This is a genomic window from Calothrix sp. FACHB-168, assembly GCF_963889195.1.
In the GTDB taxonomy this organism is placed as follows: Bacteria; Cyanobacteriota; Cyanobacteriia; order Cyanobacteriales; family Nostocaceae; genus Aulosira; species Aulosira anomala_A.
Genome location: NZ_CAWPNJ010000015.1, coordinates 115,344 through 173,014 on the forward strand (window position 1 = coordinate 115,344; position 57,671 = coordinate 173,014).

56 protein-coding genes and 1 tRNA gene (2 of these 57 cut by a window edge) are annotated in these 57,671 nt (G+C 40.3%); 26 read left to right on the plus strand and 31 right to left on the minus strand.

All coding sequences use genetic code 11. The features are described 5' to 3' along the window. From AACW45_RS08500 to AACW45_RS08540, 9 genes are all read left to right on the plus strand, one after another. On the plus strand, positions 1–852 hold the 3' portion of the coding sequence (locus tag AACW45_RS08500) for a form I ribulose bisphosphate carboxylase large subunit (protein ID WP_096644225.1). The gene continues 579 nt to the left of window position 1, outside the view; 852 of the gene's 1,431 nt are visible here — the last part of the coding sequence; its start codon lies beyond the left edge, outside the window; the stop codon is at positions 850–852. A gap of 97 nt (positions 853–949) precedes the next feature. Then, positions 950–1,348: a RuBisCO chaperone RbcX gene (gene rcbX / locus AACW45_RS08505; protein ID WP_190632589.1), complete on the plus strand. Its 399-nt coding sequence runs from the start codon at positions 950–952 to the stop codon at positions 1,346–1,348. Positions 1,349–1,426: 78 nt separating this feature from the next. Then, positions 1,427–1,756: a ribulose bisphosphate carboxylase small subunit gene (locus AACW45_RS08510; protein ID WP_096644223.1), complete on the plus strand. Its 330-nt coding sequence runs from the start codon at positions 1,427–1,429 to the stop codon at positions 1,754–1,756. Positions 1,757–1,851: 95 nt separating this feature from the next. Beyond that, on the plus strand, positions 1,852–2,658 hold the full coding sequence (locus AACW45_RS08515; protein ID WP_190632590.1) for an aminoglycoside N(3)-acetyltransferase: 807 nt from the start codon (positions 1,852–1,854) through the stop codon (positions 2,656–2,658). 48 nt (positions 2,659–2,706) lie between these two features. Further along, complete coding sequence (locus tag AACW45_RS08520; RefSeq protein WP_190632644.1) at positions 2,707–3,294, plus strand: GDSL-type esterase/lipase family protein; 588 nt, start codon at positions 2,707–2,709, stop codon at positions 3,292–3,294. 47 nt (positions 3,295–3,341) lie between these two features. Beyond that, positions 3,342–4,004, plus strand: a complete 663-nt coding sequence (locus AACW45_RS08525) for a Uma2 family endonuclease (RefSeq protein ID WP_190632591.1) — start codon at positions 3,342–3,344, stop codon at positions 4,002–4,004. A gap of 77 nt (positions 4,005–4,081) precedes the next feature. Next, a complete protein-coding gene (locus AACW45_RS08530) occupies positions 4,082–4,309 on the plus strand; it encodes a type II toxin-antitoxin system Phd/YefM family antitoxin (protein WP_096644220.1) in 228 nt (75 codons plus the stop codon). Beyond that, positions 4,306–4,686, plus strand: a complete 381-nt coding sequence (locus AACW45_RS08535; RefSeq protein WP_190632592.1) for a type II toxin-antitoxin system VapC family toxin — start codon at positions 4,306–4,308, stop codon at positions 4,684–4,686. Before AACW45_RS08530 ends, AACW45_RS08535 begins: the two co-directional genes overlap by 4 nt. Before the next feature lie 89 nt (positions 4,687–4,775). Continuing rightward, positions 4,776–6,047 carry a ribulose bisphosphate carboxylase small subunit gene (locus AACW45_RS08540; protein ID WP_190632593.1) on the plus strand — a complete coding sequence of 424 codons (1,272 nt, stop codon included), beginning with the start codon at positions 4,776–4,778 and terminating at the stop codon, positions 6,045–6,047. Between the two features lie 181 nt (positions 6,048–6,228). On the opposite strand, the gene AACW45_RS08545 is transcribed toward AACW45_RS08540, so the two are convergent. The 5 genes from AACW45_RS08545 to AACW45_RS08565 all read right to left on the minus strand — a co-directional run bounded on the left by AACW45_RS08545 (position 6,229) and on the right by AACW45_RS08565 (position 9,187). After that, positions 6,229–6,618, minus strand: a complete 390-nt coding sequence (locus AACW45_RS08545) for a type II toxin-antitoxin system VapC family toxin (RefSeq protein ID WP_190632594.1) — start codon at positions 6,616–6,618, stop codon at positions 6,229–6,231. Next, complete coding sequence (locus tag AACW45_RS08550) at positions 6,605–6,868, minus strand: AbrB/MazE/SpoVT family DNA-binding domain-containing protein (RefSeq protein WP_190632595.1); 264 nt, start codon at positions 6,866–6,868, stop codon at positions 6,605–6,607. Before AACW45_RS08550 ends, AACW45_RS08545 begins: the two co-directional genes overlap by 14 nt. Before the next feature lie 71 nt (positions 6,869–6,939). Beyond that, positions 6,940–7,851 carry an ROK family protein gene (locus AACW45_RS08555; protein WP_190632596.1) on the minus strand — a complete coding sequence of 304 codons (912 nt, stop codon included), beginning with the start codon at positions 7,849–7,851 and terminating at the stop codon, positions 6,940–6,942. Positions 7,852–8,028: 177 nt separating this feature from the next. Beyond that, positions 8,029–8,232 carry a hypothetical protein gene (locus AACW45_RS08560; protein WP_190538612.1) on the minus strand — a complete coding sequence of 68 codons (204 nt, stop codon included), beginning with the start codon at positions 8,230–8,232 and terminating at the stop codon, positions 8,029–8,031. Positions 8,233–8,290: 58 nt separating this feature from the next. Beyond that, the gene (locus AACW45_RS08565) at positions 8,291–9,187 is read right to left on the minus strand and encodes an ABC transporter permease (protein WP_190538613.1); all 897 of its coding nucleotides are present in this window, start codon (positions 9,185–9,187) and stop codon (positions 8,291–8,293) included. A gap of 332 nt (positions 9,188–9,519) precedes the next feature. On the opposite strand from AACW45_RS08565, the gene AACW45_RS08570 reads away from it, so the two are divergent. Both AACW45_RS08570 and AACW45_RS08575 read left to right on the plus strand, forming a co-directional pair. After that, complete coding sequence (locus AACW45_RS08570; protein ID WP_190538614.1) at positions 9,520–9,840, plus strand: DUF3040 domain-containing protein; 321 nt, start codon at positions 9,520–9,522, stop codon at positions 9,838–9,840. Between the two features lie 14 nt (positions 9,841–9,854). Then, positions 9,855–11,936, plus strand: coding sequence for a dynamin family protein (locus tag AACW45_RS08575; protein WP_190632597.1), 2,082 nt, complete (start codon positions 9,855–9,857; stop codon positions 11,934–11,936). On the opposite strand, the gene AACW45_RS08580 is transcribed toward AACW45_RS08575, so the two are convergent. Beyond that, positions 11,916–12,044 carry a hypothetical protein gene (locus AACW45_RS08580; protein WP_277880345.1) on the minus strand — a complete coding sequence of 43 codons (129 nt, stop codon included), beginning with the start codon at positions 12,042–12,044 and terminating at the stop codon, positions 11,916–11,918. The genes AACW45_RS08575 and AACW45_RS08580 overlap by 21 nt on opposite strands. A 71-nt stretch (positions 12,045–12,115) precedes the next feature. Between AACW45_RS08580 and AACW45_RS08585 the strand changes: the two genes are divergently transcribed. Then, positions 12,116–14,353, plus strand: coding sequence for a dynamin family protein (locus AACW45_RS08585; protein ID WP_190632598.1), 2,238 nt, complete (start codon positions 12,116–12,118; stop codon positions 14,351–14,353). A gap of 196 nt (positions 14,354–14,549) precedes the next feature. On the opposite strand, the gene AACW45_RS08590 is transcribed toward AACW45_RS08585, so the two are convergent. From AACW45_RS08590 to glmM, 6 genes are all read right to left on the minus strand, one after another. Beyond that, a complete protein-coding gene (locus AACW45_RS08590; RefSeq protein ID WP_190538618.1) occupies positions 14,550–15,188 on the minus strand; it encodes a peroxiredoxin in 639 nt (212 codons plus the stop codon). Between the two features lie 153 nt (positions 15,189–15,341). Continuing rightward, positions 15,342–16,559 (minus strand): hormogonium polysaccharide biosynthesis glycosyltransferase HpsP, encoded by a 1,218-nt coding sequence (hpsP, locus tag AACW45_RS08595; RefSeq protein ID WP_190632599.1) that lies wholly within the window; start codon positions 16,557–16,559, stop codon positions 15,342–15,344. Between the two features lie 77 nt (positions 16,560–16,636). Then, positions 16,637–17,815: a hormogonium polysaccharide biosynthesis glycosyltransferase HpsO gene (gene hpsO / locus AACW45_RS08600; protein WP_190632600.1), complete on the minus strand. Its 1,179-nt coding sequence runs from the start codon at positions 17,813–17,815 to the stop codon at positions 16,637–16,639. Between the two features lie 75 nt (positions 17,816–17,890). Beyond that, positions 17,891–18,877, minus strand: coding sequence for a hormogonium polysaccharide biosynthesis glycosyltransferase HpsN (gene hpsN, locus AACW45_RS08605; protein ID WP_190632601.1), 987 nt, complete (start codon positions 18,875–18,877; stop codon positions 17,891–17,893). Positions 18,878–19,345: 468 nt separating this feature from the next. Next, positions 19,346–21,019, minus strand: a complete 1,674-nt coding sequence (gene hpsL / locus AACW45_RS08610) for a hormogonium polysaccharide biosynthesis protein HpsL (protein WP_190632602.1) — start codon at positions 21,017–21,019, stop codon at positions 19,346–19,348. Positions 21,020–21,078: 59 nt separating this feature from the next. Continuing rightward, positions 21,079–22,536: a phosphoglucosamine mutase gene (glmM, locus tag AACW45_RS08615; protein ID WP_190632603.1), complete on the minus strand. Its 1,458-nt coding sequence runs from the start codon at positions 22,534–22,536 to the stop codon at positions 21,079–21,081. Positions 22,537–23,314: 778 nt separating this feature from the next. Between glmM and AACW45_RS08620 the strand changes: the two genes are divergently transcribed. The 4 genes from AACW45_RS08620 to AACW45_RS08635 all read left to right on the plus strand — a co-directional run bounded on the left by AACW45_RS08620 (position 23,315) and on the right by AACW45_RS08635 (position 26,838). Beyond that, positions 23,315–24,028, plus strand: coding sequence for a biliverdin-producing heme oxygenase (locus tag AACW45_RS08620; RefSeq protein ID WP_190632604.1), 714 nt, complete (start codon positions 23,315–23,317; stop codon positions 24,026–24,028). Between the two features lie 314 nt (positions 24,029–24,342). Next, positions 24,343–25,383, plus strand: a complete 1,041-nt coding sequence (gene cobW / locus AACW45_RS08625) for a cobalamin biosynthesis protein CobW (protein WP_190632605.1) — start codon at positions 24,343–24,345, stop codon at positions 25,381–25,383. Positions 25,384–25,495: 112 nt separating this feature from the next. Continuing rightward, on the plus strand, positions 25,496–26,332 hold the full coding sequence (locus AACW45_RS08630; RefSeq protein WP_206758469.1) for a DMT family transporter: 837 nt from the start codon (positions 25,496–25,498) through the stop codon (positions 26,330–26,332). A 41-nt stretch (positions 26,333–26,373) separates the two neighbouring features. Further along, the gene (locus AACW45_RS08635; protein WP_190632607.1) at positions 26,374–26,838 is read left to right on the plus strand and encodes an ABA4-like family protein; all 465 of its coding nucleotides are present in this window, start codon (positions 26,374–26,376) and stop codon (positions 26,836–26,838) included. 553 nt (positions 26,839–27,391) lie between these two features. Here AACW45_RS08635 and AACW45_RS08640 read toward each other — a convergent pair. From AACW45_RS08640 to moaC, 9 genes are all read right to left on the minus strand, one after another. Then, positions 27,392–27,595, minus strand: coding sequence for an acetyltransferase (locus AACW45_RS08640; protein WP_190632608.1), 204 nt, complete (start codon positions 27,593–27,595; stop codon positions 27,392–27,394). 126 nt (positions 27,596–27,721) lie between these two features. Further along, complete coding sequence (locus tag AACW45_RS08645) at positions 27,722–27,943, minus strand: hypothetical protein (RefSeq protein ID WP_190538640.1); 222 nt, start codon at positions 27,941–27,943, stop codon at positions 27,722–27,724. A 61-nt stretch (positions 27,944–28,004) separates the two neighbouring features. After that, complete coding sequence (locus tag AACW45_RS08650) at positions 28,005–28,313, minus strand: DUF3181 family protein (protein WP_096644197.1); 309 nt, start codon at positions 28,311–28,313, stop codon at positions 28,005–28,007. Positions 28,314–28,432: 119 nt separating this feature from the next. Next, positions 28,433–28,690 carry a 2TM domain-containing protein gene (locus tag AACW45_RS08655; RefSeq protein WP_096644196.1) on the minus strand — a complete coding sequence of 86 codons (258 nt, stop codon included), beginning with the start codon at positions 28,688–28,690 and terminating at the stop codon, positions 28,433–28,435. Positions 28,691–28,837: 147 nt separating this feature from the next. Beyond that, positions 28,838–30,550: a sensor histidine kinase gene (locus tag AACW45_RS08660; RefSeq protein ID WP_242045495.1), complete on the minus strand. Its 1,713-nt coding sequence runs from the start codon at positions 30,548–30,550 to the stop codon at positions 28,838–28,840. Beyond that, complete coding sequence (locus AACW45_RS08665) at positions 30,547–31,605, minus strand: ABC transporter substrate-binding protein (protein WP_190632610.1); 1,059 nt, start codon at positions 31,603–31,605, stop codon at positions 30,547–30,549. The genes AACW45_RS08660 and AACW45_RS08665 overlap by 4 nt, the downstream gene beginning before the upstream one ends. 874 nt (positions 31,606–32,479) lie before the next feature. Then, a complete protein-coding gene (locus AACW45_RS08670) occupies positions 32,480–32,881 on the minus strand; it encodes a response regulator (protein WP_190632611.1) in 402 nt (133 codons plus the stop codon). Further along, on the minus strand, positions 32,878–34,077 hold the full coding sequence (locus AACW45_RS08675) for a sigma-54-dependent Fis family transcriptional regulator (protein ID WP_190632612.1): 1,200 nt from the start codon (positions 34,075–34,077) through the stop codon (positions 32,878–32,880). Before AACW45_RS08675 ends, AACW45_RS08670 begins: the two co-directional genes overlap by 4 nt. Before the next feature lie 168 nt (positions 34,078–34,245). Then, positions 34,246–34,761 (minus strand): cyclic pyranopterin monophosphate synthase MoaC, encoded by a 516-nt coding sequence (gene moaC, locus AACW45_RS08680; protein WP_190632613.1) that lies wholly within the window; start codon positions 34,759–34,761, stop codon positions 34,246–34,248. A 38-nt stretch (positions 34,762–34,799) separates the two neighbouring features. Between moaC and AACW45_RS08685 the strand changes: the two genes are divergently transcribed. Continuing rightward, positions 34,800–34,873 (plus strand) — tRNA-Arg (locus AACW45_RS08685). Positions 34,874–35,032: 159 nt separating this feature from the next. On the opposite strand, the gene AACW45_RS08690 is transcribed toward AACW45_RS08685, so the two are convergent. From AACW45_RS08690 to AACW45_RS08700, 3 genes are all read right to left on the minus strand, one after another. Further along, entirely contained in the window at positions 35,033–36,265 is a 1,233-nt protein-coding gene (locus AACW45_RS08690; RefSeq protein ID WP_190632614.1) for an MFS transporter, read from the minus strand. A 360-nt stretch (positions 36,266–36,625) separates the two neighbouring features. Then, a complete protein-coding gene (locus AACW45_RS08695; protein WP_190632615.1) occupies positions 36,626–37,639 on the minus strand; it encodes a glycosyltransferase family 2 protein in 1,014 nt (337 codons plus the stop codon). Positions 37,640–37,641: 2 nt separating this feature from the next. After that, positions 37,642–38,349, minus strand: coding sequence for a C40 family peptidase (locus tag AACW45_RS08700; RefSeq protein ID WP_190632616.1), 708 nt, complete (start codon positions 38,347–38,349; stop codon positions 37,642–37,644). Between the two features lie 22 nt (positions 38,350–38,371). Between AACW45_RS08700 and AACW45_RS08705 the strand changes: the two genes are divergently transcribed. The 3 genes from AACW45_RS08705 (at position 38,372) to AACW45_RS08715 (ending at position 41,211) form a co-directional block, all read left to right on the plus strand. After that, positions 38,372–39,328: a serine hydrolase gene (locus AACW45_RS08705; RefSeq protein WP_190632617.1), complete on the plus strand. Its 957-nt coding sequence runs from the start codon at positions 38,372–38,374 to the stop codon at positions 39,326–39,328. 321 nt (positions 39,329–39,649) lie between these two features. Beyond that, positions 39,650–40,495 carry a hypothetical protein gene (locus AACW45_RS08710; protein ID WP_190632618.1) on the plus strand — a complete coding sequence of 282 codons (846 nt, stop codon included), beginning with the start codon at positions 39,650–39,652 and terminating at the stop codon, positions 40,493–40,495. Positions 40,496–40,869: 374 nt separating this feature from the next. Further along, complete coding sequence (locus AACW45_RS08715; RefSeq protein ID WP_190632619.1) at positions 40,870–41,211, plus strand: hypothetical protein; 342 nt, start codon at positions 40,870–40,872, stop codon at positions 41,209–41,211. A gap of 76 nt (positions 41,212–41,287) precedes the next feature. Here the strand turns inward: AACW45_RS08715 and gcvP are convergent, their stop codons facing one another. From gcvP to gcvT, 3 genes are all read right to left on the minus strand, one after another. Then, complete coding sequence (gcvP, locus tag AACW45_RS08720; RefSeq protein WP_190632620.1) at positions 41,288–44,212, minus strand: aminomethyl-transferring glycine dehydrogenase; 2,925 nt, start codon at positions 44,210–44,212, stop codon at positions 41,288–41,290. A gap of 196 nt (positions 44,213–44,408) precedes the next feature. Further along, positions 44,409–44,792, minus strand: coding sequence for a glycine cleavage system protein GcvH (gcvH, locus tag AACW45_RS08725; RefSeq protein WP_190632621.1), 384 nt, complete (start codon positions 44,790–44,792; stop codon positions 44,409–44,411). A 139-nt stretch (positions 44,793–44,931) separates the two neighbouring features. Continuing rightward, positions 44,932–46,071 carry a glycine cleavage system aminomethyltransferase GcvT gene (gene gcvT / locus AACW45_RS08730; RefSeq protein WP_190632622.1) on the minus strand — a complete coding sequence of 380 codons (1,140 nt, stop codon included), beginning with the start codon at positions 46,069–46,071 and terminating at the stop codon, positions 44,932–44,934. 328 nt (positions 46,072–46,399) lie between these two features. Between gcvT and AACW45_RS08735 the strand changes: the two genes are divergently transcribed. The 5 genes from AACW45_RS08735 (at position 46,400) to AACW45_RS08755 (ending at position 51,035) form a co-directional block, all read left to right on the plus strand. Further along, positions 46,400–46,894: a pentapeptide repeat-containing protein gene (locus AACW45_RS08735; protein ID WP_190632623.1), complete on the plus strand. Its 495-nt coding sequence runs from the start codon at positions 46,400–46,402 to the stop codon at positions 46,892–46,894. 483 nt (positions 46,895–47,377) lie between these two features. Further along, positions 47,378–47,662 carry an HU family DNA-binding protein gene (locus AACW45_RS08740; RefSeq protein WP_019490515.1) on the plus strand — a complete coding sequence of 95 codons (285 nt, stop codon included), beginning with the start codon at positions 47,378–47,380 and terminating at the stop codon, positions 47,660–47,662. A gap of 26 nt (positions 47,663–47,688) precedes the next feature. Further along, complete coding sequence (gene cobD, locus AACW45_RS08745) at positions 47,689–48,768, plus strand: threonine-phosphate decarboxylase CobD (RefSeq protein WP_190632624.1); 1,080 nt, start codon at positions 47,689–47,691, stop codon at positions 48,766–48,768. 201 nt (positions 48,769–48,969) lie between these two features. Then, positions 48,970–50,463: a dihydrolipoyl dehydrogenase family protein gene (locus tag AACW45_RS08750; RefSeq protein WP_190632625.1), complete on the plus strand. Its 1,494-nt coding sequence runs from the start codon at positions 48,970–48,972 to the stop codon at positions 50,461–50,463. 17 nt (positions 50,464–50,480) lie between these two features. After that, the gene (locus AACW45_RS08755) at positions 50,481–51,035 is read left to right on the plus strand and encodes a hypothetical protein (RefSeq protein ID WP_190632626.1); all 555 of its coding nucleotides are present in this window, start codon (positions 50,481–50,483) and stop codon (positions 51,033–51,035) included. Between the two features lie 365 nt (positions 51,036–51,400). Here the strand turns inward: AACW45_RS08755 and AACW45_RS08760 are convergent, their stop codons facing one another. The 4 genes from AACW45_RS08760 to AACW45_RS08775 all read right to left on the minus strand — a co-directional run bounded on the left by AACW45_RS08760 (position 51,401) and on the right by AACW45_RS08775 (position 55,889). Further along, positions 51,401–52,108: a diacylglycerol/polyprenol kinase family protein gene (locus AACW45_RS08760; protein ID WP_190632627.1), complete on the minus strand. Its 708-nt coding sequence runs from the start codon at positions 52,106–52,108 to the stop codon at positions 51,401–51,403. 40 nt (positions 52,109–52,148) lie between these two features. After that, positions 52,149–53,945 carry a DUF3685 domain-containing protein gene (locus tag AACW45_RS08765; RefSeq protein ID WP_190632628.1) on the minus strand — a complete coding sequence of 599 codons (1,797 nt, stop codon included), beginning with the start codon at positions 53,943–53,945 and terminating at the stop codon, positions 52,149–52,151. 480 nt (positions 53,946–54,425) lie between these two features. Further along, complete coding sequence (locus tag AACW45_RS08770; protein ID WP_096647728.1) at positions 54,426–54,872, minus strand: Fur family transcriptional regulator; 447 nt, start codon at positions 54,870–54,872, stop codon at positions 54,426–54,428. Positions 54,873–55,733: 861 nt separating this feature from the next. After that, positions 55,734–55,889 carry a hypothetical protein gene (locus tag AACW45_RS08775; protein WP_190538661.1) on the minus strand — a complete coding sequence of 52 codons (156 nt, stop codon included), beginning with the start codon at positions 55,887–55,889 and terminating at the stop codon, positions 55,734–55,736. A 600-nt stretch (positions 55,890–56,489) separates the two neighbouring features. Between AACW45_RS08775 and AACW45_RS08780 the strand changes: the two genes are divergently transcribed. Further along, positions 56,490–57,671 carry the 5' portion of an RNA-guided endonuclease InsQ/TnpB family protein gene (locus AACW45_RS08780; protein WP_190632629.1) on the plus strand. The gene runs 15 nt beyond the window's last position, so 1,182 of the gene's 1,197 nt are visible here — the first part of the coding sequence; its start codon is at positions 56,490–56,492; the stop codon falls past the right edge of the window.

Genomic DNA, 57,671 nt, shown 5'->3' on the forward strand with positions numbered 1-57,671 from the left:
TTGCGCGGTGGTTTGGACTTCACCAAAGACGACGAAAACATTAACTCTGCTCCATTCCAAAGATGGCGCGATCGCTTCTTGTTCGTGTCTGACGCTATCAGCAAAGCTCAAGCTGAAACCGGTGAAATTAAAGGTCACTACCTCAACGTCACCGCTCCTACTTGCGAAGAAATGCTGAAGCGGGCTGAGTATGCTAAAGAACTCAATCAGCCCATCATCATGCACGACTACCTGACTGCTGGTTTCACCGCTAACACCACTTTGGCGCGTTGGTGTCGTGATAATGGCGTTCTACTGCACATCCACCGCGCGATGCACGCAGTAATTGACCGTCAAAAGAACCACGGTATCCACTTCCGTGTATTGGCTAAAGCCCTACGTTTGTCTGGTGGTGACCACATCCACACCGGTACCGTAGTAGGTAAATTAGAAGGTGAACGTGGTATCACAATGGGCTTCGTTGACCTATTACGTGAAAACTACGTTGAGCAAGACAAGTCTCGCGGTATCTACTTCACCCAAGACTGGGCTTCTTTACCTGGTGTATTGGCAGTTGCTTCTGGTGGTATCCACGTATGGCACATGCCCGCACTAGTAGAAATCTTCGGTGACGACTCTGTACTACAATTTGGTGGTGGTACTCTGGGACACCCCTGGGGCAACGCTCCTGGTGCAACTGCTAACCGCGTTGCTTTAGAAGCTGTTGTTCAAGCACGTAACGAAGGTCGCAACCTGGCTCGTGAAGGTAACGACATCATCCGTGAAGCTGCTAAGTGGTCTCCTGAATTGGCTGCTGCTTGTGAACTGTGGAAGGAAATCAAGTTTGAATTCGAGGCCGTTGATACTGTCTGATCGCTGAGTGAAGCGGTAAAAGGTAAGAAGTAAAAGAAAATAATTCTCTTAACTTTTTACTTTTTACTTTTTACTTAATTTTCGGCTGGGGTCAAGCATGAATCTCAAACAAATTGCGAAAGACACAGCCAAGACTCTCCAAAGCTACCTGACTTATCAGGCACTGCGGACTGTACTGGCACAGTTAAGCGAAACGAATCCTCCCTTGGCTCATTGGTTGCAAAACTTCTCCGCCAATAAAATTCAAGACGGAGAAGCATATATTCAGCAATTGTTCCTTGAAAAGTCAGATTTGGCATTACGCATTATGACTGTCAGAGAACACATTGCCGAAGAAGTTGCCGATTTCTTACCAGAAATGGTTCGTACTGGTATTCAGCAAGCCAATATGGAGCAACGTCGCCAACATTTAGAACGCATCACGCAATTGAATTCATCAGACTCTACCCCGGAAGCCGAACAGCAGACAATATCAGATCAAAACAATGAACAGTGAACAGTAAACAGTTATCAGCAAGAAGATGGTAACTGTTAACTGATAAATGAACACCAATCCAACTCACTATCAAAAGCTATGCAAACCCTACCAAAAGAGCGTCGTTACGAAACCCTTTCTTATCTACCTCCTCTTTCTGACGCTCAAATCGAAAAGCAAGTTCAGTACATTCTGACTCAAGGTTACATTCCAGCAGTCGAATTCAACGAAGATTCTGAACCTACCCAATACTACTGGACACTGTGGAAGCTACCTTTGTTTGGTGCTAAATCCACCCGCGAAGTATTGAGCGAAGTTCAAGCTTGCCGTTCTCAATATTCCAACAATTACATCCGTGTTGTAGGTTTCGACAACATCAAGCAGTGCCAAGTTGTCAGCTTTATCGTTCACAAACCCAGCAGATACTAAAAGCTGATTTAGCTTAAATAATTCATTAATTAAAGAGAGGTAGATAAATTTACCTCTCTTTTCTTGTTTTTTAGATATTGAGAACTCCATACCAGATGAGTGAATCAAAAGTAATTCATAGCACATCATCACCTCGCACTCGTCAGAGTTTAGCCACAGATTTAGTCAATGCCGGCCTTAATTCAGGGATGACGGTGATAGTACATTCATCTCTTAGTTCATTAGGATGGGTTTGCGGTGGTTCAGTTGCAGTAGTTCAAGCACTGATGGATGTGATTACACCAGCCGGAAATTTGGTTATGCCTACCCATTCTGGTGATTTATCTGATCCGGCTATGTGGCAAGAACCAGCAGTTCCGCAACATTGGTGGTCTATCATCCGTGAAACGATGCCAGCTTTTGATACTAAAGTGACTCCAACACGAGAGATGGGTAAAATTGTTGAAACTTTCCGAACTTGGGAAAATGTCATCCGAAGTTCTCATCCCCAGGTTTCTTTTGCTGCTTGGGGTCAAAACGTTGAAAAAATAGTCTCAAATCACTCTCTTGACTACTCATTAGGAGAAAATTCACCATTAGCTCGTCTCTATGACTTGAATGGTTGGGTACTTTTATTGGGTGTTGGATATGAAAATTGCACTAGTTTTCATCTAGCCGAGTACCGGACTAGTCAAGCACAGCAAGTTAAAAAGGGTGCGCCTATTTTGGAAACAGGACAACGTGTTTGGAAATGGTTCACAGACATTGATTTTGATACTAGCTGTTTTGTTGAGATAGGTGAAGCATTGGAAAAAACTGGCCAAGTCCAAACCTCAAAGGTCGGTTCTGCAACAACAAAATTCTTTAGTATGAAAAATGCCGTTGATTTTGCAGTTACTTGGTTGAGGGATAATCCTAGATAGATATCGCAACTGAGTAGAGGTTTTGTGACTGAAAAATCTCCATCCCAAATGAGAATTTGCTTTCTAGGCGAGTCATTCGTGAATGGTACAGGCGATCTAGAATGCCTCGGTTGGACAGGTCGAATATGTGTGAATGCCCAGAAAAAAGGTCATGAAATCACTTACTACAATTTAGGTGTGCGACGAGAAACGAGTACAGAACTGAGAAACCGTTGGCACAGAGAAGCTACCTATCGCCTACCAAAAGAATGTGACGGGAGAGTAGTATTTTCCTTTGGGGTAAATGACACGACTATTGAAAATGGTAAAACCCGTGTTGCTGTTGAAGATTCAATTGATAATATCCGCCATATTTTGAGTCAGGCTCAACAGTTATATCCAGTTTTAATGGTAAGTCCGCCTCCATGCACAGATGAGGCACAAAATCAACGAATTGCTAATTTAGTCCAAGAGTTTGGTTTAGTTTGTCAGGAATTAAATATTCCCTATCTCAACATTTTTCAATATTTACAAAAATCAACAATTTGGAGAGAAGAAGCGAGAAATTATGATGGCGCTCATCCAAGATCCGGTGGTTACGAGGAATTTGCTCAACTTGTAGATCGTTGGGAAGCTTGGAAAAAGTGGTTTATATAAGAATTGCTTATACTAGATGCAGAGAAATTTTTTTGAGGAATTTGTAAATGACAGCTTCAGATATGAAAATACCACCTTTAGAAAGTGGCGATCGCCTAACTCGCCCAGAATTTGAACGTCGTTATCATACGATGTCGAATACTAAAAAAGCAGAATTAATCGAAGGAGTCGTTTACGTGGCCTCACCATTACGTTTTAAAAGTCATAGACAGCCTCATGGTAACTTGATTATCTGGTTAGGTACTTACAAAGTTTCTACCCCAGGTGTGGAGTTAGGCGATAATACAACAGTCCGCTTAGATGCAGATAATGAAGTACAACCAGATGTTGTACTGATACTTAATGAACAACTCGGTGGACAAACCCGAATTAGTGAAGATGACTATATAGAAGGCGCACCTGAATTAATTGCAGAAGTTGCTGCTAGTAGTGCGGCTAATGATTTATATGATAAAAAGCGAGTATATCGTCGCAATGGCGTTAAAGAATATATTGTTTGGCAAGTATTTGAAAATAAATTTGATTGGTTTATTTTAGAAAATGGTGAGTATGTCACATTAACACCTGATGCTGATGGGATTATTAAAAGTCGTGTATTTCCTAGTTTATGGTTGGATGTGACTGCATTATTAACTGGAGAAATGACGCAAGTTTTAGCGATATTACAGCAAGGATTGAATTCGCAAGAGCATCAACAATTTTTAAGATAATTACTCAAATATTTTGGCTTGAATATTGCAATAGAAATAGAGATTAACCTAAAATTAAATATCTGAAGGTATTATTTATGCAGCAAATTACTCTAGATGAAGCATCACAACACTTATCTGATTTGATTGAAGCAGCCCTGAGCGGTGAAGAAATTATTATTATCAAAGACAATCAACCTGTAGTAAAGTTAACACCTGTATCACCAGTTAAACGCCGTCCTCAGTTTGGTAGTGCTAAGGGATTAATAACTATATCTGATGACTTTGACGAACCATTAGAAGATTTTAAGGAATATATGGAATGAGACAACTACTGGATACTCATACTTTTATTTGGTTTGTTATGGGTAATCCAAGAATTAGCGAGAATTTGCGATCGCAAATTGAAAACAATGATAACCTACTCAGTCTTGTCAGTGTTTGGAAAATGGCAATCAAACACAGTATTGGAAAACTCAATTTCAATATGAGTTTTCCAGAGTTTATTGAACAGCAAATAATTAACAATGGTATTGAAGTAATACCGATTGCTAGAGAAGAGATTATAGTTGTTTCCCAACTTCCTTTACATCACCGCGATCCATTTGACAGGCTGTTAATTGCACAGTCTATAGTAGAAAATATTCCTATACTGAGTGCTGATACAATTTTTGATGCCTATCCAATTCAGCGATTGTGGTAGTTAGGATTATCTTTATACCAAAAGATAAATAAAATTTGACACAAAAACACGTAGCATTATTTTAATAACTCCCAGGCAAGAACAATTTTATGGGTTACTACATTGCTCCTCGATTTTTGGATAAAATTGCTGTCCACATTACCAAAAACTTCTTAAATCTTCCTGGTATTAGAGTACCTTTGATTTTAGGGATTCATGGACGTAAAGGTGAAGGTAAAACCTTTCAATGTGAATTAGCTTTTGAAAAAATGGGTGTGGAAGTAACACTCATCTCTGGTGGTGAATTAGAAAGTCCTGATGCGGGAGATCCAGCACGTTTAATTCGCTTACGCTACCGAGAAACGTCGGAATTAAGCAAAGTGCGCGGTAAAATGTGCGTGCTGATGATTAATGATTTAGATGCGGGTGCAGGTAGATTTGATGAAGGTACTCAATATACAGTAAATACTCAGTTGGTGAATGCCACACTGATGAATATTGCGGATAATCCTACCGATGTGCAGTTACCTGGAAGCTACGATTCCACACCTTTGCGTCGCGTACCGATTATTGTCACAGGTAATGATTTTACTACCTTATATGCACCGTTAATTCGCGACGGGCGCATGGAAAAATTTTATTGGGAACCCAGCCGTGACGATAAAGTGGGGATTGTGGGCGGAATTTTTGCCCCAGATGGACTTTCGCAAAAAGAAGTTGAACAGTTAGTTGATACTTTTGTTAATCAATCGATTGATTTCTTTAGTGCATTGCGATCGCGCATTTATGACGAACAAATCCGCGAGTTTATCCATGATATAGGATTTGAGCGCATTTCCTTACGTGTTGTCAATAGCCTAGAAGGGCCGCCAGCATTTAAAAAGCCAGATTTTAGCCTATCCCATTTAATTGAATCTGGTCACTTGATGGTAGCAGAACAAAAGCGGGTAGAAAATTCCCAGTTGGTTGATGAGTACAATCGCCTCAATCGCGGTAGAAGCTATCAAGCTGCGCCACCTCCCAACGTGACGCCAACTAGTCAGCCGTCAAGTGATGGTGGAAAGCAAGTTGCAAAAACCAATGGTGCAAATAAGCAAGCGTCGAGTCCCCATTTAACTTTAGAAACCCAAGAACAGATTCGGCAAATTTTGGCGCAAGGTTACACCATTAATATTGAACATGTTGATGAACGTCGTTTCCGTACAGGTTCTTGGCAAAGTTGTCTGAATACTCACATTGATGCACATTCCGATGCCATCTCCGCTTTAGAATCATGTCTAGAGGAATATAGCGGTGAATATCTGCGTTTGGTAGGAATCGATCCAAAAGCGAAGCGGCGCGTGATAGAGACGATTATTCAGCGTCCGAATGGGAAAAATTAAAGTATAAAGGGCGGGGAAATCTCGCCCTTTGTCGATATTGATAAATTGAGGAAGTGCTTTACTGATGCGATCGCTCTTACTGTATTAGTGTAAAAACATGGGTAGAGCGTTCCCCGAAGGGGTTGCCGCAGGCATCGCCTAACTACATACTTTGAGGTTAGCTGTTTCTGGTGAGTCTTAACTAAGGTAGTTTCACTTCACAGGTAGTTAATCCCTTAGCTTTTTTCACAAATTTATCATCAAAAGTGTAAAATTCTGCATGATTTTGACTTTGGGCTAGATGAAACGCATCCGCAAAATCTAAGCCTGATTCATGCCAATGCAGCGCGTGAAAAACTAGGCTAGCATTACTCAGATGAACATTTGGCAAACCAAAAAGCTTTCTTAAGGCTGTGCATATTTCAACAGGTTTAAACTTATAAGCAAACCTTAGTACCCACTCAGTTTCTAGAACAACTGTATCTGGTATAAAAATATTTTGATTTTGAAAAATTTCTAGACTCTTTCGGTACTGTAATTCGTCATCTTGGGTCAATAGACGTACAATAATATTAGTATCAACTGCCACCATGCCATGATTCCTCTACACCTTGACGGATGGCATCATTCATCTCTTCTAAAGATTTTGGCGAGCCTTCATATTTTAAGCAGGCTGCAACATCATTTAATGTGGTTTCTGTAAAAGGTTTCTTAGGTTTGAGAAGGATACCATCACCCATATTAATTGCTATTAATTCCTGTCCGATTTCCCACCCTGAAGCTTTGAGCAATTCTTCAGGAAGAATTACTTGTCCCTCACTGGATACTTTTGTTATTTCCATATATTTCGTGAATATTTGTTTGTACTGTATTTTTAATTTTAAATTTTTTATTCTTTCAGATTGCAAGATAATTACAGATGCATATTTGAAGATTCGGAAATATGTTCCCATGCTAACTTGGCTGCACCTGCCATACCCGCAGCATTACCCAATTCTGCTTGTATAATTTGTAAGCCAACGCGCGATGTCGGCATCACTCTTTGTTCTATTTCTGCTTTGACGGCTGGTACAAAAAACCGGAAACTCGCACTAACTCCGCCACCAATGACGATCGCTTCTGGCGTTAATACATAAATTAAACTGGTTAAGCCGATACCCAAATCTTTACCATATTCTTGCCAAAAAGTCAAGGCTTCTTGATCGGCGGCGGCGGCTAGAGCGCCTAATTCCCAAGGTTCTTTACCAGTGCGGCGACGGATAGCTGTGATCGAGGTGTATTGTTCTAAAGAGCCGCGATTGCCACTATTACACCTCGGCCCTTCAGGATTGAAGCTAATTAAACCAAGTTCGCCTCCTGCGCCTTGATGTCCAATAAAAAGTTTGCCGTTGAGGAAGATAGCACCGCCTACGCCAGTGCCTAATGTCAGCATAATAAAATTTTGAAAACTGCGGCCAGCACCTAACCAAGCTTCGCCTAAACCGGCGCAGTTAGCATCATTACCAATAATTGTGGGTTTAGCAATTTTCGCTTCTAACCAATCGGCTAAGGGTACATCTCGCCACCCTGCTAAGTTGATGGCGATTTTGGCGATGCGTCCCTGAGCATCAGCCGGGCCGGGAGTACCCACACCAAGAGCCACAGTTTGATTATCTGGATCAACTTGAGCGATCGCATCTACCATTACCGCCAGTACAGCTTCTGGCGTGGATGGTTGGGGAGTTGCTACTGTCAGAGATTGCAAGCAATTGCCATCTCGGTCAAATCGCCCCAGCTTAATCGCTGTTCCCCCCAAATCAATACCAATTACTTGAGAATTCACCACTTTTTTAGGGATTAGGGAAGGGAAGGGAGACAAGGAGGACAAGGGGGACAAGGAGGACAAAGAATTTTAGATTTTAGATTTGCGATTTTGGATTCTAATATAAATCTAAAATCCAAAATCCAAAATCCAAAATTGTTTCAATGCCCAATGCCCAATGCCCCATGCCCAAAAAGCATCTTAGCTTTTTTGGGTATTGTTACTAAAAAATTCTGAATTCTCTTTTTTATTAGCTGCAAATTGCAAATTGCTTACATTCCCTTGGCGTACACCTGATTCAACTTGCCAAGCTGTAACTGGTGTTCCCCGTAAAATACCGGATAAAGCTACAGAAAGCATAAATCCGCCTGTAGCCGCAGCAACTAAAGTCAAATTGTCTTTCACCTGAATCTCCAAATCCAAAATTGGTCTGTGTACTAATTAATGTTCACAACGAGCTAAATTATTTCCGAATACTATTCTGTCGTCGTAAACGCGGATTGACAAATTCATTTAAACCTTCACCAAGTAGTGATAACCCTACTACCATTAATGTCATTGCTAAACCGGGAAACAGTGTAGTCCACCAAATCCCTGTGGATAATCCTTCTAATGCTAGTTTTAAATCTCTTCCCCATTCGGGAACGGTTTCTGGTAATCCTAAACCTAAAAATCCCAAACCGCCTAAAACTAAAATTGCATCGGCGGCGTTGAGGGTGAATAATACAGGTACGCTTTGAATAACGTTGAAAAATAGATAGCGAGATAGCACAGTCCAAGTAGAAGCGCCCATTGCTTGCGCCGCTTCGATAAATACTTCGGTTTTAACGCTGACGGTGTGGTTGCGCACAACTCGGTAATATTGGGGAATGTAGGCAATACTAATAGCGATCGCAGCATTTAATATTCCCCGCCCCACAATAAATGCCAGTGTTACTGATAGTAGTAATCCAGGCAATGTATAAATACTATCCATAATAAACAGCAGGATTTTATCTAATCTGCCGCCGAGATAGCCGCTAACCATGCCTAAAGGCACACCAATTAGCATACTCAAGGCTGTAGCTAAAATTACTACTTGCAAAGCAGCTTGAGCGCCAAAGATGGTTCGAGAAAAAACATCATGTCCTAAAAGACTAGTACCAAACCAATATTTACCGGAAGGTGGATCGTAAACGGGGTTATTTAACAACTCTGTGGGACTTTGTAGCCATCCCCAAGCTTGAAATACGGGTGCAAAGAACGCTAGGAAGATAAAAAATAGAGTAATGGCTAACCCGATCAACATTAACACTTGAGAAAGATTCGGATTTTTGGGAAAGCGTAAAAATGACGGCATTTGCCGTTTTGTCATAGCCATGAGCGATCGCCTACATTGAGCGAGATACGCTGACCATTTTACATATCATTTGTCAATGGTCAGTAGTAGAGACGCGATTAATCGCGTCTCTACAATTGTCAGGTGTTTATCTCATGTCTTCACCTTATCTACTGGGTTGGGGAATAAAGCTAAAAATTCCGAAAAAGCAGGCTCAAGTGGTGAAATTTAATATATCTGAGCAATTGTGTTGTTAAGAATTGTCATGAAAATAGAAATTATACTGAGGTATTTTATTTATTAGTAAAATAAAATACATAAATACGGTTATAAGTACTGAAAATATCTCATTATCGTCAACGAGGTGGAAACCAATGGAAGGCGATCGCAATCATGACTTAGAACAGCGCGAACGCGATCTCAGACAGCGCGAAGTGGAATTAAGACTTCGGGAAATGGAAGCGGATCTCAATCCTTCTAATGCACCTTTTCATAAAACTGTCAAGCATCCGTCAGAAAAGTTCTCTCAACCTTGGATGAAAAAAGCCATTCTTGGTTTACAGCTTTTTGGACTTGGCGTGGCGGTTTTGGTTGCTGCGAGGATCGCTGCTGCTGTCGCGGGAATTGTAATGTTTGGCGCGCTGGTTTGGATGGCTTACAAGCTGTTTCTGGAATCTCCCAAAAATAAACCTTAATTTAGAGAGTCAATATGACTAATCAAGTTGCGGCTGACAGATTTCTCAACGATTTAGAACGTGTGGCGCAAGTCAGAGCAAAAATGGCTGTATGTTTGAGCCAACTTGCTGACACAATTAATCAAGCAGAATTAGCTGGTGAATCTTCTTCTGGTAAACTGAGTTTAGAACGAGATATTGAAGATATTACAGCAGCTAGTAAAAATCTGCAAAAAGGTGTATTTCGCCTATTAGTATTAGGCGATATGAAACGAGGTAAAAGTACGTTTCTTAACGCCTTAATTGGTGAGAATTTATTACCCAGCGATGTGAATCCTTGTACTGCTGTATTAACAGTTTTACGCTACGGGCCGGAGAAAAAAGTCACAATTCACTTTAATGATGGGAAAAGTCCGCAACAGCTAGATTTTCAAAGCTTTAAATATAAATATACTATCGACCCAGCAGAAGCGAAGAAATTAGAACAGGAGAAAAAACAAGCTTTTCCTGATGTTGATTATGCTGTGGTTGAATATCCCTTAGCTCTTTTAGAAAAGGGTATTGAAATTGTTGACAGTCCTGGGTTAAATGATACAGAAGCGCGGAATGAATTATCTTTAGGGTATGTCAATAATTGTCATGCAATTTTGTTTGTCATGAGAGCATCTCAACCTTGTACTTTAGGTGAGCGTCGCTATCTAGAAAATTACATTAAAGGTCGAGGATTGAGTGTTTTCTTTTTAATTAATGCTTGGGATCAGGTAAAAGAATCACTCATAGATCCTGATGATGTGGAAGAATTAAGCGCCGCCGAAGCGAGATTGAGACAAGTATTTCAGGCGAATTTGGCAGAATATTGCTATGTAGATGGACAGAGTATTTACAATGAGCGTGTATTTGAACTTTCTTCAATTCAAGCACTGAGAAAAAGATTAAAAAATCCAGAAGCTGATTTAACTGGAACGGGCTTTCATGAGTTTATGGGAGCCTTGAATACATTTCTTACCAGAGAACGCGCGATCGCAGAATTGCGACAAGTCAGAACCTTAGCGCGACAAGCTTGCAATCACACTCGCGAAGCTATAGATAGACGTTTACCATTGCTGGATAAAGATGTCAATGAATTGAAACAAAAAATTGATTCTGTAGAACCAGAATTTAAAAAGTTGACAAATATCCGCGATCAATTTCAAAAAGAAATTATCAACACCAGAGACACCCAAGCGAGAAAAATTTCTGAATCATTCCGCAGCTATGTTTTAGGCTTAGGTGATACCTTTGAAACAGATTTCTTACGCTATCAACCAGAGTTAAATTTATTCGATTTTCTCAGTAGTGGAAAGCGAGATGCTTTTAATACTGCTTTGCAAAAAGCGTTTGAACAATACATTACCGATAAATTTTCGGCTTGGACTTTAACAGCAGAAAAAGATATCAATGGCGCATTTAGAGAACTTTCTGTCAGTGCTGCACAATATGGCGCATCTTATAGCCAAGTTACAGACCAAATTACCGAAAAATTAACCGGACAACAAGTTAAAGTACATGCATCTGCTACTACTGAAGATGATAACTCTCCCGGATGGGCAAAATGGGCGATGGGGTTGTTATCTTTATCGCGAGGTAATTTAGCTGGTGTAGCGTTAGCTGGCGCAGGATTTGATTGGAAAAATATCTTATTAAATTACTTCACTGTGATTGGTATTGGCGGTATAATTACAGCAGTAACAGGTATTTTTCTGGGGCCGATTGGCTTTGCATTGTTAGGTTTAGGTGTAGGCTTTCTCCAAGCAGATCAAGCACGGAAAGAATTAGTAAAAACCGCAAAGAAAGAGTTAGTTAAACACCTACCCCAAGTAGCTCACGAGCAATCACAAACTGTATATGATGCAGTTAAAGAATGTTTTGATGTTTATGAAAGAGAAGTGAGCAAGCGAATTAACGACGATATCACATCTCGCAAATCGGAATTAGATAATCTCCTCAAGCAAAAAGCCACACAAGAGATTAATCGCGAAGGTGAATTAAAGCGGCTGAAAAATTTGCAGGAACAGGTGATAGAGCAATTGCAAAAAATTGAAGCTGCCTATAGTAACTTAATCGCTTACTATAGTTAAATCCTCATCTTTCTCACAGGTAGGATTTTCTCTATATTCTTCTTGGCGTACTTGGCGTACTTGGCGGTTAGTTAAATAAATAATAGATAAACACAGATGTATATCCATAAAAATCTGTGTTTACCTGTGTATATCAATCCAAAATCATATTTGCATACACAGCATAAAATTAGAAAACTATGCAAAAACAATCTGAAAGTTATCAGGATTTAGTAACTGCGCTGAAATCAACATCGAAATTGCTAAATTTAGAGCGTAACTCACAACTAGCTCAAGATATTAATACTATTTCTCATTATCTGACTAATCCTAACTTTCAGATTGCGGTATTTGGCCCTTTTAATCATGGTAAATCTACCTTATTAAATGCCATTTTAGGAAATCGCACTTTACCAATTGATTTAATTCCCACCACAGGCGCGGCGATTACTGTTAAATATGGTAGCGATTTACGCACGCGAATTATGTTAAGAGATGGTACCGAAATTTATCGTAGCGGTACCGAAATTTTACAGCAGTATGCAATTTTGGATGGTAACAGACAGATGCGCCAAGATGTAGCATCTGTAGAAGTTTTTTGTCCCCATCCGTTTTTAGCTAGGGGTATAGAATTATTAGATTTACCAGGAACAAACGATCGCGAAGCCCAAGATATTTTAGTACGCGATCGCCTGTTATCTACAGATTTGGTAGTACAATTACTTGATGCACGCAAGTTAATGACTTTAGGCGAACGTGAAAACCTGCGCGATTGGCTACTAGATAGGGGTATTAAAACAGTTATTTTCGTTGCTAATTTTATTAACTTGCTAGAACCTGAAGAACAACAGCAAGTACAAAATCGCCTGTTATTTGTTGCGGAAAGTTTTCGCGCTGAATTACCGTCAGGATTTAGTAATTTATATCGTGTAGATGCGTTACCTGCATTAAGAGCAAGATTAAAAGGTGATGCTGCTGGTGCTACGAGTAGTGGGTTAGCCACCTTTGAAGCAGCTTTGCAAAATATAGTCACTATTTTACAACAAAATCGGGGCGATGTGCGATTACCGAGAGTACAGGCGATCGCTTCCCAAATTCAATTAAATTTACAAGCAAAAATTGAACCTCTGCTCAAGGAAGTTAAGTCTTTTGATGAGAAAGAGAATGCAAAAATTGAAGTTAAACAAAAAGCCGCTAATTTAATTCAACAAGGCTTAAATAAAAGTATAACTGAATTACGCAATTGGCTAGAATTACCCAATCTGCTGAAGAAATATCAAACTGATGCTACAGTTGCAATCGCAGAAGATAAATTTAAAACTTGGCAAATAGGGACTTTAAAAAAAGACCTCAGCGAGTTACAATTAAATATCATGAAATGGCTGTATCAAGCTTACGAGTTTTTTAAAGAAGAAAGGCCAGAAGATTTATCTATTCCCTTACCTAGCGAACCACAAATTACATTACCACCAAAGCCAGGGAATAATAATGATTTAGCAGAACCTGCTGGTGCTATTGCAGTTGGTGGTGGTATTGGTTGGTTATTAGGGGGGCCTGTAGGTGCGGCGGTAGTTGGGAGTATTTCTTATTTATTAAACAAAAATATTCAAGAAACTGACGATAAATCAGCGCAGGAATCTTATCATCAACAAGTTGCGAAAATTTGCATAGGCGTGACTGAAGATTATTTTGCTGAATTGAGCAATCAAGGATTAGCGATTTTAGCAGAATTTGAGTATAAAGCTAAAAGGGTAACTCGTTTTTCTGGTAGTCCAGAACCGCTAGAAATTGCTCATAAAAGACAAGATTTACAGCAATTACAAATCAGTTTTAATCAATTAGTACAACAGTTAAGTAAGGCTAAAATACCGACAAATTATCAACCTTATCGAGAAACACCTAAATACATACCATATACCCCACCAGTTGAAAAGGAGCAAACAACTTATTCCCAAAAAGAAAAAGCGAATAATTCTACATCCTCAACATATAGATATTCCTATAAAACTGCTGAGACTAATCAAGTCAATTCAAATCAGCGCGTTAATACATCTCCTCCACCCAAAGCTTCAACCTCACCCAATCCCGCAGAAGTAGACACAAATTTTCGCAATTGGGAAATCGATCAGGAGATAGCTAGAATGAAAGCTGAAATGCGTTCTCCTGGTTATCAAGCTAACAAACAACAGCAGAATACATCCCAAAGTAATAAAGCACCGCAGCAACCGAAAACTCAAGCCGAAAAAGATAAAATTACTCGCGCTTATAGTATTTTAGGTTTACAGCCTGGTGTATCCATTAATGAAGTGAAACAGGCTTATAAAAGCTTAGTGAAAAAATGGCATCCAGATTTATATGTGAATCAGCCACAATTACAAAAACAAGCTCAAGAAAAGATGCGATTAATTAATGAAGCTTATACAATTTTATCGGATTAATATTGAGAAAACTCTCTGAGTTCTACGAAAAAGTCTCTGAATTTCTTCTTACTTGGCGTACTTGGCGGTTTATTCTTTCTTTGACGAATTTATGGTATCAGGACTAACTTTTATCTTTATTCTCACGCAAAGACGCAAAGGCGCAAAGTTTTACCTTCGCGCCTTAAAAACAGATAAGAGGAAATGATTTTCAGACTTACTTGTTAGGCTGGGGTGTCATCCGCAAGTAAGGTTTGATTACCTCGTAACCTTTGGGGAATTTCTCCTTCAACACTTCTGGATCTTTCAAAGAGGGGACAATTACTACATCATCTCCATCTTTCCAGTCAGCTGGTGTAGCTACGCTGTAATTATCTGTTAGTTGCAGAGAATCGATGACTCGCAACAGTTCATCAAAATTGCGTCCTGTGCTGGGGGGATATGTGAAACTCAGACGTAGCTTTTTGTTGGGATCGATGACAAAAACCGATCGCACTGTCACAGATGCATTAGCATTGGGATGAATCATATCGTACAGGTCAGAAACCTTACGATCTGCATCTGCCAAAATTGGGTAGTTGAGAGTTGTGCTTTGGGTTTCTTCAATATCACCCACCCATCCGTTGTGAGATTCTACATCATCAACGCTGAGAGCGATCGCTTTGACATTGCGCTTGTCAAATTCTGGTTTTAGTTTAGCAACCGTCCCTAATTCGGTGGTGCAAACAGGTGTAAAATCGGCAGGGTGAGAAAACAGCACTACCCAGCTGTCACCTGCCCATTCATAAAAATCTATATCGCCATGTGTAGAGGCTTGAGTAAAGTTGGGTACTGTATCACCTAGACGCAGAGTCATGAGAGCTTCCTTGTAATTAGAAGGCATTAAGTATTCTACTACGCAAACGTGACATAAAACCCCGGTTTCCCCATCGGGTTAAGAGACGCGAAAGAAAATGTGATGTTATGTAATTTCCCTTAAAAAAGCTCAATGAAAAGGCAGAAGGTATGCTTATGTAAGGGTTGACTTGAATGATTTATTTCTCCCTTGTCTTCCTAAGATTTCCTGGTATGCGGCGATAGTTTGGCGGGCGATCGCATCCCAACTATAATTTTGTAGTGCATATTGTTGGGCGTTTACTCCCCGACGTTGGCGTTCTTGGGGATTTTCTAAAGCAGTTTGCAATAAATTTACTAGTACTTCTATATCTAGTCCACCTACCCACCCTGACTGACTTTCCTGTATCTGGTGACAAATATGCACTTGGTCGGAAATTACCACAGGGATTCCTGCTACCATCGCCTCAGCCACAGCAATACCAAAATTTTCATAATAGGAAGGTAAGACAAACACATCAGCAGCTTGCAGTAAACTAGCTTTTAGCTCGCCAGTGACAAAGCCTGTAATTGTAGAGTGCGATCGCAGTGGTGAATTGTGAATTTTTGTAATGATACTTTGTTCATAATCGGGATCTTGGGGATTTGTTCCAGCCAAGACAAAATGAAAATTACAACCAATCGCTAATAGTTTTTCTAAGGCGGGAATTAACAAATTTAACCCTTTTTTCGGGTCAATCCGCGACATAAATAATATTACAGGTAAATCACTCGGAATCCCTAATTGATGGCGTACTAAACTCTTTTGTTGTTCGTTGATGCATTTAGGCGGAATCACACCCAAAGGAATTACTAAATCTTGCGTATTTACCCCAAATTTTGCTGATGTTTTAGCTTCGCGATCGCTAGTAAAATGAATTGCAGATGCACCAACCAAATTTTGCTTTTCAATAATAGCTGCATATAACTGTTTTAATAATTTCTTTTTACGTAAATCAGCCGGATCGAGAGTTCCCAAAGGGCGCAAAATATAAGGTAAATTTTGCTGACGACAGATAGCCGCAGCTACACTACTCACAGGCGAAAATAAAGCATGAATATGAGCCAAATCAAACTCACCAGCATGACATTTTAACCAGGCAAGTAAATCTAGAGAAAATTTATAACGACGAAACGGCGCACAACGAAAATAAATTATTTCATACCCATCTTGTTTAACAGGATAATTTAACGGAACATCCAGAGGTTTTTGTCCACTATCACCATTACTATCAGTAGTAATTAACGTAACCTCTACACCTTCCCTTACCAAAGCCGGAGCCAATCCTAACACCATTTGACTAGGCCCCCCATAAACAAGAGAAACAGAAGGAACAACCTGTAATATTTTCATAAATTCATCCATCCCTCCAACAAAACCTCTTCTCTGCGCCCCTTTGCGTAAACCTCCGCGCCCCTTTGCGTTTAAAATTAAAACTTACTATTAACAACTTCTTGATAAAAATCTAACTGCTGTCGCGCCAAAGCCTGATTCGTATATTTATCCATCACCCTTTGATACCCCATATACCCCAACCTCATAGCAAATTCAGAGTTATCAATTAATTGCGTTAAGCAACTCCCTAAAGCCTGAAAATCTCCTTCCGGGAATACCAAACCAGCATCACCAATTACATAGGGAATCTCGCCAGAATTAGAACCAATCACCGGAACTTTGCAAGCCATCGCCTCAATAATTACATGACCGAATTGTTCCTTCCAGCCAATAGCAGTTAAAGTTTTAAATTTATATGTCGTTTCTGATGGCAATACTAAAGTACTCATCAAATTAATATACTCAGGTACTGCATGATGGGGAACACTTTCAATAATAATTACTCGTTCTTGAATTTGATTTTCTGCGGCTATCTTCAGTAATTCTGTCTGTAACTCTCCCCTTCCCAACAACAGTAGCTTCCAAGATTTATCCTTGATACTAATTAATGCTTGTAAAAGAGTTAGTAAACCCTTCTCTGGCACAAATCTACCCACAAAACCGACTACAAAATCACTAGGTAAAATACCTAATTTTGCAGCTAACTCTGGTTTCTGTTGAGGAGTAAATAATTGCTCATCTACACCCAACTGTGGCATAATCTTTATCGGTCTTGTATAGCCTTTTTGCCTGAATATTTCTGCACCATCTTGATTACCACAAATAATCCCATCGCTGTGACTGAGGTTATATTTTTCTAATAAAGCAACTGGTAAATTAAGTTTATAGGGTAAATTCCACCAAGTAAAAAAGATATTTTTGGCATTTAAACCCAAAAGTAAATTTAGTGCGATCGCTTGAGTATAAGCCAGTCCTCTAGAACCTTGTTCTACTTGGATAATATCGGGACGAAATTGTTGTAATAAAGCGATTAAATCTGTGCCAAATGTGAGTAATCCTTGCTGATTTTGGCTAAAATTAGCAATAGGTACAATTTTAAATGCACCTTCATCTCGGTATTCTGTAGCGATAATTTTATTTTGTACACCACCAGGTCGCCATCTTTTAGGAACAACAACCGTAACCTCAATTCCTGGTTCTAGTTGAGATAAAGCGCGTAATTTTTGGCAATTTAAGTCTACAATATAAGTATGGCTAGCAATTAAAATTTTCATAATTAATATAAATATAGGAAAATTTATCAGGCGGGTAATTCCCACCCTAAAAAACAGGGTTTATATATTTAAAAATTAATTAAAACTCTGTTGGTCAAGACGACTATAAATTTGTCCATCATTCCAAATTGATTGAATGATAGTCCATACAGCTTTGAGAAAACCCAAAATATAGAAACAGCCACGAGTCAAGATTTTGATAGGAGAACCGCTTTTATGACAAGGAGGTCGTCCCAGTACGTGACAATCAAATAAACGGGCGTAAAGGCGTAAAGCTTGGCTAACCGTGAGGTTTTTCAGACCGAGTAAAAAATGATTGTGGTAAAAGGTGAGTTGATATTCGAGCGATCGCATACTAATATCATGACAACCCCCAGTCTCTTCACCCAAATGCACTAAATTAGCCTCTGGATCGTACCAAATCTTATATCCTGTCTGTCGCACCCGCAAACAAAAATCCGATTCTTCGCGTACAGCACTCCCGCGAAACCTTTCATCAAATCTCAGCCCATATTTACTAAAAATTTCCCGCCGAAAAGACATATTACAACCCCTAGCTGTTAACACTTGCTGAGGTTTAATAGTGTGGACTAAATCTATGTAATACCAAGCAATTCCCGGTTCCATTGCTTCGGGAGGAAGATATTCAATTTCCAATTCTCCCCCAGAATCGCCTAATTTCATTCTGTCAAATACTCGTCCCGCAACAGCCCCTACTTCTGGTTTTTGCAAATAGTTTTTCACATGGGCTGATAAAAACTCTGGCTTTAATTGAACATCATCATCAATAAATAAAATTATGTCACCCTGTGAGCGACGGATACCATAATTACGCGCCCCTGGTAAACTCGCCCAATCTAAACGTAACCATTTTATTTTACCTGCTGTTGTCATTTCTTCCAGGTAACTTTGAATTTCTGGTTGATGTTTTGGCGTTTGGTCTACTACTATAACTTCAAAATTTGGATAATCTTGTTTGAGGATATCTACTACAGTATCTCTTAATGCTTCTTCCCGATAATAAGTAGGAATAACTACAGAAATTAAAGGTAAATCACTCATAATTCTTTATAGATCAATAGTTAAAGTTAATCCTGTTTCATAAAGTCTGTATTAGGATTTTTTTGGTTTGATATCATGTCCGGGTAATTAGTTATGATTCCCATAGTCACTGCACCCCACACGCCAGTCCGCTCAAGTCGGGAAACCCGCCCACGCGGCTGGCTCCCCTTAATCCCCTCCCCGCTTGCGGGGAGGGGAAACAAAGCATCACTTTGTTGGGGTGGTTCTTGAGATTTAGTAAATAATCAAGCGGACATGATATGAGTTAGCGCACATAACTTGAGATATTTCTTTAATAAAATGTCAATTACGCTAATAAAAACCAGCAATTATTCATTAAAAATTTAGAGAAAATTGGTCTAAATTCAAACTTACTAAATCTTGAATCTAGCCTAATCTACAAATAATTATCTGCCCTCCGAGAGTTTACGGTATTATTATATAGATGAGTTATTTTCAGATGATTGCTTAAGTTAAGGAGCGCTTTCTTTTAGCTGTCGATTGCGCTGATATATTTTCTTTATCTTGTTGCTCTATTAAAGGCAATTTCAACAGAACTCCGGCGAAAAACCAGTAATAAACGGCGACTGGATCAACATCTAGAGGATAATAATAGGTGTTATAGCTAATAAATATGATAAATACCCACAAAGCTGCACCATAACTTCGGAAGTTCCGATTTTTTAGGGAACGATAAGCTTTAAAACTAGCTTTGGTGAGAGTAGTAACCAAAAGTAAGAAGCCAATTAATCCGCAAATTCCCACTTCATAAATTACTTTAGGATAGTAAGTTTCTATAAGTTTTGTTTCCCCCATTGAACGAGCCGAATTAGTGGCTCTTCCTAAGCCATTTCCTAACGGGTTATCGAGATTGTTTACGGTATCGTTAAATTGCTGAATTATAAACTCTTGGGGTGGAGCAGCTTCCCAACGAGTAGTGAAGCTATCCAATCTTTCTTGAACTACTTCTGGGTTATTTACCATTGCAATTCCCAGAATCATCGCCAATCCTAAAATGATGGGAATAAAACGTTTAAAGTTGGCAATTTGCCCTGTTAAAAATAGCAACACTATAAAGCATGTTGGAACTAATGCTAAGGCAATTCTCTGTCCTGAAATTACAGCATTAATAAAGACTGCTGCTAGGGAACCTAAACTGATAAATCGCCAAATTATCGCTGGATCTGTAAAGCCAGTAGCAAAGTTAAAAAAGGTGCTAGAAATTAAAAACCATGCCCATTGCCAAGGCGCTACAAAAGTTCCAGGAAGGCGAATTACTCCTTCTTCGGGACTATATAATAATGAGCCACCAAAATAACATCGCGCTTCTAAAGTAGCTCTAAATAAGGCATCTCCTACGTAACCTCTAGTGCCCTGACATACACCAGTTAGTAATAATAAATATTGAATCAAGCCGAGAGTACAACAAACTAATGTGATGACAACTTGTAGACGAGATAAAAATAAAAAATCTTTTTGATTGCGAATTAAATAATAAGCACAGGTAATCAGGGGAACATAGCCTAAAAAGACTTTGAGTCCTAAAATACCCATGCCTAAAGGTATTTCTTTCGGTGGTTTTTCTAATAGTCCTACAGGGGGCGGATTAAACTGCTGTCCACCATTAATAAATAGCAACGTTAATAAACAAAAGCCTAATAAAATAAACAGGGGAATTTTAATAGTTTTAGGAATAATGAAAGGTAACCCCTGTTTGCGACAAGTTTGCCAAATTCCGATTAAGGCGGGAATATAAAAAGCATCTTTAGCTAATTGCAATATAGGGCTATTACCGATGTAATAAGTAATAGTTCCGCCAAAGGGGACATAAATTATAAAAGCAAATAAAGCTTGGCGGGGATATTTGTAAGCTAAGGAAAAAATAATAATTGCTAAAACGGCGGGAACTGCTGCTTTAATTCCACCTGCAGCAAACAGTATTATCCCCAAGAACAGACCGCCACCGCAGGCGGTTGTTAGTAAACTGATAAATTCTTTTTTTGCTAGGTTAGCTTTGCGCTTTTGGGCTAGCTGTTCTTTGAGGCTTAGGGTAGGTTTGTCAGATTGCGATGCCTGCGGCGGGCTACGCCTACGCTTTTTCGATTTTGAGGATTTTGAAGATTTTTTCTGGGGTTTCGCCATTGATTTCAGTACTGAAGTGCTGAGTCTGAATTACGTATAACTCAGCACTTCAGCACTGTTTATCCTAAGTGTTGCTGGACTTGAGAAACTAGTTCATTTGTCCAGTGGTGAGCCAATTCTGCATTGGCCGCTTCCACCATAACCCTGATAACTGGTTCTGTGCCAGAAACACGCACTAAAATTCTGCCAGCATCACCCATTGCTGTTTCGGCTTGGGCGATCGCTTTTTGTAGAGGTTCGCAATCTTTCCAAGCCATGCGGCGATCGCGATCTAATACACGCACGTTCTTTAATAGTTGTGGGTATGTCTGAAAGCTTTGGTCTACCATGTCATGGAGTTCTACGCCAACTTCTTTAATTAAAGCTGCTATATGCAAAGCTGTTAATAAACCATCTCCGGTCATACCATAATGCAGACACAAAATATGGCCAGATTGTTCGCCGCCTAGCATTCCCCCAGTGCGTAACATTTCGGCTTGCACATATTGATCGCCCACAGCAGTGCGAATTAATTTTCCGCCTAGCTTTTCCCAAGCCCTTTCAAAGCCTAAGTTAGCCATCACGGTAGAAACAATCAAATTATCTGGTAACTGTTGCTGTTGCTTGAGGTGGCGTCCCCAGAGGTAAAGAATGTAATCGCCGTTAACTTGTCTCCCTGTACTATCTACAGCTAACACGCGATCGGCATCACCATCAAAAGCAAAACCAACGTTAGCGTTATGTTCTTGTACCGTAGCTTGCAGCATTTCTAAATGGGTAGAACCGCAATCAACATTAATGCGATCGCCATCTGCTTCATTATGCAAGCAAATAACCTCTGCCCCCAATTCCCGAAAAACTTTTGGGGCTAACCCCACAGCCGCACCCCAGGCTAAATCTAAAACAATCTTCATTCCCTGAAGATTTACTGCACCTTGCAAAGGTTGCTTTAACGCATCACCATAATTTGTCACTAATTCTTGACGCGAATAATGGCGTCCGCAATTATTTACACCAATAACAGCTTTATTACCCCGCAGTCCAGCTTCAATTTCTGCTTGCAATGCTAGTGGTAACTTTCCACCATCTGCACCAAAAATTTTAATACCGTTGTCTTCTGGTGGATTATGGCTAGCAGAAATCATCACCCCGCCGATAGCATCTGTAATGCTTGTCAGATAAGCAACACATGGTGTAGGACATAAACCTAAATACCAAACCTCAATTCCGGCTGCTGTTAACCCAGCACTCAAGGCCATTGCTAGCATATCGCTGGAGTTTCTGGAATCCTGTCCGAGAATGACAGGGCCTAAGCGCTTGGCGTGAGTCTGTAAAACAATCCCCGCCCAATAACCAATTTGCAATGCTAAAGGTGCATTGAGTAAGTCTCCTACTCGCCCGCGAATCCCATCTGTACCGAATAAGGGATTTTTTGGTAGCGATATTAAATTTGGGGCAAAATTACTGGCGATAATATTGTCTGCTATAGCAGAAACTTCATTAAGTCCGCTTTGAGTTCGAGTTATTGATGAAACCATATCTTAAAACACTCCACACAATCACACAGGAGAATAGCACTTTATACTTTGTTCAACAATTCTGACTTATTACCGCTTAATTTGCATAAGTAACTAGATCATAAAAATCACGGGTATCACATTTATCAGTGTTAATGCTTACTTGTGACCCCAATTGCTTGATAGTAATTTTTGAAAAATTCGCCTTTATCCGTTTTAGGATGATGGTAAGTAGTACAGCATCACTGCATATTTACTGATACCCGTTTTGGCGATCGCGATTCTTTGTTTTTTATCCCATTAAAATCAACACGCTTACTTATATATATTTGTGATATTTAGAGCATATCTCTAATATAAGAATACTGTTTACCAGGGAAAATACTTATTAAATTTTCTGGTTATTCGTGAAGATTCCTTAATTTCTTGGAGAAGGGGAAATTGATAAATAATCTCTGCAACCTTTACTGGAATTTTTCCATATTTTCCCTAGTGAATCATGCCTCAAAAAGCCAGTAGCAGACCAATCAACTGTATTCAACATCACATCCGCTAATTTTCAGCAATATCAGCAGTTATGGTGGCAAATCAGAAAATTAGCTCAGAAAAACGGTGAATCATCTTCCTAAACTAGAGATTCTGACAATTTGCTGTGTAACAAACTGCAAATGCTGTCAGCTTAAAGATTTTTAATATAAATTCTCATCAAATCGTTCTAATGTAACGTTTTAATGGCCTAATTTAGCCGTTGATAAATCGAAACTCTGGTAGTAGACCTTTTAAAGTTGAGAAATTTAGCATGAGTAGCAATTTAGCAAGCAAGTTGCGTGTAGGTACTAAAAAAGCCCATACGATGGCAGAAAATGTTGGTTTTGTCAAGTGCTTTTTAAAAGGAGTGGTGGAGAAAAGCTCATACCGCAAGCTAGTTGGTAATTTCTATTTCATCTACTCAGCTATGGAAGAAGAAATGGAAAAGCACCAGAACCATCCGATTGTTAGCAAAATTAATTTTACCGAACTCAACCGGAAGCAAACCTTAGAGGAAGACCTGAGTTACTACTACGGTTTTAACTGGCGGGAACAAGTACAGCTATCTCCAGCCGGGGAAGCTTACGTACAACGCATCAGAGAAATCTCTGCTACAGAACCAGAATTATTAATCGCCCATTCTTACACCCGTTATCTAGGTGATTTATCTGGTGGTCAAATCCTCAAAGGTATTGCCCAAACAGCAATGAACCTGACTGAAGGTGGTACTGCATTTTATGAATTTGCAGATATTACTGACGAGAAGGCATTTAAAGCTAAGTATCGTCAAGCTTTAGATGAATTACCCATCGATGAAGCTACAGCCGATCGCATTGTGGAAGAAGCCAACGCTGCTTTTGGCATGAACATGAAGATGTTCAAAGAATTAGAAGGTAATTTAATCAAAGCTATTGGTATCATGCTGTACAACAGCTTAACCAGAAAGCGCGCCCGTGGCAGCACCGAACTGGCTACTGCTGAGTAATATTTTTTTGTCAAATCAATTTGGATAAATTCTCGGGGCAATTTCCCTGGGGTCACCTGAGTAAATGAGGCGATCGCAAGGAAGTTGCCCCAAATTTTATTTGGGCATTGGGCATTGGGCATTGGCCACAGACGCGATGAATCGCGTCTCTACAATTGTCCTCCTTGTCTCCCCCTGCACCCTGCCCCCTGCCCCTCTGCCTCTTCCCTTGTCCTCTTTCATACATCTGTGTCCTGATTTCCAATCAACGGGGGGATGGGGGAAAATGCACTTAGAGGCCGAGTAAGGCTTTTGGGCAAAATTCGCGTTAAACAATGGCTACAAAAATTCCTGTCACAGTGATCACAGGCTTCTTAGGTAGTGGTAAAACTAGCCTAATTCGCCACCTGCTACAAAACAACCAAGGACGCCGGATTGCGGTTTTAGTTAATGAATTTGGCGAACTGGGTATTGATGGCGAATTGCTGAAATCCTGTCAAATTTGTCCCGAAGATAGTCAGGATGGCGGTAATATCTTTGAGTTAACTAATGGCTGTTTGTGCTGCACCGTACAAGAAGAGTTTTATCCGACGATGCAAGAGTTACTCAAGCGGCGCGATCGCATTGACTCGATTATCATTGAAACTTCTGGGTTAGCTTTACCTAAACCCTTAATTAAGGCTTTCCGTTGGCAAGAAATTCGCACTGGTGCAACAGTAGATGCGGTAATTACTGTTGTTGATTGTGCGGCGGTAGCAGCAGGGACATTTGCTAGCAATCCTGAGGCGGTAGCAGCCCAACGGCAAGCTGATGATAGTCTAGAACATGAAACACCATTGCAAGAACTGTTTGAAGACCAATTAGCTTGTGCAGACTTGGTAGTTTTAAATAAAACTGACTTGGTGGATGCGGAAACTAAAGCTCAAGTTGAGGAGTTAGTTAAACAAGAGTTACCCAGAGTGGTGAAGATTGTCGAGAGCGATCGCGGTCAAATCGATCCATCTATCTTACTCGGTTTGCAAGCGGCTGTGGAAGATAATTTAGATAGTCGTCCTAGTCATCACGATACAGAAGAAGACCACGATCACGATGACGAAATTACCTCAACTCATGTTATTTTAGACCGGGCTTTTGACCCGGAAAAACTGCAACAACAGCTACAACAAATAGTAAATCAACAAGAGATTTATCGGATTAAAGGTTTTGTAGTTGTCCCCAATAAACCTATGCGTTTAGTTATGCAAGGTGTAGGTAATCGCTTTGATAAATTTTACGATCGCCCTTGGCAACCAGAAGAACCTAAGCAAACTCGTTTAGTATTCATCGGTCGCGATTTAAAATCTGCGGAGATAGAATCGCAACTAGTGGCTTTATAGGTTAGTCAGCATTAAGAGGTAATCTACAATAGGGAACAGGTAAAGGAAAACTATTTCCTCTTTTACCCGTTTCCTTTTAATATTTAGTGACTAATTTATCTTGGTCAAATTAATGTCAAATCTGATTTTATCCAGTTATAAAAACCATCTTAGAGGAATGATATATGCATTATTGGCTGTGTCTTTATGGGCAACTTTAGGAGTTAGCTTTAAGTTAACATTTTCTACACTAGATAGTTTTATTGTAGCAGTTTATGTGGGCTTTTTTACTACTCTAATTTTAGGAATAAACTTGTTATTCCAGATAAAAATGCAGGAATGCAGTAAAATATTCAAAAAACAACCTGGATTTTTTATAGTTACGGGAATAATTGGTTTTGGTATTCAACAGATTTTCTATTTGAAAGGATATCAACTTCTGCCCGCTTCTCAAGTTGTAGTAATTTTTTACCTATATCCATTACTGATGTTGTTGTTGTCAGGTTTATGTTTTAAGGAACCAATATCTAAAAAATCAGCTTTAATTAATTGTTTAGAATTTCTCGGATTATACATTTTGATTGCCCAAGGCAAATCACTGAATATAGGCATGAATTTAGGGACAATTTCCAGCTTCTCTGCGGCTTTATCCTGGGCATTATTTTCAGTGTTAATTAAACACAGAAAAATTGATGTCGATATTGGGATGTTTCTATTTAATTTATTTGGATTATTATTTTTAATATGTATGATACCTCGGTTTGGATTCAGCTATGAACTAACAAATACTCAATTTTTAGGAATCCTTTATTTGGCAATTTTCCCGGGTGCGATCGCATTTATACTTTGGAATCGTGCTTTGCGGCTAACCACCACGGGGATTTGCTCAAATATTGCCTTGCTGACTCCCATCTTATCTGTGTTATTGTCTGTGATATTTCTCCACGAATCCATTTTAGGAGTAGGATAATTTGTGGCAGATTTAGTCACCAATAACAAGCAATCAAATCTATGGACATCACGCAATTATTTAACGTTGCCAATCTTTTTGTATTACCCTTTTGGGCTTTGATGATTCTCCTACCTAATTGGAAAGTCACTCGAAAAGTGATGGAATCATATATACCCTTTTTACCTTTAGCTGGAGCCTATGTATATTTATTCGTTACCAGCATTACCCCAGAAAATGCCCAAGCTTTATCTAATCCGCAGTTAGCTGATATTGCCAAATTTTTTGCTGATGAAACAGCCGCCGCTACTGGTTGGATTCATTTTCTAGTGATGGATTTATTTGTTGGGCGTTGGATATATTGGCAAGGACAAACTACAGGTATTTGGACAATTCATTCTCTGATCCTGTGTTTATTTGCCGGGCCTATGGGTGTTTTATCTCACATTTTGACTTCCTGGATCACTAAAGCATTTTCTTCTAATGAAAAGTCAGATGCAATAGTCCAAGATAAAGCTATTTCATAGAGCAATAGTTAAAAATGGGTAATAGTTTATTTCCCGATTTATTACCCATTTTTAGCTAATACCAATTCAAGTTAAAGAGGGAACAAGGAACAGGCAACAGGGAACAGAATGTAATGTATGTGGATTTAAAACCAACACATAACTTGCTACTTATAGAACTAGGAATCTCTTAACTCCCAGAGGGAATAGGGAATAGGAAAACTGTTAAGAGTTCTCTATTCTCTATTTCCTTCTTCGATGAAGCTATATATATAGCAATCCTAAATTATTTATAAACATTCTCTGCTTTCTCTTCCTCTGCGTCGTTGGCGTCTTGGCGGTTTTATAAAAAATCCTGTTTGCAACTCAAATTGGATTGCTATAATTTAGCCTGCGTAGGCAGGCTTTGTTTGTTTAGGGACTTCCAGAAAATAAATTATCCCATTTTCATAGCGGCAGATTCTTTCTCCTCTGCTGCCTCTGCTTCCTCTGCATACACAGCGATGGAATATTTTTTTAGTTGGAAGTCCCTTAGCTCCAGGCTTCTAGCCTGAGAGCGTTAATGTGGTAAAACCTATCTATAATTAGCATCTAGCCAACAACGGGGAAGACTTTCTCCTGAAGGAAAAACTAACTCTTCTTTTTTAAAGATATCTGTTTCTTGTTCTTCTTGACCTTCTTGGTCTTTACCGTGAACGGTATCTTTATTAGGATCGATCAATTCTTCAAAATCGACAATTTTAATTAAATCATTGGTATCTTTGGTTTGTAAAAACATATAATTCACCTCTTTGTAATTTGTAATTTGTAATGCGTAATGCGTAGTTTAGGGTTTTGAGAGAATTGGTCAGAATTTAATGTTTAAATATCGCCAATTCTGCCTGAAAATTGGAAAATAGGGAATTTAAGCCTTACCAGATTGTTCCACTATTTTTCTTAACCGCATATATGCCTCTTCTGGTGTTAAAGGTTCCGATTGTGTTTCGTTAGGAATGTAATATTCCCTGCTATCAGGAAAATAACGCACTACAAAACTAGGAATCAAACCTAAGGCCAAAGCTTTTTTACCTAGATTCTCGGCTGTTTCGGCTAGGCTAGATTCATCGTGAAACTGATATGTATTCATGTCCTCCACCTCTGCTAAGAGGATGCTGCAAAAGTCACTAGGGACACTGAAAGTAGAGATGTTACAACTCGCGTTGGAATTTTTCGAGAATATCGACTAAACTTACCTGACATTGCAGGGGTAGTAAATCGATTAAGGGAATTTCTTTCCTGCCACCACCAATTTTCACAGGAATTGCAGCTAATACGGCGATAACTCTGTCTTCATTCACCGTATTGGAAGTAATTAAGGGATATAGCTGTTCGGCGACAACGGTATGCAATTTGGCATTAGATAAATAAAGATGCCACTTAGCAATGTCTATGTAAACATTTTCCCCTATTTCAGCTGCTAGGGCTTCTAGCATTTCTGTGGTGTTAGTCTTAGCCATAAAAATCACCCCATATCAACGAAAAGCGCTAACTCTCAGGTTCTTTATTATTATCGCTCAATTGGCTGGGCTAACTCTACAGTCACAGGTTACATCGCCCTAGCATTTATGGTCTATATTTAGGTAGATTTGGGTGGGGTATCGGAATAATTGGCGATCGCGCTGATATAAAGAAAATGGACTAACAAAATCACCAACCAACTGACTGATACCCAAGGTAGCCATTCCCAGTTAGCTGCTTTGAGATTGTAGAAAAACCATAGTCCGGAGTTTATCGTCGCCGCGATCGCTACATGAACAGCAAAGTTCATTCTGTCATCTATTTTGCGGTAAGCTGGGTCTTGGCGATCGGGTTTGGTAGGCCAACGAGGAGGCATAAATTTTTGTTACATAATTCAACATACCCTAATTATTCTAAGATTGTTGGGTATGAATTAACTACAACAGTATCAAAGACTATCAAAGCCAGCCAATTCTCATAAATTTTTCATTAGTTAGTCATTTGGGAAATTTACTCCCAGCAGTTAGGGATTTCCCTGATAAATAGGAATTTCGATGACAAACTCAGTACCCTGTTCTGGGAAAGAATTACAGTACAGCTTACCACCGTGATTGCCGACAATTATTTGATAACTAATAGATAAGCCTAAACCAGTACCTTTACCTACGGGTTTGGTAGTAAAAAAGGGGTCAAATAACTTCGCTTTTACGGTTTCATCCATGCCGTAACCGTTATCATGAATATGAATAGAGACGGCTTTGTCTGCTAAAACTTGGGTAACAATAGAAATTTGGGGATTTTTTTTTGCTGCTAATTGATGGCTAGTTGATGCTTCTAACGCATCAATGGCATTTGCCAAAATATTCATGAATACCTGATTTAATTGTCCTGGATAACATTCCACCTTAGGTAACTGGCTGTAGTCTTTAATGACTTCGATACCAGCAAAGCCAGGTTTAGGGTTAAAACGGCTTTGGAGAATGAGTAGGGTACTTTCAATCCCCTCATGTACATCTACTATTTTCAACTTAGCTTCATCCAGACGCGAGAAGTTGCGTAGAGATTGGACAATTCCCCGGATACGTTCTGTACCTGTTTTCATTGAACCTATCAGCTTGGGAAGGTCTTGCTGGATAAATTCTAGGTCGATTTCTGCTACTTTATCGATAGTTTCTGGATTATCTGGATATTTTTGGCAATAAAGCTGGATTAATTGCAACAAATCTTGAGTATAATCCTCAATATGATTGAGATTACCGTGAATAAAGCTGACTGGATTGTTAATTTCGTGGGCTACACCTGCAACTAGCTGTCCTAAACTCGACATTTTTTCCGTTTGAATGATGCGTATTTGCGCTTGCTGCAACTCTTGCATAGCTTTCTCTAAATCTTGCGCTTGCTGTCGTAGTTGTGCTTCTGACTCTAGTAAAGCCGCTTCAACTTGTTTGCGCTGTGCTATTTCCTGTTCCAGTTGCTGATAAGCTTCTACTCTGGTAGCTGCTGCTTGAATTGTCTGCGCCAGGAATTTGATTTCATTATTAGGCAAACCGCTAGGCATGACAAAATAGTCAATGCTGGGACTGTTGGTGACGGCTTTATTCAACCGTTGCAAGGGATGTAAAACTAATCGCTGAATCATCATTGTCATCAACACCAAAATTGCTGACATGCCAACGACTAGGGTAATGGTAGAAGTAGAGAAAGTTTGCCAAGCTTGCTGTTGTAATTCTTTCACATCAAGAATCGCGATCGCTAATCCCCGTCGGTTTTCTTGGGCAAATAATGTGCTGCTAAAGGGCAAAATTTCCACTAATACTGGTCTACCATCTATTTGCGTGCGAAAATTCTTTTCTATACCTGTTTGTGCAGCCTCTTGTAAAATTTGCGCCAATTGTGGATAAATGGCGGCATAGGGGCGATTTTTTGCTTGCGCGCCACTCCGAGCCAGGGTTTGTCCATCGGGACTCACAATGGCGACTTCTAGCACTGAGGCCATTGTGGCGTAATTTTGGACGATGCGTTTAATAATGCTCGTATTTCCCAGTTCGATTAATCCTTCTGTGGAAAATGCCACCCCTTGAGTGATGGTTTGGGCACGTTGTTCTTGCTTATATCTTAGTTGTGACTTAATCAAAAAGTGGTTAAATCCCAATGTAGTTAAGCCAACCGTAATCAGAGAAATACCAAAACCTATCAATAGTTGCTGCGATAAGCGATTTTTATTTGACTGGCTCATGATTTCCATCCCGCCATTGCTTCATTGATAAGTAAGGTATTAATCTCTACATCTTGGCGAATAACTCTTCCGTGACGCGGATCTGCTTGCAGTAGTTGTATAATTTCTTTTTTTGCAGAATTGAGACGACTATCGGCGGCGAACATCCGCCGATTTAAAGTCATATCGCCTTTTTTTAATCCTGCATAATCAGCAGCAAAAGAATCACTACTTTGTCCCAATGTTTGCGCAACAGTGTCAAATACCTTTTTCGGCTGGGTTTCTACAGCCTGCATGACATCAAACCATGCTAAAAGAAATTGCTTGAATTCGGCTTTTTTCGCTTTCACCGTTCTGTCGCTAGACATCAAAATATCAATTACCAGACTGTCTAGTTGCTTAGTAGTATGAATGATATTGCCCTTGATTTTTTTCGCCGTTTCCCCTAGCATTGGTTCCCATAACACCGCCGCATCAATCGCACCTGTTTTAATTTTCTCGGCGGCTACCTCATTGGAATAATCGAGAATTTTCACATCAGCAGGTTTGATTTTATGGGCTTTTAAAGCTTCTAATAAAATCAAATGATTGACAGTACCTAACTTTGCACCTACTTGTTTACCGCGTAAATCTGCTACAGATTTTATTGCTGGTTTGGCAACAATTCCATCTGCACCAGCAGAAATATTCGTTGTCATTAATACTGCTGGTTTATCGTTACCTGGATCGACTTGCATCGCATCCCAAAAAGACACAAACGCCGCATCTAATCCGCCACGAATCACGGCTCGACTAGAATCTTGCTGGTTATCAAATTGTACCAACTCCACTGCTAATCCCCGTTGCTTGAAGATGCCTGCGGGTTGGGCATAGCGGATAATATCAAAGCCTACCCAACTGGTAATTCCGATGCGCAGTGGTTGGAGAGATTGGTTTTGCCCAAAACTACAAGCATTAGCGATGAATGTCAGAGAAAGCGCGATCGCACACAAATAAAAAAATCTCGCCTTGATATTTAATCTCAACCTTCGTCGCCACCAGATTGTCCATTTGTCAATAATTTGTGCAATTTTCATATAATACCCCTATTTTTCTGGGAAAGGTGTACTTACAACCAATGATTCCCAAAAAAATAGTTGGTATCACTCAACAGGTTTGGGTTGAGAATATTTCTTGAAAAAGTAAAAATTCCTAGTAATCGCTGTCTGGCGTCAGGGTTGCAAATCTAGCAATTCTAAATAATTCACCGAATTTTAGATTTTAGATTTTAGATTTTGGATTGAAGATTAAAAATTTAAAATCTAAACTCGTATGTTCCCGTAGCGTTCCCATAGGGTAGTCCCGAATTTATTCGGGTAATAAATCTAAAATCCACGCATCCAAAATTGATTCACAAATACTTATCTCCCTTGTCCTCTTTGTCCTTTCTGTCTTCCTTGTCGCTTTTATTCGCAGGTTAAATAGGATTAATGTATATTCAAAAGGGCACGGCATTACCCATACGTGTAAACTTAAGTTAAAACACTTACCCCACAAGCATTTTACCCCTCCCCTAACCCCTCCCCTTGCCAAGGGGAGGGGAAGTTTTGGCTTTAGACAAAACTGGGGTGGGGTAACGCGGAGCTTGATGGTAGGCGATGGAATTAAAAATTGAGTCTTGACAATGGTTGCGCGTTAATTTGACACCTATGGGCATTACCGTACCTCTACTTTAAGAAGTAAAAAGTAAAAAGATAATCCCCATAAATAAATGCGCGGGGATTTAATAAGGAAGTATTATTTCTCGCGCTATGCGTCTCGAAATAAATGTTTCCATTTCGTTCCATAAATGAATTTATTTGCTCTGTGACCCTTTATGAGTGCCTTTTAACTTTTTACTTTTGCCTTGTTTGGTCAAATTGTGTTGGTAAATTGGGATAATTTTGGGATTGGTTGTGAATATAGGTAATTTTAATTATGAGAAATATTACTAATAGAAAAATTTGCATAGGCAGATTCTATAGTTGTTAATAATTCTGTAAGGTCATAGGGTTTATTAACAAAATAAACAATGCCTAACGATGAAGCTAATTCTTCTATATGTCCATAAGCTGTAGCTAAAACAACTGCTAAATTAATACCTTGGGCTTGCATTTGCTGATAAACTTCGGCTCCGGTTAATTCTGGCATTCGGTTGTCTAAAATTAATAAATCAGGGCGATCGTTAATTATTGTTGCTAAAGCTTCTTTACCGTCTCGTGCTTCTTGGACTTCCCAGCCTTCATCTTCCAGTAAAAAAGCCAGCATCTTTCGACTATCATCGTCATCGTCTGCAATCAGCACTTTACGCTTCGCTGAAATGTTTCTGCTCATAATTTATGATTAGCTAGTGGTAGAGAAAGAGTGTACTTGCCTGATTCTAATTGGTCAAGATTTAATCTGTCATTGGGGATAAAACTGACTTGCACAAATCCAGAATCTAGCATATCCACTGCTACTTTGACTTTACCGCCTTTACCTGCAATCTCAAATATCTGTAAAAAATAGCGAAAAAGCTGGCGCAATAGGCTACGCGAATCAGCTAATACGTGAATTGGTTCTTCTTGCCAATATGTGACAACTTCTAGTTTGCGAATTGAGATTTCAGTTGATAGTAAATCTACCAAATCGCGAATGCTATCTGTGAGACAAACAGGTTGAATTACACCTAGTTCTAATGATGCTAAACTCTGCCAAACTTCCGCCCGACGGCGAAAAAGTTGAATTGAGTTGTCAGCTTGTCGCAGAATTTGCATGGCATAATCTAAGCGATTGTTGGCTACCATCCGCGAGCCAATTTCCATTTTTAAGCGTGCTGCTTGATGCGCTTGAATAATATCTTGACGCAGTTCTTCTATGGGTTGATAATCTTCAGGATTAGCTGTCAAAATCCGGCGCACATCTTGTTCTAATTTAGAAACAACAAATTCAGCTTCAATCCCATGACTAGCGCATTTCAAGATTTCTTTGAGGCGTTGTCCTGCATCAGCACGCCGCAGAGAGATACTAAATACGCCTATAATTTCTTGTTTGTCGTTTTTCAGAGGAATTCCTTGACAGGTAAAGGAATGAAACCCCTCGATAAAATGCTCGGCGGCGATAATTTCTATATAATCTGCTGCTGCTAGGGGTGTACCAATTCCATTGGCTCCCGCCACACTTTCTGAAAGCAGGGAACCGGGGAGAGGGAAAGGTTCCGGCCCATGTACAGTCTGCTCATCGCCTACCACATCTAAGACAACGGCGTTGCGATCGCCTAACATAACTGCATGACGCTCAGATCCGGCAGCTTGGGATAAAATTCTAAAATAGGGACGAGCTGCGTTAATTAAAGCACTATTTTGCCCTACTAACCTTTCTGTATCGATAATTGAAAGTTTTTCCGCTTGTAGGGCGTAGGGGTTAGATCCTTGGAGATGCGATCGCTCCCAGGCATGATAAATTGGCGATCGCAACAGATTTACAGGAATTGCACCAGTCGATTTATATACCCGTCCTGCTTCAAAAGCATTGTGAGTTAGAGCGGACATGGTTTTGCTCTCAATTTACAGTAATCAGTTTATTGTGAGAATTTTCTGCTTGGTGTCAAGGGAACTCTAAAAAATAAATTATCCAACTTGTAGGGGCATGGCATCTACAAACTTTCGGTATTATCGATATTTTATCGGTGCCGTGCCCCTACCCCCGTGGGTATTTTTTTAATTGGAAGTCCCTGCTTGTGGGAAATAATCTCCAGATTTCCCGCCAGTTTTGCTAATTAAGCGAATCGATTCAATTTGCATCGATTTTTCTAAAGCTTTCGCCATATCGTATAAAGTCAAAGCCGCAACGGAAACCGCCGTTAAGGCTTCCATTTCTACCCCGGTTTCGGCTTTGGTTTTGACGGTGGCTTGAATTTGATAGCCGGGAAGCTGTTCATCGGCTATTATCTGCACTTCAACTTTCTGCAAGGGTAGCGGATGACACAGGGGAATTAAATTTGCTGTCTGTTTCGCCGCCATAATTCCGGCGATTCTGGCAGTAGCTAAAACATCGCCTTTGGGCGTATTTCCGGCTTGGATGGCGGCTAAAGTTGTCGCTAACATGCGTACTTGCGCCGCCGCTACAGCTTGGCGAATGGTTGGTGTTTTTTGCGACACATCCACCATTTGCGCTTGTCCTTGGGAATCGAGATGGGAGAGATTGGCAAAATTATCTGAAAAATTGTCTTGCATAATTTTGAGAGAAAGTGCTAATATAAGTTCCTGTGCGAGGGCGTGTAGCTCAGTGGACTAGAGCACGTGGCTACGGACCACGGTGTCGGGGGTTCGAATCCCTCCTCGCCCGTTAAATAAATTAAAGAGGTGCAGTTATTCATTAATAATTGCGCCTCTTTTTATATACAGCATATTTCAGGTAAATGAGGTACGCGCTTCGGGGCATGGCAGTGCCAGTGCCCCTACAATCAACGATTATCTGTACCTCACCAACTGGCAATCTGCTGTATTAGGATTTATTCAGATAATAATGGTCTTTGCCTCTGCCTAAGGCAAAGCTGAGGGAATCGCGCAGATTTTTATTGGATTGGGTGAGGAAAATTAGCAAGGCGAGAAAGCTTAAAGCGGTGCAGTAAGCGAACATTTGCCGATAACCGACTTGTTCGGCTACATAACCCAAAATTGGCGCGGCGATCGCAATTCCTAAATCTAATCCGGCGACACAGATCGCAAAAATCCGTCCCCTTTCTTGGGGTAAGGAACGATCTGTCATTAGCGTCACCACCATCGAAATTATGGTTCCCCCACCAGCGCCTTCGGCTATGGCGGCGAGAATGAAAGTAATCTGACTATTAGCTTGCCATAGTAGCAAGGTGGCTAAAAAGTAACCAATGACGCCAGCTGTAATAAATAAACCACGCCCAAAGCGATCGCTTCCTCGTCCCGAAAAAATTCTCACGCTAAAGCTAGCAAGGGCGGCGATAGTGAAAAATAACCCCGCGTTAAAATTAACGCCTGTTTCTTGAATAAATAAAGCGATAAAGGTATGTACAGTACCCAAGGATAACCCAACTAATAACATTACCAAGGCAGGAATTCTCACCCTGGGACTGATGACAAGTTGCCAAAAATTGGTTTTTTGATTTTCTGTTGATGGGTATTTTATAATTGGCGGATTGATGATAAAGCCAATACCCAATAGCGCAATAAACGCTAATTCAGACGCTAAGAGAAATAACGGCCCATCTCCTGCTGTTGCTTGTAAATAACCGCCCAAAGCGGGGCCAATTGCTAAACCGATGGGAGTCGCCAAAGTCATGTAACTGACAATTTCACCACGTTTGGCGGGTGGTGCTAAATCTGCCACCAAGGCGCTGTAACCTGTAGTAAACGCCGCCACAGCTACGCCATGTACAGCGCGGACTACACCCAAAATGGGAATTGATGGAAAGAATAAATAGCCAAAGGGTGCGATCGCGGCGACAATGACACCAATAATTAAAGGAATTTTTCGACCACCGCCATCGGCTAAGTTTCCTAAAATGGGGCGAAAGAGTAATAAGCCAATGGCAAAACTACCCATAACAAGGCCAATTTGTTGCTTACTTGCACCTACATTCGCAATATATAAAGGCAAAGTAGGCATCAAAGAAGACATACTAGACCAAAATAATAAACCTGCTAAAAACAAAATTAACAGGCTTTGGCGCACATAAATATCAAAATTGTCGAAGGTTTTCAAGGTAGATGCAGTTAAATAGTAAGTGAGATCAATTTAATATAAAGTTGCATATATTTAGATCCCCCTAAATCCCCCTTAAAAAGGGGGACTTTGATTTTAGTTCCCCCGTTTTTAGCTACGGTGTACACATATCTTTGTGCTAAGTGCAAAATGTTGCTTGATCCGCCTAAATCCCACTACCCAAGGGGGAATTTGATTCTTTTCTCCCTTTTTTAAGGGGGGTTAGGGGGGATCAAAACGTTATCGGGCTAGGTTATAAGACTGGTGTCTATAGGGTAGCCTTTTTCAGGGGAGCTAGGTGAAATCTAATTCTATGCAGCCTCATAAAAAATTGGTATGAGTTGTCCTTTTATTTTGACGTTACTTAACGTTTTTTGCTACCACTTCTCGCACTCGATAAATCGGTCTACCTTGAGATTCGTGATAAGTACGCATCAATAATTCAGCTAACAGCCCAAAACAAAATAATTGCACCCCTGTTACTAATAACAGAACTCCTAAAATTAGCAATGGGCGATTACCAATCATTTGTCCCCATGCCAATTTAAGAAAAGTTAAATAAATCCCAATAATTGTTCCCAATACCATCGAAATTAAACCCAAAAGCCCAAAAACATGCATGGGTTTGGTGAGGAACTTTTTCATAAAAGAAATGGTTAACAAATCCATCATCACCCGGAAAGTCCGCGATAAGCCATATTTGCTTTGACCAAATCGCCGGGGATGATGGCGCACAGGGATTTCGGTAATTCTCGCCCCTTCAATGTAAGCTAAAGCGGGTAAAAAGCGATGCAGTTCGCCGTAAAGGTTCATATCAGCTAAAACTTCAGCCCGATAAGCCTTAAGAGAACAGCCATAATCGTGTAATTTCACGCCTGTAATTATCCCAATTAACCAATTGGCAATTTTTGACGGAAGTAAGCGAGATAATGCTGCATCTTGACGTTTGTGTCGCCACCCACTGACCAAATCATAACCTTCTTCTAACTTGGCTAATAATATGGGTATATCTGCCGGATCGTTTTGCAAATCCGCATCTAAGGTGACGATAATTTTACCCAAAGCATAATTAAACCCCGCAGCCATCGCCGCAGTTTGTCCATAATTGCGGCGCAAAATTACTGCTTTTAAATCATTGCGAATTTGAGCTTGTTCCTTGAGCCATTGAGCAGAACCATCGCTAGAACCATCATCAATACAGATGATTTCATAAGTCAACTGATTGGCATTCAAACAAGATGCGATCGCTTCTAATAATAATGGCAAACTTTCCACTTCATCGCGGACAGGCACAACCACGGAAACATCAGGGACAATTCCCAAAATCGCCCCATTTTCCTCACCAGTTCTTGCAGAAACCAACCCACTACTCATATTTATTTGCGCCCCTGTGGTTCATAACTCTTCACAACTCTGCCAGCACCGCGCAGTTGTTGATAATATGACCGACTAACCTCATCTCCTGTTTCCGTTAGTCGATCAATTCCTATGCCATTGCGTCCCTTATCTTTCCCGGAACTATGAATATAGCAACCATCCCCCAAATACAGTCCCACATGGGTTGCTTTTTCGGGAGTACCAAAAAATATTAAATCCCCCGGTTCTAAATCAGCCATTGCAATTGCTTGGGTAAAAGCTTCTTGTTGATAAGCGTCTCGCGGTAACCAAATACCCACAGACACAAAAGCCGCTTGCATTAATCCCGAACAATCGTAATTCGGCCCCACCGTACCGCCCCAAAGGTAATAATTTGATTGTTGCATTGCTTGGTGCGTAAAAGCGATCGCACCCGGTAAGAGTTTTTTAATATCCGCTGCCGATAATCTGGTTGCCCGATAAGCTAAAGTAGCTGTTTGTAATAAACCAACATCACTCAGAGATACCCACCCTGGGTAATCATCTTCACACAAATACACTTCAACAGCTGCATCCTGAAAATTTGCGCTTACCCACAGATGTCGCCCAGCCGCAGCTTGAGTTGCTAGGCGACTACATTCAGGTGAATCATATAAATTAAGGTCAGCCAGACAATTGTACTCAGCCGATGTGAGATTTTGGATTGAAGATTCTAAATTAGATACCATTCTGCAAGGTTATTAGCTAACAATGATTTTTTTCCGTAAAGACGAACAACTCGAAAATCTCGGTTCAAGTATATTAGAAGCGACTTGGGCAGAATTTCCCACATTAGCCCGAAATCAAATTGCTCTGACTTGGATTGTCTACGATCCGCCTGTACTAGTAAATACTGGTGGCGCATTAACACCAGATGCTTTTTGGAACCATACAGTCCGTGGTTTTACTTACCGGGGAGTCGAGCGAATTTACCCAGCAAGTGTGGTGAAATTATTTTATTTAGTAGCCGTTCACGAATGGTTAGAAAAAGGCATGGTACAACCTTCCAAAGAATTGGAAAGAGCCATGCACGATATGATTGTGGATTCGAGTAACGATGCTACTAGCTTAATAGTTGATGTATTAACTGGTACCACATCCGGCCCAGAATTAACGCCTGGCCCCTTTGACACTTGGAAATCCCAGCGCAATTTTATCAACCGCTATTATCAATCTTTAGGCTGGGAAGAAATGCAGACAATTAACGTCTGTCAAAAAACCTGGGGTGATGGCCCTTATGGCAGAGAACGGGCATTTTATGGAGAAATGCTAGAAAATCGCAATATGCTGACCACAAATGCGATCGCACGGTTGTTACATAGTATAGTCGGGGGCGTTGCCGTTTCCAGTGCGCGATCGCAAGCGATGATGGCTTTACTTCAACGCAGTCTCAAAAGCGAAGATTTACCCGCAGATGTAGAAGAAGACCAAATAACAGGCTTTATCGGCGGTGGAATTCCCCAAGACGCGCAAATTTGGTCAAAAGCCGGATGGACAAATCAGGTACGCCATGATGCAGCATACATTGAAATCCGCGATCGCCATCCCTACCTTTTAGTATTGTTCACTGAAGGTAAAGCCAACGCCAAAAACCGAGATATTTTACCTTTTGTCTCCAGACTAATTAGTGAAGCCGTCAGCAGTTTATCAATAGAGAATAGAGGCTAAAGTCAATAGTCAACAGTCAACAGTCAATAGTCAACAGTCAATAGTCAACAGTAAAAATACTGATATTCTCAGTTTTTGCATCATTTGGAATAGAAGTTGATTGACACCGTAGTATAAAAGGGAGAAAAAAGCGATCGCCAACAAATGACCAATGACCATTGACAAATGACCAATGACCATTGACCACCTCAGTAATTCCGTCAAATAAAGGATGTAATAGTTAAACTTTTCGTGTTAAATAGTTACATGTTGTCAAGATTTCTTGAATCAACAGAAACAAACCGACATTTTATGTGTGGCAATATTGTGTAAGGAGTGAGTGTGAATCATATTTTTGTTCGTAAAACAAGCTTTTGGCTATCCAATCTAACTGCGATCGCTATTTTAGGTACTACTGGTTTACCTACTTTAGCCCAAACAGCAGATACTATAGATAATCTAGGTAATCTAGGTAGTCAGCAGTTAAGTGAAGCTTCAAATACTGAGTCAGCCAACCCAGTAATTTCAACAGAAGCGACAAACCAACAACTACCTAATGAACCTACAACTTTCTTAGTTAAAGAAAAGTTACCTAACATTGCAACAATCAAAACTGGTAGCCGGATATTTACTCCCGTTCCCGGTACAGCAGAAACTACCGCAGCTGCATTTGCACCCCAAAACCCAGAATCTACACCTACAGCCTCAACTTCTCAACCAGCGAATACAACAGTAGCGCAAGCAGATATCGACCCCGGTAGACCTACTCGTGGTGGTCGCAGCTATCTTGGTATTGCAGGTAACATCGGCTTGAGTGGTAGTGACTCAGCTTTAGGTGATGGTAACTTCGCCGTCATTAGTAAAGTTGGGCTAACAAACGCTATCTCAATTAGACCAGCTGCCATATTAGGAGATAACACTACAATTCTAGTTCCCCTCACCTATGACTTTACCTTTCAACAGGTAGCCGACCCATTTAGCGAACCTTTACCCATTGCGCCTTACGTAGGAATTGGTGCAGCCATTAAAACCGGCGATAATTCTGAAGCCGCCTTTTTATTATCCGGTGGGATTGATGTACCTTTAACTTCTCAATTTACTGGTACTGTTGGTGTCAACGCTGGCTTTTTTGAAAATACCGACATTGGTTTATTGGTAGGAGTTGGTTATAACTTCAGTGGTTTCTAAAGCCTAGCCTTGTCAATCCCCCTTAACAAGCAGGGCTGTTTTATTTGCTAAAAAGCCTGAAAATGCCAGGTTTTTCAACGAATATTTTGATAAAATCACGCAATGACAAAACCTTTGCGTGATTTTTAATAGTTATGTATAGCTGTTGACAGTTGACTGTTGACGGTTGACAGACTTGAAAGCCTTTTATTGTCAAGGTTTTATTTTAGCTGGATGTCCTAATCTATCTGGCTACAGCTATAGTTTATACCTTGAGGTGCAAGATATAAACTACCCCAAAATTTTGAGGTGATACCATAATTTCCTCTTGCGAAACATCAAAGCTACGTATAATATAAAACAAGAAATAGTAAGTAATACATGAGGATATTACTATGATAAAGAGAATACAGCAAGTAATAGTTATATCTGTGATGGCAGTGATAATAGCAATCGGAGCGAGCAATGCTACAAGTGGTGCATACGGATACGGAACGGGAGCATTCATCGATCCAAACAGCACAGATTATATCGAAACGATAGCAGGCGGTTGGAATTTCGTATCTGTTTCAAATTCTAGTCAAAGAGGAAAGGTAATTATGATGGGAATGGGGGGATGTCCTGATTACCAAATAGATCTAGAAAAACAGCAATATTTAAAAGCTATCGGAGGATGTAAATACATTGTAGAAAACCAAACAGAAGAAGAAGTATCAATTCATACTATGAATCACTAGCGTTTTCTGTATATTAAAAATCACGCAAAGACGTTGCTTCCTTGCGTGATTTTTAATAGTTATGTATTAGCAGTAATTATTGCTGGGAATAAGCCTCCATTGGGAGACAAGAACAGACGAAATTGCGATCGCCAAAAGCTGCATCAATTCTACCAACAGTCGGCCAGAATTTATGTTGACGAGTCCAAGGTGCGGGGTAGGCTGCTTGTTCGCGGGAATAGGGATGATTCCATTCGCCAGTAATTAAGCTTTCGGCTGTGTGGGGCGCATTTTTCAAAACGTTATCTTGCGCATCCACCTTACCTGATTCAATTTCGGCGATTTCTTGGCGAATAGCAATTAAAGCCTCGCAAAAACGATCTAATTCTTCTAGAGATTCGCTTTCTGTGGGTTCTACCATGATTGTACCTGCCACAGGCCAAGAGACGGTCGGCGCGTGAAAGCCGTAATCCATCAGCCGTTTGGCGACATCATCAATTTCGATACCTGCCGATTTTTTCAGCGATCGCAAATCTAAAATACATTCATGGGCAACTAGTCCATTTTTCCCTTGATATAACACGGGATAATACTGTTCAAGTCGCTTGGCGATATAGTTAGCGTTGAGGATTGCGACTTTAGTAGCTTGGGTTAAACCATCTGCACCCATCATCGCAATATACATCCAAGAAATTACCAGGATACTAGCACTACCCCAAGGGGCAGCTGCTACCGCCCCTAATGTACCGCCGGTTTTGATTAATGGGTGTCCTGGGAGAAATTCTACCAGATGGGAAGCCACGCCAATCGGCCCCATACCAGGGCCGCCGCCACCATGGGGGATACAGAAGGTTTTGTGTAGGTTCAGGTGACAAACATCTGCGCCAATATCTCCGGGGCGACAAATTCCCACTTGGGCGTTCATATTCGCCCCATCCATGTAAACTTGTCCGCCATGTTCGTGAATTACAGCACAGATTTCTTGAATTGCTTCTTCAAACACGCCATGAGTTGAGGGATATGTCACCATCAACGCCGCTAATTCATGACTGTGTTTTTCGGCTTTAGCTTTGAGGTCATTAACGTCAATATTACCTTGTGAATCACAGGCGACGGCGACAACCTTCATTCCACACATCACCGCACTCGCTGGGTTGGTTCCATGTGCTGAGGTGGGAATCAAGCAAACGTTACGGTGTGCTTCGCCTCGGCTTTGATGATATTCATGAATCACCAACAACCCGGCGTATTCACCTTGAGAACCGGCGTTTGGTTGTAAAGAAATTCCCGCAAATCCTGTAATTTCCGCTAACCATGATTCTAGTTGCTGAAACAGGATTTGATAACCCAGGGTTTGCGATGGCGGTGCAAAGGGATGAATTTTGCCAAATTCCGCCCAGGTAACGGGTATCATCTCCGCAGTGGCGTTTAGCTTCATCGTGCAAGATCCTAAGGGAATCATCGATGTTGTTAAAGATAAATCCTTAGTTTCTAGCTGATGTAGGTAACGCAGTAACTCGGTTTCCGAGTGATAGCGGTTAAATACGGGATGAGTTAGGTAATTGCTGGTACGGGTAAAAGTTGAGTTTTGTAAAGGCGATGGTCGCTGTGTGGCGATCGCATCTGCAATTTCGGCAAAATCAAAATCTAGGCGATCGCTATTAGCAAAAATCTGCCATAGTTCTATCACATCATCGACTGTGGTTGTCTCATCTAAAGAAATACCCACCGCAGTCTCAGCAAAAATGCGTAAATTAATATTACGTGCTTGGCAATCTGCGAGAATTGTCTCTAAATTGCGTCTTCCCAGTTCCACTCGCAAAGTATCAAAGAACGGTTCCGAACTGATGCTGTAACCCAGACGCTTTAATCCCGCCGCCAAAATTAAAGTTAGCTGATGGATATTCTCTGCAATATTCTTCAATCCATCCGGGCCGTGATAAACAGCGTACATACTCGCCATCACAGCCAATAATACTTGAGCAGTACAAATATTACTTGTAGCTTTTTCCCGGCGAATATGTTGTTCGCGGGTTTGTAAAGCTAAACGTAATGCAGGTTTACCTTGGGCATCTTTGGATACACCAACAATTCGCCCTGGAACTTGCCGCTTATACTCTTCCTTTGTAGCAAAGTATGCTGCATGAGGCCCCCCAAACCCCAAAGGAATACCGAAACGCTGCGTACTGCCAATGGCAATATCAGCCCCAAATTCACCAGGAGGGGTGAGTAAAGTTAAGCTTAGAGGATCTGCTGCTACCGTCACCAATGCACCCTTAGCATGGGCTTTTTCGATAAAAGCGCGGTAGTCGTAAACTGTGCCATCACTCGCAGGGTATTGCAGAACTGCGCCAAATATTGGTTGCTCAAAATCAAAGGTTTGATGATCGCCAATAATAATATTTATCCCCAGAGGTTTAGCCCTGGTTTGCAGTACATCAATGGTTTGGGGATGACAATCACGAGAAACAAAATAGGCGTTGGCTTTATTTTTACAAACGCCGTAACTCAAACTCATAGCTTCGGCGGCGGCGGTTCCTTCATCGAGTAATGAAGCATTAGCAATTTCCAAACCCGTTAAATCTATGATTAGCGTCTGGAAATTTAACAGCGCCTCCAAGCGTCCTTGGGCGATTTCTGGCTGATAAGGAGTGTAAGCTGTATACCAACCAGGGTTTTCTAGGATATTGCGCTGAATCACTGGTGGAGTGATGCAGTCGTAATAACCCATACCAATAAAGGAACGGAAAATTTGATTTTTCTCAGCAATTTTTTTTAATTGACCTAAGGCTACGTACTCAGATTGAGCCTCTGGTAATTTTAATCCTCCCTTGAGGCGAATTCCTTGAGGTACAGTTTGATCGATTAACGCATCCAGGCTGGAAATACCTAATACATCGAGCATATGCTTGATGTCATCAGCGTTCGGCCCGATATGCCTTTGTATAAAATTATCTAACTTTTGCTTCCTTTGGTCTAAGATTTGGCGATCGCTAGACTTGGGAATAGGGGCTTTTACCACAAATTGCTCTCCCGATGGAACTATTTAATATTTTGCAATAAATATGAGGAAATTGGGCATGGGGCATTGGGCATGGGGCATGGGGCATTGAAACAATTTTGGATTTTGGATTTTAGATTTTGGATTCCAATCTAAAATCGCAAATCTAAAATCTAAAATTCCTTGTCTCCCTTCCCTTGTCCCCTGCCCCCTTACCCTATTCCCCTGCCACCAAGGCGTTATACTCTTCTGCACTCAAGGCGTCATTGATTTCATCGGGATCGTTGACGCGAACTTTGAGCAACCAGGCTTCGCCGTAGGGATCTTCACTGAGTGCTTCTGGATCGTTGAGCAATTCTTCGTTACGTTCAATAACCGTACCGGAAACGGGCGCATTCATGCTTTCAACGGCTTTTACCGATTCAATTGTGCCAATGCTATCTCCCTTGGTAACCGCGTCGCCAACTTCAGGTAATTCCAAGAACACAATATCGCCTAATTGATCTACGGCAAATTCGGTAATGCCAATGGTAGCAATTTCCCCTTCTAACCGCACGTATTCATGAGTATCCAGGTATTTTAAATCTTCAGGATAGTCCATAGATTTCCCTCATCACATCAAAAAATTATTGCCTCAAGATAAATCCCAGGCATATCTGGTAATTAACCATACTTTGACTGGCAATTTTTAGATAGTATTGCCAATGTGAAATTTTTGAATTTGGCTTAGGTGCGTTAGCTTAGTTACTCACGCGATTTTTGGAACGGTAAAAAGGTCGTTTAACCACAGATGTGGGGTAAGTTTTACCGCGAATTTCCACTTCTAGTTGCTGACCAACAGAGGCTAGCTTTGAAGGGACATAAGCTAAGGCAACAGGATAACCAAGTGTAGGTGAGATTGTACCACTGGTAACTTCCCCTACTACTGTACCTGAAGATAATACTTGGTAACCATGACGGGCAATATTCCTACCGGACATTTGCAAACCCACCAAGCGACGCTGCAAGCCTGCTGCTTTTTGCTGTTCTAAAATGGCACGACCGATAAAATCACCTTTGGTATCTAAGTGTACCAGCCAAGCTAAACCTGCTTCTAAGGGTGTAGTGTTGTCATCAATATCTTGCCCATAAAGTGCCATTGCAGCTTCTAGTCTCAGGGTATCTCTAGCACCCAACCCGCAGGGAATGACACCAGCATCATAAAGACGTTGCCATAATTCTATACCCACTTCGGGATCGACCATGATCTCAAATCCATCTTCGCCAGTGTAGCCTGTACGGGCGAGGAAGCCTGTTTTGCCTAATATTGGTGCTTGCAGGTGTCCAAAGGCTTTGATGGGGTGTAAATCTGCTTCTACTAGGGGCTGAAGATAATTAATAGCTTTTGGCCCTTGTACAGCTAGTAACACTTTATCTTTTGATAAATCTTGAAATTCTGCTGTTTTCAAGTCCAGGTGTTGCAATAGCCATGCTTTATCTTTATCTGTGGTTGCCGCATTGACAATAATTGCTACTTGTTGCTTACCAGTGCTGTCTTCACCTTGGTAATAAACAATAATGTCGTCAATAATTCCGCCCTGGGGATTTAACAATACTGTGTATTGCGCTTGACCTGGTTTTAGTCGGTTTAAATCTGAGGGAACTAAAGCCTGTAGTTGAGAAATTGGATTGTCACCGACGAGAGTAAATTTACCCATGTGGGAAATATCAAACATGCCGGCAGCATTTCTCACCGCTTCATGTTCGCTGGTAATCCCCGCAAACTGTACCGGCATTTCCCAACCACCAAAGCTGGTGAGGCGGGCTTTGAGTTCCACACCCAGTTGATATAAAGGAGTTCTCGCCAAAGAAGAGGCGATTTCTGATTCTTGATTAGCCACAGATCTTTTTGTGTTTGCGATCGCACTTCAACATCTATCTATCCTAAGAGATGGGCATGGGGCATTGGGCATTGGGCATTGAGCAAAATTACGTCAGTAACAAACTGGAGTTTTTCATACTTCTAGGACTTACGCAGTGTCATATATTTTTCATGCTTTTTGTCAATGGTCAATAGTCCATAGTCCAAAAAGCTGAATTTTGACCATTGACTTTTGACTTTTGACCACCCTTGTGAGGGTTTTTGTGTTCGGTGCGTAAGTCCTAACTTCATTCCAGTAGGCTTTAATAGTTAATGGCAGAATTGTTGAGATTTATTAAGCAAAAGTTATGAAGTATAGGCGAGTACTAGCTAGCTTGGTCTTAGCTATGGTTCTTTTTTTATTTCCTCTATCAGCACAGGCTGCAAGTTCTTCCAGTATTACCCGTTCTGCTGGCGATGAACTTAAAGGTAAGGATTATTCTGGACAAAGCCTGATTGGCTCAGAGTTTACCAATATCAATTTAGAAAACGCCAATTTTACCAATGCTGACCTACGCGGCGGCGTATTTAACGGTACGGTTTTGCAGGGAGTCAACTTTCATGGCGTCGATTTTAGTAATGGTATCGCCTACCTAGCAAAATTCAAAAATGCTGATTTAAGCGATGGAATTTTTGCAGAAGCCATGATGTTACGTTCAACCTTTGACGAAGTTAACATCACAGGCGCAGATTTTACCAATGCAGTCTTAGATGGAGTCCAAGTTAAGAAACTTTGCGCTAAAGCTAGCGGCATTAATTCTAAAACTCGCGTAGATACTCGCGACTCGTTAGGTTGTAGGTAGGGCATGGGGCATTGGGCATTGGACATTGGGCATTGAAACAATTTTGGATTTTGGATTTTGGATTTTAGATTTAAATTAGAATCCAAAATCGCAAATCGTTCGACTGAGCGCTCACGACGAAGTCTAAAATCTAAAATTCCTTGTCCCCCTGCCCCCTGCCCCCCTGCCCCTCGCCCCCTACCCCCGACACAAGGGTTTTCACTAAGTATTTATTCCTACAAAATGGGTGGTTTCGAGGGCAACAATCACCCTAAAAACACAAAAAATCCTGAAATCTATATAAATTAACGGTTTCATATATCCACATCAGGCGACTACACCTTAGAATGATTCATTGAAAAGTCGAGCCGATGGGATTTGCAGCCATTTTGAGTAAAACTGCTCCCAAAGGATGACTTTTGTATTAGTACAGACAGAGATTTGCGTAAGGATGCATCAGGTTGTGTCTATGCGGAATCTCAAATAAACCTCAAGGAGTTTGATATGAATAAAGGTGAATTAGTTGATGCAGTAGCTGAAAAGGCTAGCGTAACCAAGAAGCAAGCAGATGCAGTTCTGACTGCGGCTTTGGAAACCATCATTGAAGCTGTGTCCTCTGGCGATAAGGTAACGCTGGTAGGCTTCGGTTCTTTTGAATCACGGGAACGCAAAGCCCGTGAAGGTCGTAACCCCAAAACCAACGAAAAGATGGAAATTCCTGCTACCAAGGTTCCTGCTTTCTCTGCTGGTAAGTTGTTTAGAGAAAAGGTTGCACCCCCAAAAGCTTAAGTTCTTTTTTTAGGAACTTTGATTTAATGCGGCAACCTGCACACGGGGGCAATTTAGCTTGGGCAGCAGCACTAGCTGGCTGTCCCCCTGCTGCTATTCTGGATTTTTCTGCCAGTATTAGCCCGTTGGGGCCTCCAAATAGCGCGATCGCGGCTATTCAATCCCAAATAGGTAATCTTCGGCACTATCCAGACCCTAGTTACAGTGACCTGAGGCTCGCTCTCAGTCACTTCCATCAACTACCTTTTGAGTGGATTCTGCCGGGTAATGGCTCTGCAGAATTACTTACATTAGTTGGTCGCGAATTAGCACAATTAGCCGCAACTGTTGTCATAACTCCAGCCTTTGGCGACTACTACCGGACTCTGTCGGCATATAACGCTCAAGTACTGGAGTTTCCCGTTAACTGGGAATCGACATCTGATTTGTCAGCTTTTCTTGACAAAGACAGCAAAAATTTTCAGGACATGGGACTACTTTTAAACAATCCCCATAATCCAACGGGAAAGCTGTTTTTCAGGGAAGCGATTCTTCCCTACCTGGATGAATTTGCCTTAGTAGTGGTAGATGAAGCGTTCATGGACTTTTTGTCGCCCGATGAGGAACAAAGTCTCATAGCGCTAGTACAGGAATATGAAAATTTAGTAGTGTTGCGATCGCTTACAAAATTTTACAGTCTGCCCGGTCTCAGACTGGGATATGCGATCGCTCATCCCGACCGCCTATCAAAATGGCAGAATTGGCGCGATCCCTGGCCTGTCAACACCTTGGCAGCAGCAGCCGCCATTGCTGCAATTCAAGATAGGGAATTTCAACAACAGACCTGGTTATGGCTTCCACCTGCAAGAACTCAACTCCTTCAGGGTTTAGCGGCAATTCCAGGATTAAAACCATACAACAGTGCTGCCAACTTTTTACTGATCGAGTCAAATCGGTCAATTACCCAGTTGCAACAGCAATTACTGATGTATCACCAAATTTTAATTCGCGATTGCTTGAGTTTTAAAGAACTAGGCGATCGCTTTTTCCGCACAGCTGTACGTACTCAAACCGATAACCAACGCCTACTCACAGCGTTAAACTCAGTAATAACTGCTGAGTGTTGAGTTTTGTGTCGGTTATCAAAAGTTAATGGCCAGTTACCTCTAACTTTCAACTGGCCACTAACTAAATAATTCGTAATTCATAATACCCTTCGGGAAGCCACCTCCGGTGTCTACGTAATTCGTAATTAATTGAGGGAGAAAAATACCCCATGCCCAATACTTCGACTTCGCTCAGTACAAGTGCCCCATGCCCAATGCCCCATGCCCATTGACTACGATATTGTAATTATTGGCGGCAGTCTGACTGCACGTTATGCGGCGTTAGTTGCTAAACAACTACACGCTAAAGTCGCCTTGGTAGAACCTAAACTCAACTACGGGTTTTTTTATCACCAAGCAATTAGCGAAATTGCCAATCTAACCCAGCATCTGCGTGAATCAGTGGGTTTAAGTATTCCTAACTGTGAGTTAGAAACACAGGAAAAATCGCCTATATCTGTAGTCTTGCCAGAGACAATGTTATATGCCCAAGGTGTTGTTTCCAATATAGAAGCGCAGCATTCTATCGCTAACCTAGCTGCCCTGGGAGTGGATGTAATTGTTGACAAAGGTCAATTTCAATCCTCACCCCATCTTGCATTTGCTATTGGCGATGCTAGCGCTGGTATAGGTCAACGCCTTCTCAGATCCCGTACCTATTTACTAGCAACTGGTTCCCGTCCTGCAATTCCAGAGATTGATGGATTATCTGCTACAGGCTACTTTACCCTCTCGAACATTTGGCAATTCCTGCTGTATCTCCCCAAATCTCCCCCACCCACACCACCAAAAGATTGGGTGATTCTCGGTGGTGTACCCCAAAGTATAGAAATTGCGCAAACCTTAGCCAGATTAGGTTGTAATGTAACTTTTATTGTCAAGCGTTCCCAGATTTTACCGAATATCGATCCAGAAATATCTCAGTTACTTCAGGCACAATTACAAGTTGATGGTGTGCGTATTTTCACGAATACTGAAGTAACCCAGGTAAGGCGAATTGAAGATAAAAAGTGGGTTCAAGCCGGAGATAAAGCTATTGAAACTGATGAAATTTTAGTAGCAACTGGACAGCAACCAAATGTTGAATCTCTCAATTTAGCAGCAGTCAACGTGAAATGGTATCAGCATCGTTTAGCAGTCAATAAAAAACTGCAAACTACCAATCATCGTATTTACGCTTGTGGTGATGTAATTGGTGGTTATGATTTTATCAATGTTGCTAAATATGAAGCAAGAATAGCGTTAAATAATGCCTTATTTTTGCCAAATTCACAAGTTAATTATCGTTGCATCCCTATAGCAGTATTTTCGCAGCCGATGTTAACCCAAGTAGGCTTGAGCGAGAAAAAAGCAAAGCAGCAATATCATCAGCAAGAAGTTTTAGTTTTGCGGCAATATTTTAAAACAGTAGCTGCAGCCCAAATTCATAACGAAACTACAGGTATTTGTAAATTAATATTATTACGTAACGGCAAAATTTTAGGAGCCGAAATATTTGGTGCAGTCGCAGGAGAATTAATTAATATAATTACTTTGGCAATGTCTCAAAATTTGAAAATTCACCAGTTAGAAAATTTATCGCCTATATATCCGAGTTTTGCCGAGATTATCGAAAAGTCTGTACAAGAGTGGCACACACAACAGTTAAATAATGATATTTCTCGTATGGAATTTATCGAAAATTTCTTACATTTCCGCCGCGATTGGAATATTTAAAAACGATAAAAAAATTTATGAATCAGCAACCGCAAAATAAAAATTCTGAGCTAGGTAAATTAATTACAACTCAAGAAGCTGTAAATTTACTTTTTGGTGAAGGATGGTTGAATGAGGCTGTTTGGATTGAAGATGAAGGAAACTCTACTATTAGCGCTGGTTTAGATTGGTTGAATAGATTACCACCTGTAATCCTCAATCTATCTTTATTTGAGCGCTTATCAACCCTGCGTATATCACTCAACCGTGAAATCAAACTGATAGTTGAAACCTGGAATTTAGGCGTAGCTACAAAAGCCGCAACCGAAACTGCAATGATGCGCATTAAACAGCATTTGCTATCTCCTTCGCCTGAACTCATCCCTTATTTAGAAGCTACTTTATTGCAAGATGATTTATACGGTGAAGAGTTTATTTCTAACCGAGAAGTTCTCAAATTTTTAGTTGCTGTTTTGCTGACTGATGCAGATAAAGAAGAAATTGCAAATCAGGCTGCTAATTCAATACACACACAGGTTATATCTCAGGTAAATTTCCTCGAAAAACCTTCTACAGGAATTACCCAAAGCTAATACCAATTTAAAATAAAGAATGCGACAGATACGTAGGTTGGGTTGAACGAAGTGAAACCCAACAAAGCGCCGAAAATGTTGGGTTTCGTCCCTCAACCCAACCTACGCCAAATCAGTTTTTTGACACTAACTGAACCGTATTGAGGTATAGTTTTCAAGGCTTATAGGTAGATTTTTCAATGATATTTTAGCGATCACACTCAATCAAGGGTCAATAAGAAAACAAAACTGATAGTTTGTAAATTTCACAAATGATTTAGGATTGCTATATAGTACAGCCTGCCTTTGCAGGCTTTGTTTGTATAGCCCCACCCTTGAGGGTGAGGGCGTTAATGTACAGCATCACATAGAATTGCTATTACGCATTACGAATTATTAATTACAATCCATATTACGCCTGCTGTAACTAAAGGAACACTTAAGTTATCTGTACCATGCGGTGAAACTCCTTCAGCTAATGTAGCTAAAGTACCGCTAACCAACGCCGCCAATACTGCTTTATCAACGCCATAAGCTACTGCTAAAGGACTGAGTGAGGAACCTGGGAGTAAGATTAATACCAAAAAAATTGCTGTTGTACTGACGAGGAACATTGTTAATGAACCCTCCCAAGAACGAACCGAATTTAGGATTTGGTATTTATGTTTACCGAAACGTCTCCCAATTAATGCGGCTAGTGCATCGCCCCAAGTCATCGCCATCACTCCAGCTACAGCAATCGGGACATAATCTACAGGGCCATTAGGTCGCCAAAGTAGTGCAAAGAGCAATGTTACAGAAAGTGCAAAATATACCGTACCTGGTGAACTATCATCAGTATCCATAGCCCGGATAATGCGATAACGGTAAAGTAAGTAATTGACAGCGATAAAGCTAGCAAAGGGTACAATTCCGATTTCCCAGCGATTAAACAAAAAAAGCACGCCAAATACCCACATTCCTGCACCAATATGGATAATTTTACGAGTGAGATTTGGCGGAACATGCAACAATCTACCTAATGCTTCACCAAATAACAGTAGTGCGATCGCATAACTGTAAGATGCTGTTAATCCTATAAAATCGTTACCCATGTAGCTATCTCCCTCTGCTGCTTGTGCTAACTAATCGCTTTCATCCCCTATTACCTTTATCGCTTTTACGTTTAAAGCTTTTTTCTGTTAACGAAACACTCCCAATTCCTTGGAGAATTCCCCTACCAATTAAACCTAAACCTCGCCCAATAATTTGCGTGAGAATAAAGACAATCCCACTACCAAAAACCGCTAATAAAGATTGTAGCTGAGGTGCGATCGCATCCCGAAATTCTAATACTAAAGTTACCGCCAATGGTACATTTGCTAATTCCGCTAATTCTTGTCCGCGAGGTGCGTAAATTGAAGTTTTTGCAATTCCCCGTGGTGCAAAGACAAATATCTCATAACGGCTTTCAAAAATCGCTCTTGGCTCATTTATATAATTATTCAATCTATATTTCCACGATAAATTGTTTCTAAATTTTTCAATTTCTCGCGTAGAAATCAATTTGCGATCATAATATTCTTGCTTAACTACTTCTAAATCTGCTAAAGAATTGAGTAGTGGCTGTACTACTCCATTAGCTACCTGAATTAACAAGTTTTCTAAAATAATTAATGCTTGTGATTGGGCTTCTGGGCTAGCTGCCGAGTAAAAATTATTATCAATTTGCAAATCAATTTGGAATAGCAAATGCGCAAATAACTCTACTACCAAAGGAATTTTATGCAGAATTTCTTTTTGAACAATTTCAATATTTTGTAGTAAAAAATTAACAACTTCCAAAGAGCGATCGCCTATTTGCACTCGCTTAAATTTACCGAAAAAATCTGTCAAGCTCACCTGCCACAAATCACCTAATATTGTTCCCTTTAAATCACTTAATTTATCTGGGGAAATTTGCGCTACTCTTAAATCATCTAATTGTTGCGCTAGCTTTTGCAAAATTAGATAAAGTAGTTCTCGCTTTTTATCTTCCCGTAATATATCTATTTCTAAAGGAATCTCTGTGACATTTACTAAAGGCAATTGCAATTTATTAATACAAGCTGCAAATAAATTAGATTGCAATGCTCTAGGACTCAGCAAAGGTGGTGAATTTTGCAAATCTTGTGAATCTGATAAAGTAGTTACACGAATTGCAGAATTAATTGCTGATGGTAATTGCACAGAAGCGGGAATAAATTGCTGTTGTTCCTGTTCCCTTTCTGCTTCTGAAGCTGACATCTGATTTAGTAACCAACGTGCTGCTAATAATTCTCGTCGCCTTCCTGCGAGAATTGCTTGTTCCATCAGGGGTAATCCCGGAACTTGCAGTTTTGCTGTTACCGAGCTAAGTGTGGTTTCAATATAACCAATTCCTGATAACCGTAATTTATTCCGCAGTCTAGCGAAAGGAATTGCTGATGGCTGATTGCTGATTGCTAAGTTGTGATTATTGATTGTTGAATCTTGAATTTCGATTTCTGCAAACCAAGCAGAACCACCTTGCGCAACTTCTTGCATAATCGCCACCAATTCTGCAATAGGAGTACCTTTAGGACAGTAACCATCCACACCAGTAGCCTTTGCTGCTAACAGTAAACCTGGTTCTGTAACAGAACTTAAAAGTAATATAGGCAAATGAGGATATAAAGCTTTGAGTTGTCCGCACAGTTGTAAACCAGCTTGTGGCTGCTTGGGTGAACGGTGATTAGCTAATTCTAAGACTACTAAATTTACTTGGTTGGGGTCTTGTTTGGCTAATTCTGCTAAAATTTGTAAAGCAGCAGTATCCGTTTCTACCTCTGCTACTATGAGCAAATTGGGAATTTCTACCAATGCTACCCTTAGCCCTAAACGAAAAATCGGGTCTTGGTCAACTAATAATAATCTCAAAGGGCGATCGCTCATAGTTTACTTTAAAACAGAAACCTGTTCCCCAGCTAGAAAACAACCTTGATACTCCCCATTGTCACCGAATTTGTGATTTTAAATTTTCGCTGTTCAATTGGAAATTCAAAACCAAGAATTGAAAAGTCTTGATTCACCTTTATATATCGAATTCAAGGATCAATCTTAAACCTAAAATCGGCTCAGAAAAAATAAATGACGCTGAGTCCGTAAATTTTATTTACGAACACAAGCGTCTATCTAATTTTTATGGAATTTCCAAAAGGTACGATATTTAAAACATGGTCGTTAAATATAAAGAAGCAGCTTGTATAAGCAGGTTTTGCGAATTTTAGAGGTAATCCTTTAGAGAAACGCTGCGCGAGAAATATTTCTCAGCTTGTAGATGTTGACAGATGCAAACTAGCGTTGTGCGATCTTCAAGCGCTTGAGCAATACAGCATCTAAAATTGAAGATACTATTTACCTGAATCCAGCTAATCAACTTGCTTGTGAATTGCGATAACCATAAAAATTAATGCTGTAATCAGTAATCTTTACTCCCGTTTGCTGTTCAACTTGACGAATAAATTCTTCTGGTAGTTCTATATGAACATCCAAAATTTGATTCGTATCCACACAGTTAACATGGCTATGAGAATCACTAATATTACCGTATAAACGCCCGTCACAACGTTCAATACATTCGATGATACCTTGACTAGATAAAGCTTCTAGGTTTTGGTAAACAGAAGTATGACCGATATCTTTACCTTGCTGGTTCAGGCGATCGTAAATTTCTCTAGCAGAAAGATGCTCGTTAGCTTGCCAAAGTAATTCTAGAATAAAGCGACGCTGGCGGCTCACACGCATTCCTAACAACTGACACTGCTCAAGAGCATCTTCTAAAGAACGAATTGGTTTTGTAGTTACTGCTTGTTTTGGCATATTTTTAAGTTTGTTAACAGTTGGGGTAGTTTTCCCCATTTAAGGTAAATTGATTATTCTTACTTATATGCGAAGACGTTACTACTTTTTACCTTGAGTGTGTAGTTGCTGTTAATCGCTGGGGAAATTACAAGTCAAGCTAAAGATTGTTTATTTGTTGAGGTCGTTTTACTCTTACTAATCTAAAACAAACTCATTACAACTTTAGCTTAAATTGGTTGGTAATGTCCACCAAAGGCCTGATGTGTCACTTGTGGGGAGTAAATACTCTAGAGTTGGGCTAGGGGAGAAAGATATTCTCATGATTCGCTGACATAAAACAGAGAGAGTAGAGGAAACATCCGATACCCGTACAAGGCTGGCTTTGCACGAGAAATAATACAAGTGTCACAAAAAATCAAAAATAATTTCGCTTCAGCCGATTTAGCGGTATTGCTTTGAGCGTTAAAGTAATATCCTTTTTGCTGGATTATTCTCTAACCTGAATATTAGGGACTTACAAACAATAAATTACCCATATTCCTTAGTGCGAGCAGCGTTCGACTGAGCGCTCATGCCGAAGTCTTGCTCGCTGTTGTTCTAAAGCGAGCGAGACGCTCGCACTACAAATTGATTGGGTATTTAAAAAATTGCATGTCCCTTAGTCTAATAAGATCAGACAATTGTTTTAGTTACAAAAATAACATTGTGTTAAATATAAATACGGCGATTATTATTAGCGAGTTATTTTAGATACTTATGATAAAATTAAACTTCACCGTACAAGAGTTGACTATCTAGAATTTCTTAAACATTGACTATTGACCATTGGCGATGAAGTATGTAATTGCATTAAACCTTTTAAGATTAGGTTCCTAAAACTCAAATTGCATGATAATCTCTTTGAAACAAGATAATTACTCTGAGTAAAGAAAATAATCTTTTCGGCATAGCATCACCAACCGAAAATCGTAATGTAATTAACACGGAAACCATTGGGAAAATCAGCAAAATTTCCGCATATTCACGTATTAACATAACTTCCGCATATTTACATAATGTCTAACAGGTAAATACAGAAAGCAGGAGATTTAACTTATGAGTATGAGTTAGCTGCGCTTTCAGTATTTACTGTGTAATTTTTATGGAGTAATAACTATATCAAAAAAATTACAACGGACAGATGTATGCAAAGCGCAAAGTTTATACCTTTGAAGTATGAATAATGAAAGCGCAATTGTTAATGGCATACTCTACGGGTGAATACATTGCAAAGGTAACAAGATGTGATTCTTAGCTGTAGACTACCTATCTTTTCAACAGGAGGTTTGCCTAGAGGTGAAATGAATGCCAGTAACTCTTAAGCGAAGAATATTTCTTTAAATTTCGGCAAATAGACAAAGACGTTACAGGGCGCGATATTTATCGCGTCTTTAATTTTATCTAATTTGCCGAGAAGACCCCAAGTTCCACTTCGTTGCACTTGGGGATGAAAGGCATCTTATAGCGAGACATCCCTTGAATGATTTCTTGCTTTGCAAGAACAATGAGGGGGATAGTTGAGCGTTTAAAAATTTTAGGAATTGTGCTGCTCCCTAAAATACTATACAATCTTTTCGGGTCGAAAAGGTAAAAACGATGATTGTTTTTGAGTTCAAAGCTAAAGGCACTTTGCGACAATATCAACAGATAGATGAAGCGTTGCGGATTACTAAATTCATCCGTAATAAGTGCCTGCGATTTTGGATGGACAATTCAAATGTTAAACCTTACGATTTAAATAAATACACTGCCGTTATCGCCAACGAGTTTGACTTTGCTGATAAACTAAATTCTTCAGCAAGACAAGCGGCAGCAGAAAGAACAGCTTTTGCAATCAAGAGATTTTTTGATAATTGCAAAGCTAAGATTCCAGGTAAAAAGGGATATCCAAGATTCCAGAAAAACAATCGCTCAGTTGAATATAAGTTGAGTGGATGGAAACTTTCAGACGACCGCAAGCGCATTAAATTCACAGATAAATGCAATATTGGTCAGTTAAAGTTAATCGGAACTTGGGACTTGCATTTTTACCAAGTTAAACAAATCAAGCGAGTCAGAATAGTTAAGCGTTGTGATGGCTACTATGTTCAATTCTGTGTAGATGCAGAACGCAATGTTGATAGTCAGCCAACTGGTAAAACTATAGGTTTGGATGTTGGGTTGAATTATTTCTATACTGACTCCCTTGGTAATACAGTAGAAAACCCTAGATATTTACGCTCATACGAGAAGGCTTTAAAGCGACTTCAAAAACAAGTTGGACGTAAAAAGAAAGGGTCTAGTAATCGCAAGAAAGCTATCAACCGTCTTGGTAGAAAGCATTTGAAAGTTTCGCGCCAGCGTAAAGATAATGCTGTTAAGCAAGCATTATACGTGGTGAGGTCTAACGACTTTGTGGCTTATGAAAAACTGCAAGTGAAAAATATGGTTAAAAATAGCAAGCTTGCGAAATCAATTAGTGATGTTTCATGGTCATTGTTCATCCAATGGCTAGAATATTTTGGCAAAATATATGGTCGAGTTGTTGTACCTGTTGACCCAAAATTCACCAGTCAAAACTGCTCATCATGTGGTGAAGTTGTAAAAAAATCCCTATCAGTTCGCACCCATGTTTGTAAGTGTGGTTGCGTATTGGATCGGGATTTGAACGCTAGCATCAACATCTTGAAGAAGGCACTGAAACAAACTAATTACAACTTAAGTACGGTGGGGCGCACCGAAACTCTTAACGCTTGTGGAGAGATGACCCTCTACCCAGATTTGGGAACAAATTTAGGC

Coding starts and splice junctions, on each gene's coding strand:
- AACW45_RS08580 (WP_277880345.1), bottom strand. CDS start 12,044: ATGGATATACATCTGTGTTTATCTATTATTTATTTAACTAACCGCCAA.
- cobW (WP_190632605.1), top strand. CDS start 24,343: ATGGCTACAAAAATTCCTGTCACAGTGATCACAGGCTTCTTAGGTAGT.
- AACW45_RS08565 (WP_190538613.1), bottom strand. CDS start 9,187: ATGGCTATGACAAAACGGCAAATGCCGTCATTTTTACGCTTTCCCAAA.
- AACW45_RS08525 (WP_190632591.1), top strand. CDS start 3,342: ATGACAGCTTCAGATATGAAAATACCACCTTTAGAAAGTGGCGATCGC.
- AACW45_RS08755 (WP_190632626.1), top strand. CDS start 50,481: ATGAATCAGCAACCGCAAAATAAAAATTCTGAGCTAGGTAAATTAATT.
- AACW45_RS08550 (WP_190632595.1), bottom strand. CDS start 6,868: ATGGAAATAACAAAAGTATCCAGTGAGGGACAAGTAATTCTTCCTGAA.
- AACW45_RS08635 (WP_190632607.1), top strand. CDS start 26,374: ATGGACATCACGCAATTATTTAACGTTGCCAATCTTTTTGTATTACCC.
- AACW45_RS08520 (WP_190632644.1), top strand. CDS start 2,707: ATGAGAATTTGCTTTCTAGGCGAGTCATTCGTGAATGGTACAGGCGAT.
- AACW45_RS08670 (WP_190632611.1), bottom strand. CDS start 32,881: ATGAGCAGAAACATTTCAGCGAAGCGTAAAGTGCTGATTGCAGACGAT.
- AACW45_RS08530 (WP_096644220.1), top strand. CDS start 4,082: ATGCAGCAAATTACTCTAGATGAAGCATCACAACACTTATCTGATTTG.
- AACW45_RS08535 (WP_190632592.1), top strand. CDS start 4,306: ATGAGACAACTACTGGATACTCATACTTTTATTTGGTTTGTTATGGGT.
- AACW45_RS08585 (WP_190632598.1), top strand. CDS start 12,116: ATGCAAAAACAATCTGAAAGTTATCAGGATTTAGTAACTGCGCTGAAA.
- AACW45_RS08715 (WP_190632619.1), top strand. CDS start 40,870: ATGATAAAGAGAATACAGCAAGTAATAGTTATATCTGTGATGGCAGTG.
- AACW45_RS08735 (WP_190632623.1), top strand. CDS start 46,400: ATGAAGTATAGGCGAGTACTAGCTAGCTTGGTCTTAGCTATGGTTCTT.
- AACW45_RS08740 (WP_019490515.1), top strand. CDS start 47,378: ATGAATAAAGGTGAATTAGTTGATGCAGTAGCTGAAAAGGCTAGCGTA.
- AACW45_RS08700 (WP_190632616.1), bottom strand. CDS start 38,349: ATGGTATCTAATTTAGAATCTTCAATCCAAAATCTCACATCGGCTGAG.
- hpsN (WP_190632601.1), bottom strand. CDS start 18,877: ATGAGTGATTTACCTTTAATTTCTGTAGTTATTCCTACTTATTATCGG.
- AACW45_RS08540 (WP_190632593.1), top strand. CDS start 4,776: ATGGGTTACTACATTGCTCCTCGATTTTTGGATAAAATTGCTGTCCAC.
- AACW45_RS08645 (WP_190538640.1), bottom strand. CDS start 27,943: ATGAATACATATCAGTTTCACGATGAATCTAGCCTAGCCGAAACAGCC.
- AACW45_RS08630 (WP_206758469.1), top strand. CDS start 25,496: ATGTCAAATCTGATTTTATCCAGTTATAAAAACCATCTTAGAGGAATG.
- AACW45_RS08770 (WP_096647728.1), bottom strand. CDS start 54,872: ATGCCAAAACAAGCAGTAACTACAAAACCAATTCGTTCTTTAGAAGAT.
- AACW45_RS08640 (WP_190632608.1), bottom strand. CDS start 27,595: ATGTTTTTACAAACCAAAGATACCAATGATTTAATTAAAATTGTCGAT.
- AACW45_RS08655 (WP_096644196.1), bottom strand. CDS start 28,690: ATGCCTCCTCGTTGGCCTACCAAACCCGATCGCCAAGACCCAGCTTAC.
- AACW45_RS08650 (WP_096644197.1), bottom strand. CDS start 28,313: ATGGCTAAGACTAACACCACAGAAATGCTAGAAGCCCTAGCAGCTGAA.
- AACW45_RS08675 (WP_190632612.1), bottom strand. CDS start 34,077: ATGTCCGCTCTAACTCACAATGCTTTTGAAGCAGGACGGGTATATAAA.
- AACW45_RS08765 (WP_190632628.1), bottom strand. CDS start 53,945: ATGAGCGATCGCCCTTTGAGATTATTATTAGTTGACCAAGACCCGATT.
- hpsO (WP_190632600.1), bottom strand. CDS start 17,815: ATGAAAATTTTAATTGCTAGCCATACTTATATTGTAGACTTAAATTGC.
- AACW45_RS08590 (WP_190538618.1), bottom strand. CDS start 15,188: ATGACTCTGCGTCTAGGTGATACAGTACCCAACTTTACTCAAGCCTCT.
- moaC (WP_190632613.1), bottom strand. CDS start 34,761: ATGCAAGACAATTTTTCAGATAATTTTGCCAATCTCTCCCATCTCGAT.
- AACW45_RS08775 (WP_190538661.1), bottom strand. CDS start 55,889: ATGTTAATACGTGAATATGCGGAAATTTTGCTGATTTTCCCAATGGTT.
- AACW45_RS08750 (WP_190632625.1), top strand. CDS start 48,970: ATGCCCATTGACTACGATATTGTAATTATTGGCGGCAGTCTGACTGCA.
- hpsL (WP_190632602.1), bottom strand. CDS start 21,019: ATGGCGAAACCCCAGAAAAAATCTTCAAAATCCTCAAAATCGAAAAAG.
- AACW45_RS08545 (WP_190632594.1), bottom strand. CDS start 6,618: ATGGTGGCAGTTGATACTAATATTATTGTACGTCTATTGACCCAAGAT.
- gcvH (WP_190632621.1), bottom strand. CDS start 44,792: ATGGACTATCCTGAAGATTTAAAATACCTGGATACTCATGAATACGTG.
- glmM (WP_190632603.1), bottom strand. CDS start 22,536: ATGGTTTCATCAATAACTCGAACTCAAAGCGGACTTAATGAAGTTTCT.
- rcbX (WP_190632589.1), top strand. CDS start 950: ATGAATCTCAAACAAATTGCGAAAGACACAGCCAAGACTCTCCAAAGC.
- AACW45_RS08515 (WP_190632590.1), top strand. CDS start 1,852: ATGAGTGAATCAAAAGTAATTCATAGCACATCATCACCTCGCACTCGT.
- AACW45_RS08695 (WP_190632615.1), bottom strand. CDS start 37,639: ATGAGTAGTGGGTTGGTTTCTGCAAGAACTGGTGAGGAAAATGGGGCG.
- AACW45_RS08620 (WP_190632604.1), top strand. CDS start 23,315: ATGAGTAGCAATTTAGCAAGCAAGTTGCGTGTAGGTACTAAAAAAGCC.
- AACW45_RS08760 (WP_190632627.1), bottom strand. CDS start 52,108: ATGGGTAACGATTTTATAGGATTAACAGCATCTTACAGTTATGCGATC.
- AACW45_RS08570 (WP_190538614.1), top strand. CDS start 9,520: ATGGAAGGCGATCGCAATCATGACTTAGAACAGCGCGAACGCGATCTC.
- AACW45_RS08510 (WP_096644223.1), top strand. CDS start 1,427: ATGCAAACCCTACCAAAAGAGCGTCGTTACGAAACCCTTTCTTATCTA.
- hpsP (WP_190632599.1), bottom strand. CDS start 16,559: ATGAAAATATTACAGGTTGTTCCTTCTGTTTCTCTTGTTTATGGGGGG.
- cobD (WP_190632624.1), top strand. CDS start 47,689: ATGCGGCAACCTGCACACGGGGGCAATTTAGCTTGGGCAGCAGCACTA.
- AACW45_RS08705 (WP_190632617.1), top strand. CDS start 38,372: ATGATTTTTTTCCGTAAAGACGAACAACTCGAAAATCTCGGTTCAAGT.
- AACW45_RS08665 (WP_190632610.1), bottom strand. CDS start 31,605: ATGAAAATTGCACAAATTATTGACAAATGGACAATCTGGTGGCGACGA.
- AACW45_RS08575 (WP_190632597.1), top strand. CDS start 9,855: ATGACTAATCAAGTTGCGGCTGACAGATTTCTCAACGATTTAGAACGT.
- AACW45_RS08660 (WP_242045495.1), bottom strand. CDS start 30,550: ATGAGCCAGTCAAATAAAAATCGCTTATCGCAGCAACTATTGATAGGT.